The 42,658-nt window shown below is 55.4% G+C and carries 40 protein-coding genes; 27 read left to right on the top strand and 13 right to left on the bottom strand.

All coding sequences use genetic code 11. The features are described from left to right. Positions 1 to 127 precede the first annotated feature (127 nt). The gene (gene rplM / locus AB1A64_RS21425; RefSeq protein ID WP_170348665.1) at positions 128 to 586 is read left to right on the top strand and encodes a 50S ribosomal protein L13; all 459 of its coding nucleotides are present in this window, start codon (positions 128 to 130) and stop codon (positions 584 to 586) included. 6 nt (positions 587 to 592) lie between these two features. Continuing rightward, on the top strand, positions 593 to 1,078 hold the full coding sequence (rpsI, locus tag AB1A64_RS21420; RefSeq protein WP_039535473.1) for a 30S ribosomal protein S9: 486 nt from the start codon (positions 593 to 595) through the stop codon (positions 1,076 to 1,078). 114 nt (positions 1,079 to 1,192) lie between these two features. Here the strand turns inward: rpsI and AB1A64_RS21415 are convergent, their stop codons facing one another. From AB1A64_RS21415 to AB1A64_RS21400, 4 genes are all read right to left on the bottom strand, one after another. Further along, on the bottom strand, positions 1,193 to 1,858 hold the full coding sequence (locus tag AB1A64_RS21415) for a YrbL family protein (protein ID WP_366554060.1): 666 nt from the start codon (positions 1,856 to 1,858) through the stop codon (positions 1,193 to 1,195). 688 nt (positions 1,859 to 2,546) lie between these two features. Then, a complete protein-coding gene (locus tag AB1A64_RS21410; RefSeq protein ID WP_366554058.1) occupies positions 2,547 to 3,038 on the bottom strand; it encodes a hypothetical protein in 492 nt (163 codons plus the stop codon). A 194-nt stretch (positions 3,039 to 3,232) separates the two neighbouring features. Continuing rightward, complete coding sequence (locus tag AB1A64_RS21405) at positions 3,233 to 4,600, bottom strand: sensor histidine kinase (protein WP_366554056.1); 1,368 nt, start codon at positions 4,598 to 4,600, stop codon at positions 3,233 to 3,235. Then, positions 4,597 to 5,265 (bottom strand): response regulator transcription factor, encoded by a 669-nt coding sequence (locus AB1A64_RS21400; RefSeq protein WP_366554054.1) that lies wholly within the window; start codon positions 5,263 to 5,265, stop codon positions 4,597 to 4,599. Before AB1A64_RS21400 ends, AB1A64_RS21405 begins: the two co-directional genes overlap by 4 nt. A gap of 139 nt (positions 5,266 to 5,404) precedes the next feature. Here AB1A64_RS21400 and AB1A64_RS21395 point away from each other — a divergent pair, with 139 nt between their 5' ends. The 5 genes from AB1A64_RS21395 to AB1A64_RS21375 all read left to right on the top strand — a co-directional run bounded on the left by AB1A64_RS21395 (position 5,405) and on the right by AB1A64_RS21375 (position 11,049). Continuing rightward, positions 5,405 to 6,493, top strand: coding sequence for a tricarboxylate transporter (locus tag AB1A64_RS21395; RefSeq protein ID WP_366554052.1), 1,089 nt, complete (start codon positions 5,405 to 5,407; stop codon positions 6,491 to 6,493). 80 nt (positions 6,494 to 6,573) lie between these two features. Continuing rightward, the gene (locus AB1A64_RS21390) at positions 6,574 to 8,604 is read left to right on the top strand and encodes a tripartite tricarboxylate transporter permease (RefSeq protein ID WP_366554050.1); all 2,031 of its coding nucleotides are present in this window, start codon (positions 6,574 to 6,576) and stop codon (positions 8,602 to 8,604) included. Positions 8,605 to 8,695: 91 nt separating this feature from the next. Then, positions 8,696 to 9,784 (top strand): 4-oxalomesaconate tautomerase, encoded by a 1,089-nt coding sequence (locus AB1A64_RS21385; RefSeq protein WP_366554048.1) that lies wholly within the window; start codon positions 8,696 to 8,698, stop codon positions 9,782 to 9,784. A 51-nt stretch (positions 9,785 to 9,835) separates the two neighbouring features. Next, positions 9,836 to 10,072 (top strand): hypothetical protein, encoded by a 237-nt coding sequence (locus AB1A64_RS21380; protein WP_170548831.1) that lies wholly within the window; start codon positions 9,836 to 9,838, stop codon positions 10,070 to 10,072. Further along, positions 10,069 to 11,049 (top strand): D-2-hydroxyacid dehydrogenase family protein, encoded by a 981-nt coding sequence (locus AB1A64_RS21375; RefSeq protein WP_366554046.1) that lies wholly within the window; start codon positions 10,069 to 10,071, stop codon positions 11,047 to 11,049. The genes AB1A64_RS21380 and AB1A64_RS21375 overlap by 4 nt, the downstream gene beginning before the upstream one ends. Here AB1A64_RS21375 and AB1A64_RS21370 read toward each other — a convergent pair. After that, entirely contained in the window at positions 11,018 to 12,121 is a 1,104-nt protein-coding gene (locus AB1A64_RS21370; protein WP_366554044.1) for an AbrB family transcriptional regulator, read from the bottom strand. The two genes, AB1A64_RS21375 and AB1A64_RS21370, sit on opposite strands and share 32 nt — an antisense overlap. Before the next feature lie 39 nt (positions 12,122 to 12,160). On the opposite strand from AB1A64_RS21370, the gene AB1A64_RS21365 reads away from it, so the two are divergent. The 4 genes from AB1A64_RS21365 to AB1A64_RS21350 are packed head-to-tail and all read left to right on the top strand — an operon-like array spanning position 12,161 to position 15,719. Beyond that, positions 12,161 to 12,841: a GntR family transcriptional regulator gene (locus tag AB1A64_RS21365; protein WP_366554064.1), complete on the top strand. Its 681-nt coding sequence runs from the start codon at positions 12,161 to 12,163 to the stop codon at positions 12,839 to 12,841. 11 nt (positions 12,842 to 12,852) lie between these two features. Continuing rightward, the gene (gene tcuA / locus AB1A64_RS21360) at positions 12,853 to 14,247 is read left to right on the top strand and encodes an FAD-dependent tricarballylate dehydrogenase TcuA (protein ID WP_366554042.1); all 1,395 of its coding nucleotides are present in this window, start codon (positions 12,853 to 12,855) and stop codon (positions 14,245 to 14,247) included. Then, entirely contained in the window at positions 14,237 to 15,316 is a 1,080-nt protein-coding gene (gene tcuB / locus AB1A64_RS21355) for a tricarballylate utilization 4Fe-4S protein TcuB (RefSeq protein WP_366554040.1), read from the top strand. Before tcuA ends, tcuB begins: the two co-directional genes overlap by 11 nt. Positions 15,317 to 15,335: 19 nt before the next feature. Next, on the top strand, positions 15,336 to 15,719 hold the full coding sequence (locus tag AB1A64_RS21350) for a hypothetical protein (protein WP_366554038.1): 384 nt from the start codon (positions 15,336 to 15,338) through the stop codon (positions 15,717 to 15,719). Between the two features lie 46 nt (positions 15,720 to 15,765). Here the strand turns inward: AB1A64_RS21350 and AB1A64_RS21345 are convergent, their stop codons facing one another. Both AB1A64_RS21345 and AB1A64_RS21340 read right to left on the bottom strand, forming a co-directional pair. Next, positions 15,766 to 17,835: an FAD-dependent oxidoreductase gene (locus tag AB1A64_RS21345; RefSeq protein ID WP_366554036.1), complete on the bottom strand. Its 2,070-nt coding sequence runs from the start codon at positions 17,833 to 17,835 to the stop codon at positions 15,766 to 15,768. Between the two features lie 59 nt (positions 17,836 to 17,894). After that, positions 17,895 to 19,247 (bottom strand): aminotransferase class III-fold pyridoxal phosphate-dependent enzyme, encoded by a 1,353-nt coding sequence (locus AB1A64_RS21340; protein ID WP_366554034.1) that lies wholly within the window; start codon positions 19,245 to 19,247, stop codon positions 17,895 to 17,897. Between the two features lie 153 nt (positions 19,248 to 19,400). Here AB1A64_RS21340 and AB1A64_RS21335 point away from each other — a divergent pair, with 153 nt between their 5' ends. From AB1A64_RS21335 to argE, 7 genes are all read left to right on the top strand, one after another. Further along, the gene (locus AB1A64_RS21335) at positions 19,401 to 20,228 is read left to right on the top strand and encodes a LuxR C-terminal-related transcriptional regulator (protein ID WP_366554032.1); all 828 of its coding nucleotides are present in this window, start codon (positions 19,401 to 19,403) and stop codon (positions 20,226 to 20,228) included. 287 nt (positions 20,229 to 20,515) lie between these two features. After that, the gene (locus AB1A64_RS21330; RefSeq protein ID WP_366554030.1) at positions 20,516 to 21,796 is read left to right on the top strand and encodes an NAD(P)/FAD-dependent oxidoreductase; all 1,281 of its coding nucleotides are present in this window, start codon (positions 20,516 to 20,518) and stop codon (positions 21,794 to 21,796) included. 17 nt (positions 21,797 to 21,813) lie between these two features. After that, on the top strand, positions 21,814 to 22,230 hold the full coding sequence (locus AB1A64_RS21325) for a RidA family protein (protein WP_170330089.1): 417 nt from the start codon (positions 21,814 to 21,816) through the stop codon (positions 22,228 to 22,230). Positions 22,231 to 22,319: 89 nt separating this feature from the next. Further along, positions 22,320 to 22,994 (top strand): DUF1028 domain-containing protein, encoded by a 675-nt coding sequence (locus AB1A64_RS21320; RefSeq protein ID WP_366554028.1) that lies wholly within the window; start codon positions 22,320 to 22,322, stop codon positions 22,992 to 22,994. Positions 22,995 to 23,009: 15 nt separating this feature from the next. Further along, positions 23,010 to 24,506 (top strand): aldehyde dehydrogenase, encoded by a 1,497-nt coding sequence (locus AB1A64_RS21315; protein ID WP_366554026.1) that lies wholly within the window; start codon positions 23,010 to 23,012, stop codon positions 24,504 to 24,506. Between the two features lie 25 nt (positions 24,507 to 24,531). Continuing rightward, the gene (locus AB1A64_RS21310) at positions 24,532 to 25,470 is read left to right on the top strand and encodes a LysR substrate-binding domain-containing protein (RefSeq protein WP_366554024.1); all 939 of its coding nucleotides are present in this window, start codon (positions 24,532 to 24,534) and stop codon (positions 25,468 to 25,470) included. 141 nt (positions 25,471 to 25,611) lie between these two features. Beyond that, on the top strand, positions 25,612 to 26,760 hold the full coding sequence (argE, locus tag AB1A64_RS21305) for an acetylornithine deacetylase (protein WP_366554022.1): 1,149 nt from the start codon (positions 25,612 to 25,614) through the stop codon (positions 26,758 to 26,760). Positions 26,761 to 26,834: 74 nt separating this feature from the next. On the opposite strand, the gene AB1A64_RS21300 is transcribed toward argE, so the two are convergent. From AB1A64_RS21300 to AB1A64_RS21280, 5 genes are all read right to left on the bottom strand, one after another. Further along, positions 26,835 to 27,872 carry an extracellular solute-binding protein gene (locus AB1A64_RS21300; protein WP_366554020.1) on the bottom strand — a complete coding sequence of 346 codons (1,038 nt, stop codon included), beginning with the start codon at positions 27,870 to 27,872 and terminating at the stop codon, positions 26,835 to 26,837. Positions 27,873 to 27,891: 19 nt separating this feature from the next. Further along, positions 27,892 to 28,701, bottom strand: a complete 810-nt coding sequence (locus tag AB1A64_RS21295) for an ABC transporter permease (protein ID WP_366554018.1) — start codon at positions 28,699 to 28,701, stop codon at positions 27,892 to 27,894. A gap of 3 nt (positions 28,702 to 28,704) precedes the next feature. After that, on the bottom strand, positions 28,705 to 29,634 hold the full coding sequence (locus tag AB1A64_RS21290; RefSeq protein WP_170348689.1) for an ABC transporter permease: 930 nt from the start codon (positions 29,632 to 29,634) through the stop codon (positions 28,705 to 28,707). Next, complete coding sequence (locus AB1A64_RS21285) at positions 29,634 to 30,725, bottom strand: ABC transporter ATP-binding protein (protein ID WP_366554016.1); 1,092 nt, start codon at positions 30,723 to 30,725, stop codon at positions 29,634 to 29,636. The genes AB1A64_RS21290 and AB1A64_RS21285 overlap by 1 nt, the downstream gene beginning before the upstream one ends. A 600-nt stretch (positions 30,726 to 31,325) precedes the next feature. Beyond that, positions 31,326 to 32,357, bottom strand: a complete 1,032-nt coding sequence (locus tag AB1A64_RS21280; protein ID WP_366554014.1) for a LacI family DNA-binding transcriptional regulator — start codon at positions 32,355 to 32,357, stop codon at positions 31,326 to 31,328. Between the two features lie 113 nt (positions 32,358 to 32,470). Between AB1A64_RS21280 and AB1A64_RS21275 the strand changes: the two genes are divergently transcribed. The 9 genes from AB1A64_RS21275 (at position 32,471) to AB1A64_RS21235 (ending at position 41,217) form a co-directional block, all read left to right on the top strand. After that, positions 32,471 to 33,982, top strand: coding sequence for a tripartite tricarboxylate transporter permease (locus AB1A64_RS21275; RefSeq protein WP_366554012.1), 1,512 nt, complete (start codon positions 32,471 to 32,473; stop codon positions 33,980 to 33,982). Then, positions 33,979 to 34,434, top strand: a complete 456-nt coding sequence (locus AB1A64_RS21270) for a tripartite tricarboxylate transporter TctB family protein (RefSeq protein ID WP_366554010.1) — start codon at positions 33,979 to 33,981, stop codon at positions 34,432 to 34,434. The genes AB1A64_RS21275 and AB1A64_RS21270 overlap by 4 nt, the downstream gene beginning before the upstream one ends. 42 nt (positions 34,435 to 34,476) lie before the next feature. Beyond that, positions 34,477 to 35,436: a tripartite tricarboxylate transporter substrate binding protein gene (locus AB1A64_RS21265; RefSeq protein WP_366554008.1), complete on the top strand. Its 960-nt coding sequence runs from the start codon at positions 34,477 to 34,479 to the stop codon at positions 35,434 to 35,436. Between the two features lie 59 nt (positions 35,437 to 35,495). Next, a complete protein-coding gene (locus AB1A64_RS21260; protein WP_366554006.1) occupies positions 35,496 to 36,917 on the top strand; it encodes an aldehyde dehydrogenase family protein in 1,422 nt (473 codons plus the stop codon). Further along, positions 36,914 to 38,425, top strand: coding sequence for an AMP-binding protein (locus tag AB1A64_RS21255; RefSeq protein WP_366554004.1), 1,512 nt, complete (start codon positions 36,914 to 36,916; stop codon positions 38,423 to 38,425). The genes AB1A64_RS21260 and AB1A64_RS21255 overlap by 4 nt, the downstream gene beginning before the upstream one ends. Positions 38,426 to 39,117: 692 nt before the next feature. Further along, a complete protein-coding gene (locus tag AB1A64_RS21250; RefSeq protein WP_366554002.1) occupies positions 39,118 to 39,549 on the top strand; it encodes a cytochrome c in 432 nt (143 codons plus the stop codon). An 11-nt stretch (positions 39,550 to 39,560) separates the two neighbouring features. Next, a complete protein-coding gene (locus tag AB1A64_RS21245) occupies positions 39,561 to 39,902 on the top strand; it encodes a copper resistance CopC family protein (protein WP_366554000.1) in 342 nt (113 codons plus the stop codon). 2 nt (positions 39,903 to 39,904) lie between these two features. Then, the gene (locus AB1A64_RS21240; protein WP_366553998.1) at positions 39,905 to 40,771 is read left to right on the top strand and encodes a CopD family protein; all 867 of its coding nucleotides are present in this window, start codon (positions 39,905 to 39,907) and stop codon (positions 40,769 to 40,771) included. A gap of 77 nt (positions 40,772 to 40,848) precedes the next feature. After that, positions 40,849 to 41,217 carry a cytochrome c gene (locus AB1A64_RS21235; protein ID WP_366554062.1) on the top strand — a complete coding sequence of 123 codons (369 nt, stop codon included), beginning with the start codon at positions 40,849 to 40,851 and terminating at the stop codon, positions 41,215 to 41,217. A gap of 164 nt (positions 41,218 to 41,381) precedes the next feature. Here AB1A64_RS21235 and AB1A64_RS21230 read toward each other — a convergent pair whose 3' ends face one another. After that, complete coding sequence (locus AB1A64_RS21230; RefSeq protein WP_366553997.1) at positions 41,382 to 42,071, bottom strand: DUF4396 domain-containing protein; 690 nt, start codon at positions 42,069 to 42,071, stop codon at positions 41,382 to 41,384. Positions 42,072 to 42,658 lie beyond the last annotated feature (587 nt).

Here is a 42,658-nt window from a genome sequence, read left to right as displayed (position 1 = left end):
GAAAATCCTACTTTTAAAAGACTTTGGTGTTGTTGACCTGCGCTGCAGAGGCCTCTAAATACGCTCCATCGAATTCGGGCCGCTCTGACTTGGGGCGGTCTTTCACATCAAACAGGACTATCCTGCCATGAAAACCTTTTCTGCAACACCTGCAGACATCGACAAGAAATGGATCCTGATCGACGCCGAGGGCGTTGTACTGGGCCGTCTTGCCTCGATCGTCGCCATGCGCCTGCGTGGCAAGCACAAAGCGTCGTTCACCCCGAACATGGACATGGGCGACAATGTCATCGTGATCAACGCTGACAAAATCCAGATGACCGGCAAGAAGCGCGAAGAGAACTTCTACTGGCACACTGGCCACCCGGGCGGCATCAAATCTCGCACCAAGCAGCAGATCCTCGAGGGTGCACACCCCGAGCGCGTCGTGACCCAGGCGGTCAAGCGTATGCTGCCGGGCAACCGCCTGTCGCGTCAGGTTATGACCAACCTGCGCGTTTACGCCGGTGCCGAGCATCCCCATGAGGCGCAAGCGCCCGAAGTTCTGGACGTTAAGTCCATGAACAAGAAAAACACCCGGAGCTAATGACCGATGGCAGATCAGATCAATACTCTCGAAGAGCTGAGCGCCGTCGCAGGCGTTGAAACCGTGGCCGAAGAAGTCATCGTGCGTGAACCCGTACGTGACGAGCTGGGCCGCTCCTACGCCACTGGCAAGCGTAAAGACGCTGTTGCCCGCGTTTGGATCAAGCCGGGTTCCGGCAAGGTCACCGTAAACGGCAAGGATCAGGACAAGTACTTTGCTCGTCCCGTTCTGCAGCTGATCCTGCGCCAGCCGTTCCAAGTTGCTGGTGTAGAAGGTGAGTTCGACGTTGTCGCAACCGTCAAAGGCGGTGGCCTGACCGGTCAGGCCGGTGCGGTCAAGCACGGCATCTCGAAAGCGCTGCAGCTGTACGACCCGTCGCTGCGCGGCGCGCTGAAAGCCGCTGGCTTCCTGACCCGCGACAGCCGCGTTGTGGAACGTAAGAAATATGGTAAGCGCAAAGCGCGTCGTTCGTTCCAGTTCTCGAAGCGTTAATCGCTGCGAAATTCGAAATTCAAACGGTCGCAAGAAATTGCGGCCGTTTTCTTTTGCACTGTTGATTTTCGCCTAATACCAAATGTTTAGGCGCAAAGGTTCAAGGTTATTGCGTCAATTAGTGCTCTGAGGCATGGCGCTCTCGGCGACAGTAATGAACTTCTCTCTGATCTGATTGATCTTGCGCCGGTTCAAAAACCGGAACCAACGGCGAACGGGGATGATCTGCTTGCATCCAAAACTGTCGATCCAAACCCAGCGGCCAGACCCGTCGGAAAACGTTTGATAGACAATATTGCCGGTATTCTTGTTGCTGATAAGGACCTGTTCTTCGATCAATACGTCGAAGTGTTTGTGCAGAGAATTTAAATGTTCTCGCGTAATGCGTCCGCCTTTGGCCAAATCCTTTAGGCTGGGTGATAACTGCCCATCGGGTTCGGAAATCCGTTCATAGACAAGGGCAAGGCCGATATCTGTTTGCACAACACCCCGGACCTCGCAAACAGGAATAGCTTCATCCCTGTGCTGGTAACGAACCATAAGGTCAAAGGACTCGTGAAACTCGCGCAGGAAACCTTTGAAAACCGTAGATCGTCGAAACGTTCGATCGAACCATGTATCGCCCAAAAGACCGTCCTGGCCATCCGTCGTGTCCGGTTGCGGGACTTTTAGAAGCGCGTCAGACGCATCAGGGTGCTGGTAAACAAACTGCCGATTACCCTGAGCTATCACCTCACAGTTTTTCAGTCTTACCAAGTTTTCGATTCGAGCGGTTGCCATGCCGCCAAATTATAACAGTTTCGTGAAGGTGCAAGCTGAGGTGGTGCCCCAGAACATCCCCCTGAAAAACACAGGTGATCGGGTGAATTTCCTTGGTTAAGAAAAGTTACATAATACATTGGTAAATAAAAATTATCAGAGCTTCACTTGATTGCAACCGAAGTTGGAAAACGAGCTTCGGGCCACCGAACGGCGGCAACGTGTTGACCGGTCAAACCCTCTGGCACAGCGAGAACAATACTCTAAACGCGCCGAGCATAACCCCTCAACCAGAGCGTCTATTTGCTAGGGCGGGATGATTACCTTTCCATCGCTCTTTTTCAAAGCGCCGGCCAAGCTTGAGACCACATCTTTCAAAGCAAGCTGTTCTGAAATGTCGGTTTGCCAGTGTCCATCGGTTAAACGGGCTTGAACCTCGGCCAAAACCCCCGCCTGATTTACGTGCCGGTGGCCTCACCGGAATATCCGTCTTGTGTCAGAACGGTTGCGAACATGGTCGTGGGCAGGGCCGGTCATGGTCGCTCTTTCCGATTGAGCAGCACAGCGGAAATGGACTGGGTGTGCGTTCCGCTGGATCGCAACCAATCAAATGCGGTGTGGAAGGCTAATCGACACGCAAAATGACGTGAATGGAACAATGATCACGCCAAAAAGGGACGGGCCGCCTCGATTGGCAGCCCGCCGAGTTTCACTGTCCTGACAGCAGATTGCTGAGTTCTTGGATCTTTGTCGCGATCGTTTCAGGCGATGCTTTGATATCGTCCAGAATTTGAATGGCTTGGGTTTTCAGGTTCTGCGCAAGATCGCTCTCCTGAACCGAGGCGACCAATGTGTCATAGTCAAAATTATCAAGGGTCAGGGAGCCGTCTTCAATCCATGAATTCAGCAGATCCTGGCCCTGAGTTGCCAAGGCGGCAACCTGATCACCGGCTTGATCGGCCAGATCCGTGGCTGTTTGTCCCGCCTGTTCCGCCGCGTCCGAGGCCTGTTCCGAGATGGAAGACGCGGCTTCGTTGGCTTGCTCGGTTACAGAGCTGGCGGCCTCGTTCACCGCCTCAGCAGCGTCCTGCGTCGCCGATTGCAATTGTTCGGCGGGTGTTGGGTCTGGTTGGGTTGTGTAAAAATAAATTCCTGCGCCAGCGGCAATGATGACCACGGCCAATATGATAGTACGCGACATGTGTCTCTCCTTTGGAAAATGTGTCGCCGAGATGGGTCAAAAATACCCGAGTTCAAAGGGGAAATCCCGGAAATTCTTTTCAAATCCGTGGATTGAGCCATGCTATGCCTATCCGCCAGGAGCGGGCGGCAATAACACGCCGCCGTACATTTGGATGCGCGGTTTCGCGTCCCATCATGTGGGTTTCGTCCGTTTCAAAGGGCGATCGGAAGCTCAAGCGTGATGCTTGCTCCTTTTTCGACTTGGTCGATTGACACCAATCCGCCATGACGTTGAGCCACGGCTGAAACGATTGACAACCCCAGCCCGCTGCCTTCGGAATAGTCCAACTGCGAAAACCGACTGAAGGCAGCTTCGCTTTGATCGGGCGACAGGCCCGCTCCGTCATCGGCTACGGTTACACTGACCGCGCCTTCGTCACGCTGCAGCACAACTGAAATTCGGCTCAACTTGGTGCCGCCGTGCTTTACTGCGTTATCCAAAAGGTTCTTTAGGGCCTCAGTTAAAAACACCCGATCACCGGACACCATGATCGCCGTCTCGGGCATCGTGACGTCAAACTCGATACCTTTTGCAAGGATGTGAACACCCATCTCGGCGCAAGCTTCTTCCACAACCAAGCGGAAATCAATCTCATCCATTTGATCCTGGTGCGTCGGTTGCCTGAGTCTTTCAAGTGACAACAATTGTTCGGCCACCGTTGCCGAGTTCTTTGCGGCCGCCACAAGCTCGTGGATGCGTTTTTCTCTGTCATCATCCGATTTCGCATCCCGAAGCGCCTCGGCCATCGACTGGACCGCGGCCGCCGGGTTCCGCAACTGATGAGCGGCTTCGGATATGAAAACCTGATGAGCGTTGATGCTGTGTTCGACCTGCCCAAAGAGCCGGTTCAAGGTCTTTACAACGCCTTGCACTTCGTCCGGGACAGGGCGCTTAATCTCACTTAGGTCATCTGGCGAACGAAGGTCGATTGCATCCTGCAAATCCAGCAAAGGTCTCAGGCCACGTGCTACGCCGAACCATACCACAACAGCCAATGTGGCCAGCAGAATGCCCATGACAATTCCGGCGCGAATGGACAGTTCATTGGCAAATGCGTTGCGATCCGCCATCCGCTGCCAAACTGTGACCGTCGCATCACCAACAAGATTCTCCAAGGTCACACGTTCTGTCATCTTTAGAACGCGCACCGGTTCATCGCGGTAGATCGCTTCGAAGAACTGTGGCTTGTACGCCTCTTGCACCGACGAGTTCGCGGATGCCGGAGGGTAGGCATAACCCGTCACGTAAATGCCGCCAGGGCCAGTCACATGATAGAAGATCTCACCGCCCGAAGCGTCGCGGATCAGACTGCGTGTGGTGGGCGACAACGCATCGCCCCCTGAAATCGCCACATCCCGCGATATAGCCAGGCCAGCTGAGAGAAGACTGTCGTCAAAAAGCTCCTGAGCCGTCTTCTGGGCAACCATAAAACGCCAATACCCAAGCAGCACTGCAAGCAGCACCAAAGGAGTCAGGATAAGAATGAACAGCCTTAGCCTGAGCGAGCCGTGGTTTATCACTTCTGCACCTCAAGCAGATACCCCAGACCGCGAGCTGTCTTGATCTTTATACCCAGGTTTTGAAGGCGTTTTCGCAGTCGCGATACATGAGGCTCGACTGCCGAATCCTCAACATCGGCCCCTACACCATAGACGTAATCAGTTAGTTGGCTTTTGGGAACGATCCTGCCCCGACGCTCCAACAGACACTCCAACACTGCGATTTCCCGCCGTGGAATATCCATCACCTCACCCTTAACGCTAACCTGACGTGCAGTGCGGTCGAACTCCAAGCTGCCGATGCTTTCCCGCGCTCCGTAGTCAAGCTGTTTGCGGCGTGAAAGCGCCCGGATGCGTGCCTCCAACTCGTCCATTTCGAAGGGTTTGATCAGATAATCATCGGCCCCCATGTCCAAACCAGACACCCGGTCGCTTGTCTCGGTGCGTGCTGTCAAAAGAATTACGGGCGCACTGTCACCGCGATTTCGCAGTGATTTCAGGATTTCCAACCCTGACCGGCCCGGCAGGTTGATGTCCAGAACGATCAGATCTGCACTTTCCTGTTCAAGGTACAGGTCGGCTGCGTCGCCGTCGGTCAGTATATCTGCAGCATGACCTCGGTCGCGCAGACGATAAGCAATAGCGTTGGCAAGAGGTTCATTATCCTCGACGATGACAATCCGCATCGGGTCTCCTGCAAGTTTCGCGCAAGGTTGGCACTCCATGATTGCCAGATGGGAGGGGGAATCAACCCCACAGTTCTATTTACGATCACGGTGGCGCAACAGGCGTCGGCGTGGTTGTCTGGTCAACAGGGAGGAACCAATGGCCATTTCCAAATTCACCCGTCGCGCCGTCGTGGGGCTGATTGCCGCCGCCGGTCTCACCGCACCTGCCTCAGCCGAGGTCGATTTCTCAGGCAAGACCATCGAATGGGTCATCCCGTTCTCGGAAACGGGCGGGTCGGCCAAATGGGCCAATTTCTTTGCACCGCTTCTGTCCGAGGCCCTGCCAGGTCAACCAACCGTGGTTGTGAAATTCATGCCCGGCGCAGGTTCGACCAAGGGTGCTAACTGGTTTCAGGAACAGGCGCACGATGATGGAACTTTGTTGTTCGGCACTTCGGGTTCGACACAGTTCCCGTATCTGCTGAGCGATCCGCGCGTCCGCTATGAATACAATGACTGGATTCCGGTGATGGCGTCCGGCACCGGCGGTGTGGCTTATCTGAACACTGAAGATGGCGCCAAGTTTGATGGCTCTGCAAATGCGTTGAAAGACACCAACTTCATTTACGGTTCGCAGGGTGCGACCCGGCTGGACCTCGTGCCGCTTTTGGCATGGCAAATGTTGGGTATGAATGTTGAGCCAGTATTCGGCATCAAGGGGCGCGGCGACGGCCGACTGATGTTTGAGCGCGGCGAAGCCAACATCGACTACCAAACGTCGTCCGGGTATCTGGGCGGTTCGGCACCGCTGGTTGAGGCCGGTCAGGCCGTGCCAATGATGACATGGGGCGCACTGGATGCTGACGGTAACATCGTCCGGGACCCGACTTTCCCGGACATTCCGACCTTTAAAGAGGTTTGCGAGGCCACTGATGGTTGTGAAACCAGCGGCGAGGCCTGGGACGCATGGAAAGCCTTCTTCGTTGCTGGCTTCCCGGTACAGAAACTGGCCTTTCTGCCGGGCGACACACCGCAGGAAGTGGTCGATGCTTATACCGCCGCATTTCAGGCTGTGACTGAGCGCGGGGATTTTGCCGATATCTCGTCCAAGCGCGTTGGGAAATATCCGGTTTTCGTCGGTGACGGTTCTAAGTCGGCGCTGCAGACGGCAACCAATGTCGACGACAATGCCAAGGAATATGTCCTGAATTGGCTGAAAGAGGCCTATGGCGTCGAGCTGAACTAAGCCGATATGCCGCAGCGCGCGCCTGTAACGAAGGGCGCGCGCTTTTCCATACACAATACAATTTATGAAAGGCGGCCGTTATGGAGGTTTTCGCCACCGCTCTTCCTGCGCTTGGTGAGGCGTGGGGTCTGATCCTGCAACCCATCGTTCTGGGTTACCTTGTTCTGGGTGTTGTCATGGGGCTGGCCGTCGGAGTTTTTCCTGGCCTCGGTGGCATTGCTGGTCTTTCCCTGTTGCTGCCGTTCATGTTCGGTATGGACCCGATCCTGGGTCTAGCGCTGATGATCGGGATGGTCGCAGTTGTGCCCACTTCGGACACGTTCGCATCTGTCTTGATGGGTATTCCCGGCAGCTCTGCTTCGCAGGCCACGGTGCTGGACGGGTTCCCCATGGCGAAAAAGGGCGAGGCCGCTCGGGCTTTGTCAGCGGCCTTTTCGTCTTCGCTGTTTGGCGGGCTCGTTGGCGCGACCTTCCTGACCATGTTCATTCTGATCGCGCGACCAATCGTGCTGGCCTTTGGCCTGCCCGAGATGCTGATGATCACCATTCTCGGTTTGTCGATGGTTGCTATTCTGGCGGGGCGCATTCCGCTGAAAGGCGTCGCCGCTGCGGGTTTGGGCCTGATGGTCGGAACTATTGGTGAGGCTGACGCAGGCGGTTCACTGCGTATGGCAACCTATGACATTCCTTATCTGACGGACGGTCTGAAACTGGTCATCGTGGGCCTGGGCATTTTTGCCGTCCCGGAAATTGTTTCTTTGCTGCGGCAGGATCGATCCATCGCCAAAGGGGCCTCGTTGGGGGCCGGATGGTTGGATGGTGTAAAGGACTGGGCCGCCAATATCTGGCTGTCGGTCCGATGTTCCATCATCGGCGTGGTTGTCGGTGTCATCCCCGGTCTTGGAGGATCGGTCGTCGACTGGATCGCTTATGGCCACTCGGTCCAAACCACCAAGGACAAGAGCAACTTTGGCAAGGGCGAAGTGCGCGGGGTCATTGGTCCGGAAAGCTCGAACAACGCGAAAGAGGGTGGTGGGCTTGTTCCAACCCTTCTGTTCGGTATTCCCGGTTCGGGATCGATGGCGATTTTCATCGGTGCCGTTGCTTTGTTGGGGTCTGGCGACATTGAGGTTGGCCCGAGCATGCTCAAGGACAATCTCAACATTACCTATTCCATCGTCTGGCTGTTGGCATTGGCCAACGTCGTTGGCACCATTCTGTGTATAGCTGCTTCGGGTGGCATAGCCAAACTGACAACCATCCGTTTCACTTATCTGGCGCCGTTCCTGTTCATGCTGATCAGCTTTGCGGCCTTTCAGTCTGGTCAGAATTTCGAAGATCTTCTTGCATTGTTCGTCATTGGCCTGATCGGCATCTTCTTGCGCCGTTTCGACTGGTCGCGCCCGGCCTTCCTGATTGGCTTTGTCCTGTCAAACCCGGTCGAGAAATTCACCAACCAAGCCTTCCAGATCGCCTCTTTCCGGTTCCGCAAGAGCTTTGGCGAGGGAATGGAATACGTGTTCAGCCCAATCGTTATCGTGCTGATCGTGGTTACGGTTGTTTCGATCATTCTAGGTATTCGACAAGCCAAGATGATCATGGCCGAGGGTGACGTGCAGGCAGGCACCAAACGAGCGCCACTGATCTTCCTGCTGGTGATCATGGCCTATCTGATCGTCGCTTTGGTGAACGCCAATATGATCCCCGACTACAACATGACCGACAAGATCATCCCGCTGGTGATCGGCAGCGTGTCTCTGTTCTGTTGCGTCATTCTTTTGATCCAGATGATGCGTCGGCCAGAGGGTGATCCAATCTTTGCAGACAAAGAGATCGCCGGCGAGGACGCGAGCGCGCCTCATGGCCTCTGGTCTACGTTGGCATGGTTCGCCAGTCTGATCGCGGCCACGTGGGTTGTGGGTTTCATTCTTGCCTTGCTTGGGTTCCTGATCGCCTTCTTTCGCATTCGTTCCGGGGCGGACTGGCGGTTAACACTGATCCTGACCGCCTGCGGCATTGGCTTCATGTGTTTCATGGCAGGTGCTCTGAACCGGGATTTCCCGCCGGGTCTGCTGCAAGACATGGTCAGCCTGCCATGGCCACTCAAGTAAGCGGTCCACTGATGCCCGGCCTGATGAGCAGCAGGTCGGGCAAGGCTGAATTCACAAAAAGTCTCACACGATTTGTAAAGGACGGTTCGCCATGACCCAGACAGCAATCCCGTATATTTTCATGCGTGGCGGCACTTCGCGGGGGCCATACTTCCGACGCTCTGATCTGCCCGAAGATCGGGACACGTTAGCTGACGTGCTGGTCGCAGCCCTTGGGGCAGGGCAATCAATCAACATCGACGGGATCGGTGGTGGCACAGCGGTGACCACCAAGGTTGCGATGCTGTCTGTCAGTGACGATGACTGGGCCGATATCGACTATTTCTTCGCACAGGTTTCGGTTGAGGAAAAGCTGGTCGATTTCAAACCCACCTGCGGAAACATCCTGTCCGGTGTCGCTCCGGCTGCGATCGAAATGGGTTTGTTTCAACCAAAGGGTGACGAGACCGAGGTTCGCATTCGCGCGGTCAACACAGGTGCCCGTGTTGTGGCCAAAGTGCAGACGCCGGGGGGTGAGCTGGTCTATGAAGGCGATGCAGAAATCGCCGGGGTACCCGGCCAATCTGCGCCGGTACAACTTAGTTTCATGGGTGTTGTTGGATCTGTCACCGGTGCGTTCCTGCCAACCCGACACCGGCGCGATACAGTGCAGGGGATCGAGCTGACCTGTATGGATGTCGCCATGCCGATGGCCATTGCGCGGGCCTCAGATTTCGGCCTGACAGGGTATGAAAGCGCCGAAGAATTGGATGCCAACCGCGAATTCTTTGACCGGATGGAGGCAGTTCGGATCGAAGCCGGAAAATTGATGGGCATGGGGGACGTGTCAAAATCAGTGACACCCAAATTTGGCCTCGTCGCTCCCGCCAAAGAAGGAGGAACCCTAGCAATTCGGTATTTCATGCCGTGGAAGACTCATCCGACCATGGCCGTTACCGGCGCGCAATGTATGGCGTCTTGCGCTTTGACACCCGGAACAGTCGCCGACGGTCTGTTGGATCGACCCAAGGCAAGCCCGGCTGATGTTGTGCTGGAACATGCCTCGGGCAAAATCGACGTGTTGGTGGACTTTTCAAATGGCCAGGAGTTCAAAGTCAACTCAGCAGGTCTGGTGCGGACCGCGCGGAAGTTGGCGGATGGACATGTCTATGTGCCGGAATCTGTATGGAACGGGAGTTGAAATATGGATCTTAAGTTGGTATACTTCGGTATACAAAACTAGGATGCCGCGATGGATGACTATTCTGAATGCCTTGATATTGCGCGTCAGGAACTCAGGTTGGCGCAGGCGGCCCTAAGACGGGACATGGCGGAATACCCAACACCGATCGCCGGATGCGATGAGCAGTTCAACCATTTGCTTGATCAAAGCGAACGCGTTCGAAATGCGCTTGCCGCACTCGACGCGCAGCATTTTGTGCCGACACCAAGAAAGCTGACAACAGGGCAGGGTATAGAAAGCCGATGAAGGTTCACATTCTGGATGATTGGTTTGACACACTGCAGGGTTTGCCCTGTTTTAGGAAGCTTTCCAACCATGACGTGAAGGTCTGGACTGATCATGTCGAAGATACCGACGAACTGGCCACGCGCTTGCACGAGGCTCAGGCGCTGGTTCTGTTTCGCGAACGCACCAAAATCACCCGCGCTTTGATTGAAAAACTCCCAAACCTGAAACTCATCAGCCAGCGCAGCGTGTATCCCCATGTCGATGTGCAGGCATGCTCGGACCACGGTGTACTGCTGTGTTCGAACATGCATGGTGGAACGCCGTCATATGCCGCTGCTGAACTCACCTGGGCGCTGATCATGGCCGGGATGCGCGATTTGCCTGGACAGATGGCCTCGGTCAAGGCGGGGCATTGGCAGGCCGGAGTGGGCAAAACACTGAGGGGGCGGCAGTTGGGTCTCTATGGCTATGGCCGTATCGCCCGTGCCGTCGCCGGCTATGCCGAGGCGTTCGGGATGAATGTGGTCTGGTGGTCTTCGGACGAAGGCCGGGCACGGGCGCAGGCAGATGGGGTGCAGGTCGCGGCCAACCGCGAAGCGTTCTTTGCCAACAGTGACGTCGTCTCGATCCATGTGCGCCTGAAACCAGACACGCATGGGATAGTCACGGCGTCAGATTTCGCGCAGATGCAATCAGGCGCGCTGTTTGTGAATACATCCCGTGCAGGGCTGATTGTTCCCGGTGCGTTGCTTGACGCGTTAAACGCGGGTCGTCCTGGCAAGGCCGCAATTGATGTCTTTGATACTGAGCCCCTTACCGATCCGAACGATCCGTTGCTGTCGCATCCCAACCTGATCGCGACCCCGCATATCGGTTTCGTCACCGAAGATGAGTTCGACTTGCAGTTTGCCGACATCTTCGATCAGGTGAACGCCTATGCCGAGGGCGCTCCGATCCACATGATCAATCCCGAGATTTGGACCAGCGCAGGATAAGATTGGCCGCGATGGGCGCGCCGATGATGACCAGAACGATCCGCGTCAGGTGGTGAGTGATCACAAAGCCAAGATCCGCCCCCGAAACGATGGCCAGAACCGTCATTTCGGCCTGCCCGCCGGGGGCGAAGGCAAGGAATGCCTCAACCGGCTGACCGAAGCCCAGTGTGGTGACGACAGCAGTGAAGGCGGCCGCAAGTATGGCCAGAACGACGACATAGGCAAAGCCCGCTGCAACAACCCTGCGCAATTCAACCCATGTGACGCCAACAAATTTCACACCGATTCCGCAGCCGATAAAGAACTGCGCCGCAAGGATGGCCTCGCGCGGCGGGCGGGTATGAATGAAGTCCCCCAGGGACAACGCCGCAGTCAGAATCATAGGCCCCAGGATGGACGCGCCGAACAGGCCGATCCGTTCGCCGCCTTTCCAGCCGACAAAGGCCGCCAGAACCATCAGCGCCAGTTCATGCAAGGGCAGGTCGCGGGCGGGCTCTCCGATTGGATTGGTGAGTTGGGCGTCGTAAAACACGGTCAAAAACAAAGGGGCCAGCGTCACGATGATCAGTACGCGCGTGCCATGGATAAGGGATAGGGTGCGCGGGTTTGCCCCGGCCTCGGAACCGAAGATGATCATGTCCTGCAATCCACCAGGCATAGCCGCGTAGAATGCGGTTGTGGTGTCAAAGCCCCAGACCTTTCGAAAAAATGGCACTCCGACCAGCGCGATCAGCAGGATAAAAAACGGGATCAGCGCAATCGAAGCTGCCATCTTTGGTAATTCAACGAATAGGGCGGGTGTAATAGACGCCCCAACCGCAACGCCCAATATTGTGCGGGCCGCGACCGAGACCTGACCAAAACCCTCCATAGGGGCATGAGCTAAGGCAGCAATCAGACAAGCGCTCATTGGGCCGAATAGAAAGGGCAGCGGCAAGCTCAATGCCCAGAATACTCCCGTTCCCACTACTGCAAGGCCGAGTGTTACGGCCCGTCTCAACAACAGAGAAGATGTCTTGAACTGAATGGGCAAGGGGCGGGTTCCGGCGTTGTTGACTCGCTGTGTATCCATTTGTATACACCAGGACACATAATGACAAGAGAGCCCGTGATGACAATTCAGGACGACACTTTACAGCCCGGTCCGCAAGGAAATTCCGCGTATAAGCGTTTGCTTGAAGAGATTCGCGAAGGCACGCTTTTGCCCGGTGAACGCCTGCGTGAGGTCGAGTTGTCCGAACGACTAGGTGTCAGCCGCACCCCCGTACGTGAGGCGATCCGGCAACTTGAGGCCGACGGCCTTGTCACACATGTTCCCCGGCAGGGCGCTACCGTTCGAAGTCTGGATTACGCCGAGGTCATGGAGCTTTATGAAATGCGCGCGGTGTTGGAAGGTACCGCAGCCCGACTGGCAGCGCGCGCGGCGTCAGAAGTCGAACTGGATGAGTTGGACGTGCTGACAGACCGGCTGGCCGAAGCGGGCACCGGTGCAGATACGGCACGGATTAACAGGGTTTTTCATGCCACTTTGCTTGACGCGGCCAAGAACCGGTTTTTGACGAAATCCATGCTGTCGCTTCAAAAGGCGCTGTTGATCCTTGGGCCATCGCAACTGCTGGATGGTGACCGGGCCGAGGCGGCAGTGGCCGAACATCGACGCATCATGATCGCGTTGAAAGCCCGTGATGGTGCTGCGGCCGAGACGGAAATGCGCGCGCATATTCAGGCGGCGCAACGGATGCGGATACGTGCGTTACAGGAACGCGATCGCACAATCGACGAAACCCAGTAGGTAGTCAGGACATGCCCCCCCAAATTGAAGCTTACGATATCGCTGTGATTGGCGGCGGCAATGCTGCTCTCTGCGCGGCGATGACCGCTGCCGAGGCAGGCGCCCGCGTTCTGATCCTTGAAACGGCGCCAAAACCGTATCGCGGAGGAAACTCTCGCCACACGCGTAATTTCCGCTGCATGCACAGATCTCCTCTTGGTCCACTGATCGAAGAATACAGCGAAGACGAATATCTCTCGGATTTGATGAAAGTCACCGGCGGCAAGACCGATGAGCATCTGGCCCGGCTGGCAATCCGTTCTTCAGAAGAGTGCCTACCATGGATGCAGGAACACGGGGTTCGCTTTCAGCCTTCGTTGTCAGGAACGCTGTCTTTGGCTCGAACAAACGCATTCTTCATGGGGGGCGGCAAGTCGTTGGTGAATGCCTATTACCGTACGGCGGCTAGTCTGGGCGTTGATGTGCTTTATGAGGCTGCGGTTACGCATCTGGAACTGAACGGTGACCAAATCGAGTGGGTCGATTACACCTTTGAAGGCCAGTCTCATCGCATCACACCCAAAGCGGTGATTGTCGCCTCGGGCGGGTTTCAAGCCGATACCGATTGGCTTACGCGCGCGTGGGGCGAGCCGGCAAAGAACTTTCTGATCCGGGGAACGCCCTACAACCGGGGTGTGGTGTTGGCAGACCTTTTGGATCAAGGCGTCGAGAGCGTTGGCGACCCGACCCAATGTCACGCCGTTGCCATTGACGGGCGCGCGCCGAAATTTGATGGCGGGATTGTCACTCGTCTTGATTGCGTACCGTTTTCCATCGTTGTGAACAAAGACGCCGAACGGTTTTATGACGAGGGTGAGGACGTCTGGCCCAAGCGCTATGCGATCTGGGGACGCCTTGTAGCAGCCCAACCGGATCAGGTGGGCTATGTGATAATCGATGCCAAGTCGCTGAATTTGTTCATGCCGTCGGTATTCCCACCGTATAAGGCGGATACGTTGGAAGAATTGGCCGGGATGATGGGCCTGCCAGCCGACAAGCTGACCGGGACCGTGGGCAAATTCAATGCAGCTTGTGGTGACACAACGGGCTTTCATCCAACTGAATTGGACGGGGTTGCAACCTCTGGTCTGACACCGGCCAAGACCAACTGGGCCCGCCCGATCACCGAGCCACCGTTCTATGGCTATTCGCTGCGCACCGGCGTGACCTTCACCTATCTGGGTTTCAAGGTCGACGATACCGCACAGTGTTCGACTGGTGACAGTAAGATCAAAAACCTTTGGGCCGCCGGAGAAACCATGGCCGGGTCGATCCTTGGACAAGGTTACTTGGCGGGCTTTGGCATGACCATCGGAACCGTTTTTGGACGCATCGCAGGACGTGAGGCCGCCGCTTATGCAAACTGAACTGATACAAGAGGCCCGTCGTCAGGCCGAAATTTGCAACGCCTGCCGGTATTGCGAAGGCTATTGCTCGGTTTTTCCATCCTTACATGCAGAACGCGCGTTTTCCGATGGGGACATCACGCAACTGGCTAACCTGTGCCACAACTGCCGGGGTTGCTATTACGCTTGCCAATATACAGCTCCGCATGAGTTCGACCTGAACCTGCCCAAAGCTTTGGCCGAGGTGCGGCGGGACAGCTGGGAAAGCGTCGCTTGGCCGCAACCTCTGGCGCGTCGGTTCCACGCCCATGGTGGTGCCATAGCCCTGGCGCTCGTGATAGGATTTGCCTTGCTGTTCTGGGCCATTCGCGCCATTGGATCGAGCGGAGGCGAGGGCTTCTATGCCGTCCTGTCGCATAATGCGATGGTCGCGATCTTTGCGCCTGCCTTCCTGCTGCCGCTCTTTAGTATGGCTTTAAGCCTAAGGCGCTATTGGGTCGAAGTCGGCGGCAAGCCTGTTCAAATTGCGGACGTGACAGCTGCTTTCAAACGCGCTGGTAAGATGCAGGATCTTGCTGCTGGGCACGCAGAGGGCTGCAATTTTGAGGACGAAGATCGCTTCAGCCAAGCGCGGCGACACATTCACCAGGCGATAATGTATGGCTTCCTGTTGTGCTTTGCTTCGACCTCGGTTGCGACGGTGATGCACTATGGCTTTGGCATGCATGCGCCCTATGGGTTCTGGTCCTTACCTAAACTGTTTGGAATTTCTGGCGGCGTTTTGCTGACAGTGGGGTGCAGCGCCATGGTGTACCTGAAACAAAAATCCGACCGCAATCTCGGTGATCCTTCCGCGTGGGGAGGGGAGATCGCTTTTACCCTGTTGCTTGGGTTTGTGGGGTTGAGTGGGCTCGGTCTTTATGCCCTCGGAGCAACAACCATGATGCCAGCGCTGCTTGCCATCCATCTTGGATCTGTCCTGACCTTCTTCGTTTTGATGCCGTATACCAAGATGGCGCACGGTTTCTATCGGCTTGCAGCTCTTATCAGGGATGCGCAAAGGAAAAGAGATTTGATGTCAAACGGTTAAAAACCAATCGCCGCCGGGCGTGGGACAAACCGTATCGCATCATTGGTCTGAAAGTACCGTGGCCAAGGGGTGTCATGGCGAAGAGACAGGGATTCGAACCCTGGGTGGGCTTACACTCACAACGGTTTGCGAGACCTATTTCGACATCAAACGGAAATCCTTGGATCGATACAACAAGGGCTTTGTGACGGCAAAAAAAGTCAAGCACGGCGCGGAGGGCAGTCATTCGCGGCCATTGCATACGGCAATCAGTTTTAAAGATAAAGCAGGCAAACAGGCTATTACGAGTTTGAGAAAAACAGCGAGTAATTTGCCACCGACCGGAGAAGGCGAACATTGGGGCACACCGAATACGGTTGTAACCGTTGAAGCATCGCAGATGGCAGTTGGTGTTCAAATGTGACGGGCGGCGGAGTGAGCACTCTACCGCCCGTTACGCGGTCAAGACCTCAGTCCGCCGCAAGCTCTGTGATTTCGCGGCGGAATGGCAGGTTGTCACCAATATCTTTACCGTCAAGCTCACGCGCATAGCGGTGACCAGCATAAGTTGCCCAGGCGATTGGGCCCGGTGCGTTGGCATCCCCAATCAATTTGACCGACTTGATACCTGCGTCCGCCCATTCGACCTCTCGGGCTTTCAGGTCATTGAAAACGGCGTTGTTTTCAAGGCGTGACGCCACCACCACAACCGCATCCGCCTCAATCTTCCAGGTTCGGTCAGTGTAGACGCAGTTCGAGACCACGTGATCCGGGTGGATTTCGGTGACACCCTGGTTGAGCACGATCTCGACACCTGCATCTACCAGCCGCGGGTGGATTGCGATTTGCTCGAGCGTGTTGTTCGTCCAGTCACTGACATAAGCCGACGGAGTAACCAGTGTCACCTGCGCACCGTGTTTGGCCAGAAGTTCGGCAAGAACGCCGCCCATGTAATAGTGGTCATCGTCATACACCACCACGCGGCCCGATGGGATTGTGCCATCCATCAGATCGTCCGGTGTATAGACCTTGGCGCCTTCAGCAATCGGCATTGGCACGACGTGCTGACGCGAGACCCCGTCGTTGCGCCATGTAGATCCCGTGGCGATGCAGACATTTTCAAAGCCGAACTCCAAAATGCTCTCGGCATCCAACTCGCTTTCGCGATAGATTTCCACGTTCGGACGTTGGCTAAGTTGATAGTCGCGATAGTCCACGACACGGCCCCAGGCCGACAGCCCCGGCAGCAGACGTTCGCGGGCCACGCGACCCCCGATCACGTCACGCGCCTCGGCCACGGCGACGTCATATCCCCGGCGACAAAGAGCCCAGGCAGCCTCAAGTCCTGCGGGGCCAGAACCTACGACCAGCACGTTCGAGCTATCGCCCTTGTCGTTCATCTTCTCTGGGTGCCAGCCTTTGCGCCATTCTTCCATGAAGGTCGGGTTTTGGGTGCAGCGGCTGATTGACATGGTCATATCGCCAGTGATGCAGATGTTACACCCGATACACTCTCGGATGTCCTCGATCCGGCCCTCTTCGATCTTTTTCGGCAGAAACGGGTCAGCGATCGACGGTCGGGCGCAGCCGATGAAATCCAGTGCGCCAGACTTGATCATCTTGGCCATAACATCGGGCGAGGTGAACCGTCCGACCCCAACGATGGGTTTTTCGGTCAATTCATGAATGCCTCGCACCAGTTGTTCCTGGGCAGCCTCTTCTTTGAACCGCGAAGGGCCGGAGCAATCCTCCCAAGTGCCCTGCGCAAGATCCCAGAGGTCGGGCAGGTCTTTGTTCATTTCGATGTAGTCACGCACCTCGGCATTCGAGAAACCCAGATCGCCAATGGTTTCGTCCAACGACACCCGAAGCGTGATCGCCATCGTATCGCCCACGGCATCGCGCATATCGGCGATAACCTCCTGGCTGAATCGGGCGCGGTTTTCCAATGAGCCACCATATTCGTCGCTGCGCTGGTTGGTTGCCCGGCTGAGGAAATGTTGGAAGATACCAAACCCATGCGCGCCATACAGGCAGATCAGGTCGAATCCTGCTTCTTTCGAGCGTTTTGCAGCATTCACGAACCAACGGCGCAGATCCTTGATGTCCTGCTTGTCCAAGGCACGCGCCTGAACTGGATCGTTGGTAAAGGTCCGGATCGGCATGGCAGAAGGGGCCAGTGGCACCTCTTTGGTATAAAGGTTGGGTCCGTTGATGCCTGAATAGGCAAGCTGAATGCCAGCCAGGGCACCATGGGTTTTCATGCGCTCGGACATCTTGCGCAATTGGGGGATGTCTTTGTCTTCCCAAAGGCGCAGCTCGATAAAGGGGGTGATTTCAGACGTATGGTGCATTTCGCACTGTTCGGTGAAGATCACGCCCCAGCCGCCTTCGGCCTTGATGCCTCGCATTGCGGCCGCCGCCGATGGGTCGCGATATCCACCACCGTTGCAGTGAGGCACCTGATAGAACCGGTTCTTGGCTGTCAGGGGCCCGATCTGCATCGGTTCAAACAGGATGTCATAGCGTGGATCGCGCATGGCTGCCTCCTTATGGCTGGCTAAGATGATGAAAGGGCCGTGCCGCCCCAAATGCGGGATTACAGGCCAGCGGCGACTTCGGTGATGGCGTCGCGCAGGATGGCTTCGATACGGTCAATCATCGGCTCGTCCATGATCAGCGTCGGAGACAAGATGAGAACGTTGCCGAGCTGTCGAGCAATCAGACCGCGTTTCTGACAAGCGCGTGCGACTTTCAGGCCAACTTGCGCCTCTGCCGGATGGCCTTCCTTTGTGTCGCGATCCTTAACGAATTCGACCCCCATCATGAAATGGCTGCCACGCACTTCGCCGACCATTTCGATATCGGTCAAGCCTCGCAGGTTGTTTTCAAACTGCTTCCCGGTTGTCTGCACACGCTTAGGAATTCCTTCACGCTCCATAATTGCGATATTGGTCAGACCCGCTGCCGCAGCTGCTGGATGGCCCGAATAGGTCATGCCGTGCAGGAACATACCGTCGGGGCCTGAGATGACCTCGTGAATATCGTCGGAAACGATCGTAGCAGACAGCGGCTGATAGCCCGAGGTCAAACCTTTGGCTGTGGTGATGACGTCGGGCACCATGTCAAACACGTCTTCTGATGCAAAGAAATGGCCAAGGCGACCAAAGGCGGTAACGACCTCATCGGCAACGTATTTGATTTCGTTGACTTGACAGACCTCCCACGCGCGCTTGTGGTAACCTGCTGGCGCGGTCACGACACCACCCGCGCCCTGGATCGGTTCGGCGATGAAAGCACAGATGTTCTCGGCGCCAATACGCTCAATGCTTTGTTTCAGATCGTCGATCAGGGCGTCGAGGAACTCGGCCTCGGTCATATCACCGCCTTCGCGCCAATAATGGGGTGAGCGCAGATGATGCACCAATTCACTGGCCGCATGCCAGCCTTCGGAATAACCGGGCGTGGTCATCGCCATCGCCAGATGGGTCGAACCGTGATAGGCCCCGTGCCTTGACAGAACCAGTTTCTTTTTCGGCTTCCCTTTCCGGATATTGTAGTGATGCAGCATCCGAATGGCACTGTCATTGGCGACGGAACCGGAATTGCCAAAATACACGGCGTTCAAATGACCTGGCGCAAGCTGCGCAATCTTATCAGCCAGTGCTGCCGCTGCCGGGTGTGTAAAATTGTAAAAGGTCGAATAATAGTCCAGCGTTTTCAACTGATTGGAAATCGCCTCAATCATTTCATCATTGCCGTGGCCGATATTGACACACCACAACCCGCCGATGCCGTCGATCAGTTCATTGCCATCGCTGTCGTAAACATATGCGCCCTTTGCTCGCGAGATCACGGTGCGCGCACCTTGCTGCTTAAGTGCGTTTAGATCAGCGAAGGACTGAATCAGGTGTTCGTCCTGTGCAAGAATGTCGAGTGTATCTTTGGCCATGATCAACCCCTTTGTTGTCGCGATGCAATTTCGCTGATCCGGTGAGGCTTGTTAGAAACCACGAACGTGTTGGCGATTGCATACCACCTATATTCATATCAAAGGTTACTTAGGCACATTTGAGGGGTATATACCCCCAGGGGGGTATTCGAAATGTCGACTGTTGAAGCACCAGACGCTCTATCAGCCGCAATAATGGCAATCGGATCAGAAGGGTTCGGCGATGCGCTCTACAAGTGGCTGGATGCAACCTGTTCCTTCGACAACTTCGCAATCATCGCATTTTTTCGGCGCAGCAGCCCAATGGTACTTATGACCCATGCCCGCGACAGCCGCGTTTTTGAGCGGATCGACAGCCACTATGTCAAAGGCGCTTATCTGTTGGATCCGTTTTATGGCCTGCATCAAAGCCGCGCGGCGGACGGTCTTTACAGATTGACCGATGTTGCCCCGGATCAGTTTCAACGGAACGAGTACTTTAAATCCTATTACACAAACACGACGCTGACGGACGAGCTGGCCTTTTACGCCGGTCTCAGCCCCATGAGTTCGATCACTGTTTGTCTCGGCAGGGACGCAACCACCGCATCGCGTTTTTCTAGCAAGGATTTTGGAACCGCAAAATATGTCGCGCCGATCGTCAATGCGCTGGTGAGAAGGAATTGGCCCGATCTGAAGCCCTCGAATGAAAAAAAGCCGGAAGATATCGTCGCGCAACTGCGTCAGCGATTGTCTGTTGAACAAGATATCGGTTTAAGTCCGAGGCAGGCGCAGGTGGCGTTGTTAATCCTGCAGGGTCATTCATCGATTTCTATTGGCCTGACACTGGGTATCAGCCCTCAGACCGTCAAAGTTTTGCGTAAGCAACTCTACAGGAAATGTCATATCTCTTCGCAGGGTGAACTATACTATCTGATCGCGCCGTATCTGTCGGAAAGCGGACAACCGGCTGGGAAACAAGGGCAATTCCCGGCGGGTTAGTCAAAGCCTAATTAAGAGTAAGTTAGACAGTAATTTCGTCTGTTCCCAACTTGTGAAACCTTTACCCGGAAACGTGCAAAACGTGCTGGAGTGGCACAGTAAACGGAACGCCAAAGCGGCCTTTGTTCGGTGTTGGTCGATGCGATGGCTCCGCTCTGATGCCTTCTGTTTTGAATGTGCAAGGTCTTCGGCCCGTTGTGGTCGTTCGCCCGTTCAGGCAGCGCAAGATGCACGCGCACAACGACCTTTTCAGGTCAATTCGAGACGCAGTAATAGGGAACCGACACATGTCCATTGAGAAAACGGATACGCTGGTTGTTGGCGGCGGGCAGGCGGGTATCGCGCTAAGCGAGCACCTTGGAAACAACGATGTGCCCCATATCATTCTGGAGAAGAACCGAACTGCCGAGGCGTGGCGCACCGGCCGTTGGGATGCATTGGTTGCGAATGGACCATGCTGGCATGACCGTTTTCCCAGCCTCCAGTTTAAAGGGGATGACCCGGATGCGTTTGTGCCCAAGGACCGTGTCGCCGAATACCTGGTTGAATACGCAGAAATGGTGAACGCCCCAATCCGCGAGGGTGTTGAGGCGCTGAACGCTGAGCGGTTGCCCGGTGAAGGTGGGTTCCGTGTTGAGACGACAACCGGTGAAATTCATGCCAAGCGCATTGTCGCCGCAACAGGCGCTTTCCAGCACCCGGTTATTCCGCCCATTGTGCCGGAAACGGCTGGCGTCAAACAACTGCATTCCTTTTACTACAAAAACCCCGAGCAACTGCCCGAAGGAGCGGTTATGGTCGTGGGCGCCGGTTCGTCCGGTGCTCAGATTGCGGATGAGTTAAATCGCGCCGGTCGCAAGGTGTTCCTGTCTGTTGGTCCGCATGACCGGCCCCCGCGTCGCTATCGTAGCCGCGATAACGTTTGGTGGCTGGGCGTTCTGGGGCTCTGGGATATGGCCGCACAGAAACCAGGTACTGAACACGTCACGATCTCGGTCAGCGGTGCGCATGGCGGCCACACGATGGATTTCCGCCGCTTGGGAAATGAAGGGGTGACCCTTACCGGGATGACCAAAAGCTTCGAGAACGGTATTCTCAGCTTTGCCGATGATCTCCAACGCAACGTCGCTGCGGGCGATGCCAACTACCTTGAAATGCTGGACATGGCGGACGCCTATATCGCTCGTACTGGTATTGATCTGCCCGAAGAGCCAGAAGCACGAGAGCGGTTTGCTGATCCTGATAGCCTAACCAATCCCTTGACTTCAGTCGATTTTGCCAAGGAAGGCATCACGACAATTATCTGGGCGACAGGCTTCCGTCAGGATTTCAGCTGGATCAAAGCAGATGCCTTTGACGCCAAAGGCGCACCGATCCATCAGCGAGGCGTGTCTGTCGAGCCCGACATCTATTTTCTGGGCCTGCCTTGGCAATCGCGACGCGGTTCAACCTTCATTTGGGGCGTCTGGCACGACGCGAAATACATCGCCGATCAGATCACCATTCAACGCGCTTATGCCGAATACGACGGCAAAGCGGCCATCATCGCCCCCGCCGCAGCGGAATAAGTAGTCAGGACTTCGAAATGGCCCATACACGCATTCGCAAATTCAACACCAAAGAAACCTACCCCGAGCAAAACCTGGACAACGACCTGTGTCAGGCCGTTGTGACACAGGGCGGCAAAACGGTTTACTTGCGCGGTCAGTGCCCACAAAACCTGGATGATGCGGTAAATATCGACAGTCATGATCCGGTCGAACAGACCCACAAAGTGATGCAGAACATCAAACAGTTGATCGAAGAGGCCGGCGGCTCGATGGAGCATCTGGTCAAGGTGGTCGTCTACATCACCGATGTCCGCCACCGTGAGGCTGTTTACCGGACAATGGGCGAGTACATCAAAGGTGTTCATCCTGTTTCGACAGGGCTGGTCGTTCAGGCACTGGCGCGTCCCGACTGGTTGGTTGAAATCGACGGAACCGCTGTTATTCCCGATTGATTCACCAGATCAATCACATTAGCCGGACCGCGCCACTAGTTCTCCTCCAAACAGGCGCGGTCTGGACTTTCTGTTTTCAGGAGAGCCGAATGACTTTTTCACTGGTCGCCCGCTGCGCTGAAACCGGCATGTTCGGTCTGGCGATTTCATCATCGTCACCCGCTGTGGCCGCGCGCTGTTCTTTTGCGCGGGCAGGTGTCGGTGCGGTTGCATCGCAGAACGTTACAGACCCCAGCCTCGGTCCGTTGACGCTGGACCTGATGGAGCAGGGCAAGACGGCACCTCAGGCAATCGAGGCCATGACCGCGAAGGCAAAATTCATCGAATACCGGCAGGTTTTGGCGGTGGATACCGCCGGGCGCACGGCGATCCATTCCGGTCCCAACAGCCTTGGTATCTGGACGCAGGCTCAGGCTGAAAACGTCGCCTCGGGCGGCAACCTTTTGGCCAATGACGGGGTCCCGCAGGCCATCGTCGATGGCTTTCTGTCGGCCTCGGGCCATATCGGCGACCGTCTGATCGCCGCCATGCGCGCCGGATTGGCCGCAGGGGGCGAGGCTGGCCCGGTGCATTCCGCAGGCATGAAGATCGTCGACAAAGTCAGCTGGCCCGTCGCCGATCTTCGCTGTGACTGGACCGAGGATTGCCCCATTGAGGCCATCGCGACTGCCTGGGACATCTATAAGCCGCAACTTGACGCCTACATCCAGCGTGCGCTCGACCCGCGCGAGGCACCGTCTTATGGCGTCCCCGGCGACGAATAATCAGGGAGAAACAGAATGTTGGACAATACCCACGCGGATTGGAAAAGCCTCGCCGCCGGTCTGTCGTTCCGAGGTCAAGCCTTTATCAACGGTAAATTTACCGATGCCGCGTCAGGCAAGACTTTTGACAGTATAAACCCGGCCACAGGTGCGGTTCTGACACGGGTCGCCGAATGTGACGAAGAAGACGTTAATGGTGCCGTTGCAGCAGGCCGTGCTGCCTTTGAGGATGGCCGTTGGTCGCGAATGGCTCCGGGTGACCGTAAGGCAGTGATGCTGAAGCTGGCCGACTTGATCCGGGAAAATCTGGAAGAGATGGCGCTGCTGGACAGCCTTGATATGGGCAAACTGGTAACTGATGCGGCGACTATCGACGCGCCGGGTTCGGCACATTTCTTTCAGTGGTACGCCGAGGCCATCGACAAGGTCTATGATGAGGTGGCCCCAACCGGCCCTGGCGATCTAGCGCTGGTCAGTCGTGTGCCGCTGGGCGTTGTTGGTGCCGTGACCCCTTGGAACTTTCCACTGGACATGGCGACTTGGAAAGCCGCCGCAGCGCTGGCTGCGGGAAACTCGGTTGTGCTTAAACCCGCAGAACAATCTCCCCTGTCAGCGCTTCGCCTGGCAGAACTTGCGGCTGAAGCCGGCGTTCCAGATGGCGTCTTCAACGTTGTTCCCGGTTTTGGGGTGACTGCGGGCAGGGCACTTGGCCTGCATATGGATGTCGACTGCCTGGCTTTTACTGGTTCAACTGCGATCGGCAAAATGTTCATGCAGTATTCCGGCCAGTCGAACCTGAAACAGGTCTGGCCGGAAACAGGCGGCAAAAGCCCCAATCTGGTGTTTGCCGACTGCGAGGATCTGGACGCCGCCGCGGACATGGCGGCCTTTGGCGTTTTTTTCAATCAGGGCGAAGTGTGTTCGGCGAATTCGCGGCTTTATGTGGGGCGCTCGATCAAAGATGCGTTTGTTGAAAAGCTGATAGCCCGCGCGCAAGCAATGCAGCCTGGCGACCCGTTAGACCCTGCATCGAAGATGGGAGCGATCGTCGATGAGAAGCAAACACAAGGCATCATGCGCTTTGTGGACGAAGGTAAGAACACGGCCAATCTGGTGACAGGTGGTGAACGTGTCACCGTGGACGGTAAAGGTTGTTTTGTTCAACCGACCATCTTTGACGACGTGACCCATGACAACCCATTGGCTCGGGATGAGATTTTCGGCCCCGTCTTGTCGGTGATCCCGTTTGACACCGAAGAGCAGGCAGTCACGATGGCAAATGACTCGATCTATGGTTTGGCCGCGTCAGTCTGGACTGACAACCTGTCACGCGCTTGCCGGGTGTCTGACAAGCTGATGGCGGGAACCGTCTCGGTCAACACGGTGGACGCATTGTCAGCCATGACACCATTCGGCGGCATGAAACAGTCAGGCTTTGGACGCGATTTGTCATTGCACTCACTTGAAAAGTATACTGCTTTGAAGACCACGTGGATCAAGTACAAGGCTTAATCCACGGCCAAGCGGAGATGTGCCATTGCCTTTCAGATACACGCTGCGACAGCTTGAGTATTTTGTTGCAGTCGGAAAGGCGGGCAGTATCGCTGCGGCCAGCGACAAGTTGAACGTGTCGTCGCCGTCGATTTCGGCGGCGATAACTCAGCTTGAGGTCGAATTCGGCGTTACCTTGTTTGTGCGCGAACATGCGCGCGGTCTGTCGCTGACGAAGGCTGGACACAAGATCATGGAACGAACCGAGTTCGTTTTGCGTGAAGCCGAACTGCTGGCCACGCTTGCTGGGGAAATCACTGGTAAGGTTCAGGGCATTCTGTCCGTAGGGTGTCTTGTGACATTCGCTCAGATCGTCTTGCCGGGATTGCGGCGCGATTTCGAGGACAGCTACCCTGATGTAAGTATTGAACAGCGTGAATTGAATCAGGCTGACATCTTCAGCCAGTTGCGCCGGGCCGAGCTGGACATTGCACTGACATACGATCTGGACATTCCCACCGATCTTGAATTCCAACCCCTGCACGCGCTTCCGCCCTATGTGGTTTTGGGAGAAGACCATCCCTTGGCAAAGCGGGGCGAATTAACGATTCCAGACCTGCAGGACAACCCGATGGTTCTGTTGGACCTTCCATTCAGCGGTGAGTACTTCTTGTCGTTTTTCCGCGAGGCCAACATAAAGCCCAACATCGCGGAACGCACCGCAGATATGTCGGTGATGCGTTCACTGGTTGCCAACGGATTCGGCTTTTCCATTGCGAATATTCGCCCCTTGAACAGCTTGTCACCGGACGGAAAGAAACTGATCTTTGTGCCTTTGGTTGGAGAGGTGCGCCCCATGCGCCTTGGTCTGCTGCGCGCTCGGGCCGAGAATGAAACAAACACTCTGAAAACCTTTGTCGATCATTGTGCGCACGCCGTGAAATCGGGAACCCTCCCGGGTTTGTGCATCCCAGAGAAAGAGTGATCGCAGGTCCTTAGAAATCTCCTAACCTCTGCTTCGTCATTCCCAGATTTAAGTATTCTGCCTGTCGTATAGGCTAATCTACAATCCCCAACGCAGAGGGGATCAAACCGGTCGGCAATCCGAAAAGCAGGTTCAAGTCGCATGACGTCTACACTGGGTATTCTCGATAAACTGGTTGGCTTTGATACAGTTAGCAAGAACTCGAACCTCGAACTTGCCGCTTATGTCGAAGAGTTTCTAGAGGCACGCGGCTTTGCGGTTCATCGCATCACCGATCCCGGCGGCGACAAAACTGGGCTTTACGCGGAAAAAGGCCCTGACGGTGACGGAGTTCTGCTGTCCGCGCATACGGATGTCGTCCCAGTCGAAGGCCAAAGCTGGACCAAAGACCCATTTCGCCTGACGCAAGAAGGTAACCGTGTCTACGGTCGTGGCACCACCGATATGAAAGGTTATGTGGCGTCGGTTATGGCTTTGGCAGACCGGATTGCCGGGGTTGACCTGCGAGAACCCCTTAAGATCGCGTTGTCCTATGACGAAGAGGTGGGATGCGTCGGCATTCAACACATGCTGGATCGGCTCGCCCCAATGCTGGGCCAGCCCCGCGCATGTTTCGTCGGCGAACCGACTGAAATGCAGGTCGCTATTGGGCACAAAGGCAAAGCTGCGCTGCGCGCTGTTTGCCACGGTCAAAGCGGGCATTCCGCGCTGGCCCCTAAATTTGTCAATGCACTGCATCTTGCAACCGATTTTGTGACCGAGTTGCGTGCGCTACAAGACGTTTACGCCAAGAGTGGTAACAGCGACCCGGCTTATTCTGTGCCCTATACGACCTTCCACGTGGGTATACTGTCGGGCGGCAGAGCCCTGAATATTGTGCCTGACCGCGCTGAGTTGACCTTTGAATACCGTCATCTTGCCTCGGATCATGGCAAGGATATCCTGTCACAGATCCAAGACGCAGCGGTCAGGGTAGGGGCCCGGTATCAGGCCCTATGCTCGGAGGCGCGCATTGAGGTTGAACAGTATAACGCCTATCCCGGGCTGGATGTTGTCGAGACCGAGGGTGTCATCGCTTACGCCCAGAAACTTGCGCAAAGTAACGCCACCACCAAAGTCGCCTTTGGCACCGAGGCCGGGTTTTTCAGCGAGTTGGGGATTCCAACTGTTGTCTGCGGGCCGGGTTCCATGGAACGTCAGGGACACAAGCCGGATGAATATCTTGAAATCGAACAGCTGAACGCGTGCGACGCGATGATGGATCGCATCCTCGAAGACATCAGCCGCTAAACAACACCCCCTTACTGAAACCGAAAAAGCCCCCGTAAAAAACGGGGGCTTTCGCGGCAGGAATAGGGCCTGAATTACTTCTTCAAGTTGGTCCAGATCTGGTCATAGACCGCCTGGGTTTCCTCATCACATACTTCGATGAACACGCCCGAGCCTGCATTGGCATGGGGGTTCTTTTCGGGTTGTTCAGCCAGCGCCGGGTCGAGGAATTCACCCACACCGTTCACACCAGCGTTGTACTGCGCAAAGTTGGACACGGCTGCGATATTCTCGGGCTCCAACAGGAAGTCCATGAATATCAGCGCGTTCTCGCGGTTGGGGGCGTCTTTTAGCAGAACGACATTGTCCATCCAGGCGATGTAACCTTGTGTCGGAAAGGCGTATTCCACATTGGCGCCTTCCTCGCGCGCCTTGGCAGAGAACCCGTCATAGATCTGGCCTACGGCTGCGTCACCGGAAACCAGAACCTCTTTCGCGGTATCCGAATTGAACGACGCCCAGTGCTGCTTAGCTTCTTGCAGCATGGCATTCAGCGCCTTCAACTGCTCGCGGTCAGTGGAACATTGCGGGATACCCATATGCAGCGCGGCCATGGCCATCACTTCGCCCTGGCTGTCCAGCATGTTGATACGGCCTTGCAGTTCAGCTGGCGGATTGAACAGAATATCGGTGGTTTGAATATCGCCGTCATACGCATCGCGGCTGACTGAAAAACTGGTCGAGCCCCACTGATACGGGATCGAAGACTGCCGACCGGGATCAAAACCGGGATCGGCCCATTCCTCGGCGATGTTGCCCTTGTTCTTCAATTCACCGTCGGCGATTGTGTCCAACATGCCTTCGCCGGCCATGATCGACACCATGTAATCGCCAGGCACCGATACATCATAGGTCCCGATACCACCGGCCTTGAGCGAGGCCAGCATCGCCTCGTTCGAGTCGTAGGTGTCCATGGTGACATTGATGCCGGTTTCTTCGGTGAACTTGTCCAGCAGCTCTTGCGGGATGTACTCAAACCAATGGTACAGAACCAGTTCACCGTCGGCGGCGGCAGCGTTCGCGCCAATGGTCAAAGCAATGGCAGCAACGCCGCTTCTCATCATATGTTTCATGTGTCTCTCCATCTGTTGGTTATTTTGTGTTGTCAGACTTGCTGACGAAATAGCTGATCGTGACCATGAGGATGGACACACTCAGCAACATGGTCGAAATCGCCATGATATTCGGTTTGATCCCTTGTTTGACCGAGCCAAAGATCGCCGTTGGCAAGGTCTCGACCCCGGCACCTTTCACGAAGTTGGTGATGATGAAGTCATCCAGGCTGACGATGAAGGCCAGCAGAAAACCTGATATGATGCCGGGCATCATCAGCGGGAGGAGGATCTTTGTGAATGCCTGCCGCTTGGTAGCATAGAGATCCAGTGCGGCCTGCTCAAAACTGTCCTCGATCCCCTGCATCCGGGCCGAGATCGGCAGGTAAGCAAACGGAATACAGAAGGCGATATGGGCAAGAAGGATGGTAAGTAGCCCGCGTTCGAATCCGATCGAGTTGAAGAAGATCAGGGTCGCGACGGCCAGAACGATCTCGGGCACCATCAGCGGCAGGCTGATCAATCCAAAGGACAATGTGCGAAAGCGGAACTTGCCACCTCGAACCATGCCAGTTGCGGCCAACGTTGCGATTGCAGTCGCCGTGGTTGCAGCAATGATCGCAATGATAAAGCTGTTCCTGGCAGCCGTCTTGAACTTGCCGCTTTCAGGCCCGGTGAAAACATCCGCATACCAACGGAGCGAAACGCCTTCCCAGTTGGTCAATGATTGGGACGCGTTGAAGCTGTAGATCGTGACAACCAACAAAGGCGCATAAAGGATGACCAGACACAACAGGGTGATCCCCTTGAAGCCTGTGTATGACTTGATGTCGAATTGCTTGCTTGCCATGGATCAGCCCCCCGCCTTGTCGGCTTTGGCCTGCTGGCGGGCTGAGAACATCAGAATGATCAAGACCATTGTCAGCAGGATCATCGACGCGGCTGCGCCAAACGGCCAGTTGCCGGCGTTGCCTTTGAACTGTTCCTCAATCAGCGAGCCGATCATAAAGTTTTTGGCGCCACCCAGAAGATCGGGTGCAAGAAACGACCCCATCGACGGAACAAACACCAGAATACAGCCCGCAAACACACCCGGTTTGACCGCAGGAAGCAGCACGCGGCGCAGCGTGGTCCATTTCGATGCATAGAGGTCGGCCGCGGCTTCGGACAGGGCAAAGTTGTACCGCTCAACCGCTGCATAGATCGGCAACACCATGAAGGGCAGGTATGAATAGAACAGGCCGAGCTGCACTGCAAAGTTGGTGTTAACAATATGCAGGGGGCTGTCGATCAGGCCGATATTCATCAGAAAGTCGTTCAACGGTCCCTGATCGCGCAGAAGGAATTTCATCGACACGGTCCTGATCAACAGGTTCACCCAATAGGGGATGGTGATCAGGAACACCCAAACCGGACGCATGCTTTCGGATCGGGTGGCGATGAAATAGGCCGTTGGAAAGCCGATCACGAGGCTGAGCAATGTAGCAGCACCTGCCTGCCAGATCGAGCGCCAGAAAATCGTGATATAGGTCCATTCTATCTTAGGGGGATCGTCACCGAACAGTCCTCGATCAAAGAAGAACTGATCATAAGCCGCCAGCGAGAATTCCCAAATGACGCCGCCGCGGAACTCTTTCGTCAGGAAAGAGTAGATCAGCATCATGATGACCGGCGCCAGAACCAGAATGGCCAGTGTCACCCATGCGGGCAGCAGAAGCCAGGTTCGCGCCTCTTTATATGTATCTGTCGTTGCGCTGCCGCCGCTTGCCGCACCCGCCGCCATTAGTCGATCAGGAGGCGACCAGCCCCCAGCTCCATGTTGACATACATTTCGGTGCCCGGCTCAAAAATCCGCTTGTTGCCGCGGTCTGAGTTTGAGGTGCGTACGACAAAATCTGGGCCATCCTGCAGATCCACGATGGTTGTGATATCTGTGCCGACAAAGATGTTTTCCTTGATCCGCCCTTTCAGGCTTTCGGTTTCTGCAGGGCTGTCCGACATAAACAACCGCTCTGGCCGGATCGACATGTGAACCTTGGAGCCGACGCCAACCCCCTCAACCGAGTTGCAGGTCAACTCATGCCCACCGCCAAGGTGACAAGTCGCACGGCCATTCGCGATATCGTCAACGGAAACCTCCAATAGGTTAGTCTCGCCAATAAAATCAGCCACAAACATGTTGTGCGGACGCTCGTAGATATCCGTCGGAGACCCCAGTTGCTGCAGCTCGCCAGCAGACATAACCGCGATGCGATCGGACATGGTCAACGCTTCTTCTTGGTCGTGGGTCACGAAGATAAAGGTGATCCCGGTTTCACGTTGCAGATGCTTCAGTTCAAGCTGCATTGCTTTGCGGAGCTTCAAATCCAACGCGGACAGGGGTTCGTCCAACAACAAAACCTTGGGCTGAGGCGCCAGGGCGCGTGCCAGCGCAACACGCTGTTGCTGGCCACCTGACAACTGGCTAGGCTTGCGGGCCGAGAACTGAGAGAGCTGTACCAATTCCAGCATCTCACCCGCTTTCTTACGCGCTTCGGATTTCGAGGCCCCGCGCATTTCCAACCCGAATGCAACATTGTCCAAAATGGTCATATGCGGAAACAAAGCATAGTTTTGGAAAACGGTGTTCACCGGGCGTTTGTTGGGAGGCAGGTTCTCGATTTCATCTCCGTATAGGTAGATCGCACCTTGGGTTACGGCCTCGAACCCGGCGATCATTCTAAGGAGAGTTGTCTTGCCGCAGCCAGACGGACCCAGAAGAGTAAAGAACTCATTGTCCATGATCGACAGCGAGATCTTCTTGAGCGCCGTAAAATCGCCGTAACGTTTTACCGCGTCCCGCACGTCAATCGCGATATTTTCTTTGTCAGACAATTGCGCCTCCCCTGAGCATCGCGAAATTCCATTCAGGTATATACGGGCTGCGTTGCCGTCCTAAGAATTGACTTCCTCACCAAACATTAGGATTTGCCTAATCATTTTTATTATTGCAATTAATTCAATGCATTATCGTGGTTCGGCAAAATTTTCCGGCAAAAAGAAAAGCCCAGTTAACATGTTTGAAGTGTCGCATTTTTCCCTGCAGTGATCCCGTCAGCGATGGGAGCAACCGTTATTTAACGCGAGAGATTTTCAGTGACCTAAATACCAGAACTATTGTTCTCCACCTTCAAATTTGCGTCTGATGGCTGAAAGAAGTTTGTCAGGTTGGTGCGTAGGGGTGTTATAGGAAAGCGTCATAGCGATTTCGGTTGAGCGAACTTCTTAAGCGGTTACCGAAAGCGCATTAAGGTTTCGTAGGGCGTAAAGCGGCCGTTCTCTGCAAGAGCAACACAACTGCGCTCCATTACATAAAGCAGACGCTCAATACGGTTTGACACCAATCAATCTTAATTTCTTAAGCGATTGATCTTTGCGTTTCGCCAAACGTCCAATGATTTGATATTCGCAGGGGAATTAGCTTGGCTTAGCCGACTAAGAAACTATCGCCGGACTTGTTGTGCCTCTAACAACTCGCTCCACCTCACAGCATATTCTAAAGAGCTTAGGATCGTCTGACGTAATGAAGTCGGTGAACCTCTCGCCGGCGAGTTTGCCGATGGTTTCTGCTGGAATGCGAATGGTTGTGAGCCCCGGCTCAACATCCGCTGATCCTTTGAAATCTCCGATGCCGATGATCGAAAGATCGTCTGGAACCTTCAACCCAAGGCTCTGGGCCGCAAACAATGCGCCCTGCGCAATGACGTCATTTCCGCAAAGCAGCGCCGTAGGACGAGAGTGCTTCGTCAAGAGGGTCAGGGCTGCTTGCTTGGCTTGCGACACACTATATGGGGCTTCGGACTCGTGCTCACTCGGAACGGAAATACCCATTTCGTTAAGCGCAGCATGCACAGCAGAAATCCGATGTTGCGCGCGGTCATTACCATTGGTTTGGGGAAAGATCAGCCCAATGTCACGGTGCCCCAGGGCCAGTAGATGTTCTGTCGCAAGACGTCCGGCCAGCCCGTTATCGGCCCCGACACACGGAAGGATGGAATCTTCCGAGTAATTCCAAATAGCGAGCGCGGGTATTTTCTGCTGTTCGATCAGTCGGGCGGTGGCTTCGGAATGCTCCAATCCAACTAGTGCCACACCGTCGACACGGTGCTCAAGAAACTTGCGGACCATTGCGTATTCCCGATCGAGGTCATAACCATGTGACGCCAGCAACAGGCTGAACCCGGCTTTGTCGATAGAATCCGAAAAGGCCTGAATGACCTCGGCAAAAATTGCGTGATTGATCGTGGGCACCACCAGACCGATGGTGCCGGAGCGTTTGCCATGCATCGTTTGTGCCGCCCGGTTTCGGATATACCCCAATCTCTGCACCGCTCGATTGATCTTTTTCCGAGTCGCAGGGCTGACCAAATCCGGGTGATTGAAGGTGCGGGAAACTGTGGACGGTGACACTTTTGCGGCCTTTGCAACCGCCACAATATCCACCTTACCCTTTTGAAAAATAGACATAATATCCCCACATTTAGTCGAATTTATGAAAACATTTGCAATACTATTTTCATCGCCTAACCTGATTTGTCAACAAAAGTAAAAACATGAACCGACGGGTTGGGAGGCCCTGAATGGAATTCATTTATTACTTCGGAGACGTATTCACGCCGCTGTCGTTTATGCTGCTGTTGGGTGGCACGATCGGGGGCCTGATCTTGGGTGCGACGCCGGGTTTGTCACCCACGATGGCGGTCGCACTGCTCATCCCGTTCACCTTTCAACTTGAAGCGGCGCAAGGGCTGATCCTGCTGGGTGCGGCCTATACGTCGACCGTCGCAGGTGGTGCCGTCAGTGCAATTTTGCTCAAGATCCCGGGTGCGCCGGCAAACATCGCAACAACATTGGACGGGCATACCATGGCCAAGCAAGGCCAGGGCGCACGGGCGCTGCAGCTGTCTTTCCTAGCCTCGGCCGTGGGAGGCATCTTTGGCGTGCTCCTGTTGATCTTCCTGACCCCCGTGCTGGCCCAATGGGCGCTGGCATTCGGTCCTTCGCACTTGTTCTGGCTGGCCATTCTGGGTGTGACGGTGATCGGGACGTTGGATTCCGCCTCGGTGGTGAAAGGTCTGCTTTCGGGCTGCATCGGGTTGTGGCTGGCCACCATCGGCTTTGATGACATCATGGGGGCGCAACGTTTCATCTTTCACCCGGCTTTGGGTGGCGGCATCAATATCATCGCCGCATTGATTGGCCTGTTCGCTATCCCGCAGGTGCTGACGATGCTCGCCAAAGGTCGTCACAAAACCGGTGCTGAAGTCATCGAAGTACAACGGCACTCAATCCTAGAAGCATTCCGAGAGCTTTTCAGCCGTACTCGAGCTTTGAGTATAGGTACGCTGACAGGTTCGATTATCGGCCTGATCCCTGGTGTCGGTGGGCAGATTGCGGGGCTCGTCGCTTATGACCAGACCAAGAAGTTCTCGTCCGAAAAAGACAAGTTCGGCACTGGTCATTCCGAAGGTGTGATCGCTGCGGAATCCGCCAATAACGCGATGGTTGGCCCGTCACTAGTGCCGCTGCTGACACTATCGATTCCAGGTAGCCCAACCGCCGCCGTCCTACTGGGCGGATTGCTGATCCACGGGATTTTCCCTGGCTCAGATCTGTTCGACAACCATCCTGATGTGGCCTGGACTTTCATTAACTCGATGCTGATCGGGCAAGTTTTGATGTGCATCTTCGGCCTCTATGTGGCCGGTCTTGCCGCCCGTGTCGCACAGGTCCCGCAATCGGTTATGGCGGCCATTGTTCTGTCGCTGTCGGTCTTCGGTGCTTACTCGGTGCAGGGCTCAATGGGTGATGTGTACGTCATGGCCTGCCTCGGCATCGGTATGTTCTTCTTGGAGCGATTTGGCTTCTCTGCCGCACCGCTGGTTCTGGGACTGATCCTTGGACCCATCGCCGAGGCCAACTTTATTCAAGGCGGCATGATCGCGGACGCGACCGTAGGTAAGGCGTCGTATTTCCTGACCGGTGGATTGAACCTGTTCCTGATCGCAGTGGTGCTGGCCTCAATCGCCTACTCAGTCTGGATGGAACTGCGCAGCCGCCGCTACACCACCAAAGAGGAGGCGCAGGCATGAACCGCTCGCAACACATATTCGGGTCGGGTCTGGTTTTCGCAGTGGGTCTTTGGGTGACCTGGGTCAGCTATACCCAGCAACCAGCCGAGGCCTTCCTGTTCCCGCGTCTAATTGCATCAGTTTTCGTGGTTCTGGCCGGGTGGACGTTTGGCAAAGCGGTGATGGGTTTGTCCAAGGTCGGGAACGGTGTGACTCGCACGATGTTCCTGAACATGCTGCCGGGTTTGATCATTGCACTGATCTACGTTTTCTGGGCGGCCAAGTCGCTTGGCTTCTACACCGCGACGGCCATCGCGTTTTTCGTTCTGCTGTCGATCTACGATCCAGCGCCACATTCCGAAGCCAAAACCTGGGTTAAGCGCGGCATTATCACCGCGATCTTTGTGGCGGTGATGTACGGGCTCTTTGCCATGCTTCTGAACGTCTACACACCAAAGGAAATTCTGTTCTGACCGCAAAGTTTGCGGATGAACCAAATTAGGGAGGAAACGCAAATGAAACGAATGATTGCAGGGGCCGCATTGGTCCTCATGGGCCTGACAGGCGCAGCGGTGGCCGAGGAATATCCCGAACGGCCGATCATGATGATGGTCAGTTACGGCGCGGGAGGCGCGACCGACTTTCAAGCGCGCATTGTCACCATGACGTCCGGAAACGAAGATGCGCTGGGTATGCCCATTGCCATTATCAACAAACCCGGGGCGGGGGGGCGCGTGGGCTGGAATTGGTTTGCCACTCAGGCTGACCCGGATGGCTACACGCTCGCGGCCTACAACGTTCCACATTTTATCGCTCAGTCGATCAAGGGTGGTGTGGAGTATTCGACCGACAGCTTTGAACCCATCGCGAACTGGGGTGCCGACCCGGCTGTATTCGTCGTTGGCGCGGACAGTGAGTTTAACTCGATGGAAGATGTTGTCACCTTTGCCAAGGAAAACCCTGGCAAGCTGACCGTTTCCGGTGCGGGTCTATTTGTAGGCCACCATATTGCCGCCTTGCAGATCGACAAGGCCGCTGGAACCAAGATGGCTTACATCCCGACCAAAGGCGGTGGGGCCGCGGCGATGAAAGCGGTGATCGCCAGTGAGGTCATGGGCGGTATCAACAACCTGTCGGATGCATTCCGCGCGCAAGAGGCGGGCAACGTCAAAATACTGGGCGTTGCTGATCTAGAGCGTAACGCCTTCCTGCCCGACGTGCCGACGATGATGGAACAGGGTTTGGACGTCGACAATTCGTCGGTCAATTTCCGAGGCGTGATGGTACCCAAAGGCACGCCGCCCGAGGTTATCGACAAACTCTCAGCAACAGTGCCCGAGATGTTCGCCAATTCCCGTGTCGCGAAGAAAATGGAAGCTGGCGGTTCACCCATGCACATCATGTCACGTGATGAAGTGATCGAGATGTGGGCTCAGCGTCAGCAGACACTGAACGAATTGCTGGCCGGTCTCTAAGACTGACGCACACAGCGGGGCGGAGTAGGTCCGCCCCGAACAACATATCGAGGACAAATATGAACGCTCAGGACGGGATTTCACCCGAAATAGCCGAAGTAGATCGTATTGTGGCTCAAGCGCGCAAGGCACAGGAAGATTTCGAAGCTAATGGCAGTCAGGCACTTTACGACAAAGCGGCGCTGGCAGCGGGATGGGCCATCATGGAACCAACGCGCAATCGGATGCTGGCCGAGACTGCCGTTGAAACCACTGGTCTGGGCAATGTGCCGGATAAGATCACCAAGAACCACCGAAAAACACTTGGCTTGTTACGCGATATCGCCGACGTGAAAACCCACGGCGTCATTAGTGACGATCCGAAGGCAGGTATTACCGAAATTGCGCGTCCTATCGGCGTGATTGGCGCGGTTGTGCCGTCGACCAACCCTGCCGCAACGCCCGCGAACAACATCATCAACGCGCTGAAAGGCGGTAACTCCATCGTGGTGGCACCCTCACCCAAAGGCGTGGCGTCCTGTGAAATGTTAATTGACTACATCCACTCAGAATTCGACAAGCTGGGGTTGGACCGCAACTTGGTTCAGATGATCCCCGCGCCCGGGTCCAAGGCCAAAACGCAACAGTTGATGGAAACTGTTGATCGGGTGATCTGTACCGGCAGCCAGAACAATGTTCACCGCGCGCAATCCTGTGGTACGCCGGCCGTGGCTGTTGGCGCTGGCAATGTGACAGTGATTGTGGACGAGACTGCTGATTTGCAGGCAGCCGCAGCCAAAATCACGGCTTCAAAATGTTTCGACAACGCGACGTCTTGCTCTTCTGAGAACGCGCTGGTCGTTGTGGATGCGGTCTATGACGCGTTTGTGGCTGCGATGGCTGCCGAGGGGGGTGCCTTGGTGCCGTCCTCTGAGGCAAACGACATCGTGGCGCGACTTTGGCCTGATGGTCATCTCAACCGCTCGGCCATTGCGCAGGACGCTGACAAAATGCTCGAAGCCTTGGGGGTGGTAGGTAAAGTACCCGAGAGCACTAAGTTTCTGGCAGTCGAAACTGACGGGATTGGCCCGGATCATCCTTTGTCTGGGGAAAAACTTAGCCGGGTATTGGCACTTTACCGAGCCGCAGATTTTGAGGAAGCCAAGGCAGTTGCCGCTCGCATTTTGGCATATCAGGGCGCCGGACATTCGATTGGTATCCATACCGATGACGACACGCGCGCGGTTGGGCTGGGGCGTGACCTTCCCACCTGTCGGGTCATCGTGAACCAAGCGCATACCTTTGCCACTGGCGGGAGCTTCACGAATGGAATGCCCTTTTCGCTTTCGATGGGCTGCGGCAGCTGGGGTGGGAATTCCATCGACACCAACCTGCATTGGCGGCATTTCGTCCAGACCACCAAAATTGTGCGTGAAACACCGCCGAGAGAACCAGAGCTTGAGGAGATTTTTGGCGCTTACTGGTCGGAGGTTGGGCAATGATGGAACCGCCCAAAGGAACCGTTCGCGACTGGTTAGATTACAGGGCAAGCCAGGGAGAAACCGGTTTTGTTTTCCCGGACGGCGCACAGGACCTGAGCTGGGGAGAGCTGCGCGAGGCGGCCCGCCGCATCGCGGTCCTTTTAACCGAATTGGGTGTGGCAAAAGGCGAAAGTGTTGCGATCCTCTATCCCAATTGCCGTGAAGCGCTGGAGGTCCTTTTCGGTGTTCTGTACGGCGGCTTTCGGGCAACGATGATTAACCTAGTTGCTGGCGATAGCGCCGTAGCTTATGCACTGGAACATAGCGGTGCAGGCTTTGCCTTTGTGCATCCCAAACAACTGGAATTGTTCGAGCGAACAGCCGATCCCGCCAGGATCACTCGGCTACAAGTTGCAGATGCCATAGATACTGGCAACAACCTGCACAGTATCTCGTGCGATAGTCATGCGCTGTTGATGTACACCTCTGGAACGACCGGGCGTCCAAAGGGTGTGGTTCACACGCATTCCAGCCTGTTGGCGGGCGGTTGGACTACCACAGTTGCTCATGAGTTGACCGAGGCCGATCGCGGGTTCTGCGTATTGCCGATCTACCATATCAACGGGCTTTGCGTGACAGTCATGGGAACGCTTGTCTCAGGCGGATCTTTGGCCATGTGCGAACGATTTTCGGCCAGTCGGTTCTGGGACAATCTTGGTAAGGTCGAGGCGACCTGGTTTTCGGTCGTACCAACCATCATTTCCCACTTGTTGCATTCGGACACCAAGCCCGACGTTCAAACTCGTCAGCGGGTACGTTTTGGTCGTTCTGCATCCTCTGCGCTGGCGCCAGACGTACAGCGGGCTTTTGAAGGCCGTTTCGAAATCCCCATCGTGGAAACTATGGGTCTCACGGAAACAGCCGCGCAAATTCTGTCCAACCCTTTGCCGCCAGCCGTTCGCAAAATCGGCTCTCCCGGCATCCCATACGGGAACGAGGCGGCAATCGTTGATGCTGATCTGCGACCTGTTCCACACGGAATGGAAGGTGAATTGGTCATTCGCGGACCAAATGTGATGCTGGAATACCTCAACGACCCCAACGCAACCAAAGGCACCTTTAGCTCTGATGGATGGTTACGAACTGGTGATCTCGCCCGCATGGACAAGGATGGTTACGTTTTTGTCACCGGCCGGCTCAAGGAACTGATCATCAAGGGTGGCGAAAACATTGCGCCGCGCGAGATTGACGAAGCGCTGTACTCTCACCCCGATGTCGTTGAAGCTGCAGCTTTTGCACGTCCTTGCAAAAGCTACGGCGAAACCGTCGAGGCAGCGGTCAAAATTCGTGAAGGTTCTAAGGTGACGGCGCTGGTCCTATCGAAACTTTGCGAAACTCAATTGGGTCGCTTCAAATCACCCGATGAAGTTCATATCTTGCCTGATCTTCCAAAAGGGCCATCGGGGAAAATTCAAAGAAACAGAATACTCGAGATCGTAAACGCGAATGCCGGTGAATCGAAGATGTAAGTGTTTGTTTAGCTGCTTGTATGACAGCCCAATGTCCGCGCACTGCGAGATCGGCTGGGAAGTCGACCGTCCGCTTTGGGCCGTCTTCGATGATCTGTCAGGTCGTGCGCCCGTAAATGCTGTATCCGCTCCAACAGCGGCAATGAGCCCGAAGCATCGGATGCTGCACGATACATCAGTGTCGGCTTTCGTTGTATTGTATTGGGGCCTAGGCTAAGTTCCGGGCGTGAAGCTTACTCGAACCATAACTACAGTGCTGCTTGTTGTTCTGTTGGTCCTGATGACAGGGCTCGGTGACCGTGCGCATGCCATGCTGGAGAACTGCAATTGTTGGCATTGCGATCACAACCAGCAGACGTCTGTAGAAGAACACCACGCTGACCATGCTTCAATCGCGCCAAGCGAAGGCTCCCAGCATGATCCAGGAAGTGCAGCGAGCGGAGGATGCAATCCGTTCCTTTGTAATGCGGTTACGCTCACGGCGCAGGATTCTCAAACGACACCAAACCGATCCGTGCTTGTGAAGGTATGGCAGGCAACAAGCCTCTCGACGCTCAAGGAACCGGACAACCCGGACAGGCCACCTAACACCTGAAACAGATTTCCGACGTTGTTCACCGAGAGTGAGCACGTTCCGGTGTGCTGCAAACTATTTGCAGCCCCACTCTGTTAGATAAGGTTAGGACCAGTACATGAAACGAAAATATCTCCTGATCGGCGCATGCGCCGTGGTAGCCGTCGCTGCCTATATCACTCAGCGTCCAGCCCCAGTTGGGGAGGCTGAGCAGTCGGCACCTATCGAGGGCAATGCTATGGTGGCAATTCAGATGCCGCCTATCGAAGGGAATGCGGCCCTTGGGCAACGTATATTCGAAACCGCGTGCGCCGCCTGCCACGGAAGCAACGCGGTCGGAGTTGAAGGTGCAGGGCCGCCTCTGATCCATGTTATCTACGAACCCAGCCATCATGCAGACGAGTCCTTTCAACGCGCGGTCGCGATGGGCGTCAGAAGCCACCACTGGCAGTTTGGCGACATGCCTCCGGTTGAAGGCTTGACCCGTGGCGACGTGGCTATGGTCATCGACTACATCCGCGAAGTCCAGCGCGCCAATGGAATAAACTGAGGAACCTCGCAATGAATAAACTCATCACAATTGCATTGATTTCCATGCTTGCCACAAACGCTTTTGCCCATTCGAGCTTGGACGCCACCACACCCGAAAACGGCGCGACAGTTGCCGAAGTACCCTCTGAGATCAGCTTTAGTTTCACGGATGATATTCGACTGACCAAAGTCAACATGATCCATCAGGAGGCGCATACCGTCACGCTCGACCTAGGAGATCAGACAAGTTTTGGCCGCGGGTTCGCGCTCCCGCTCCAAGGGATGGGTGAAGGCACTTATCGCATTGAATGGCGGGGTTTGGGGGCAGACGGGCACGCCATGCAGGGTGAATTCACATTCACAGTGGACTGACCATGCCCGATATCTGGGGAATAGGCGCGATTTTGTCCAAGCTGATGCTCTATGTCGGTATTGGCGGTGCGACTGGTCTTTTGATCATTCGGGCCGTTTTTGCCGACCTTGTGTCACCTCTCAGCGATACGATGCGCGTGCAAGTTGTGCTGTTAGCGGGGCTCGCGCTTGCGGGCTCTGTCCTTGGGTTCATGCTGCGCGGTGCCAGCCTGACAGGCGGAGCCGATGGTATGACCGATCCGGAAATGCTCGGTCTGTTGTGGCAGACCCCGGTTGGCGACGTTCTGGTCTATCGGCTTGCCGGGACGGTTTTAATAATTGTCGGGGTATTCATGCCCCTAATCGGCCAATGGATCGCGCTTGTCGGTGGAATGATCGCCCTGTGGTCATTCGCCCAGATCGGGCACGTCCCCGAGTTGGAGATAACCGGCGTCCGTGTGCTATTGCTCCTGCACCTTCTGGGAGTCGCGTTTTGGATTGGCATACTTGGACCGTTGCGCGCCCTGTCGCAACGGCCAGAATATCTGAACAACGCGGCCATGTTGGGGCATCAGTTTGGTCAGGCGGCTTCGGTTATTGTCCCTGCGTTGATATTGGCGGGACTGCTGCTGGCTTGGATGTTGCTTGGCGATATGTGGGCGTTAATGACAACGGGCTATGGCCAAAACCTGTTAATCAAACTCGCGCTCGTGGGCGCGGTCATGACGTTGGCAGCCGCAAACAAACTGCGCTTCGTTCCAGCCATGTTGTCCGGGGATGACAATGCCGCCCGCCACTTAGCGCGCTCCATTGGGATCGAAGCTGTAATCATTCTGGGGATCCTTGCAGCAACCGCGACGCTCACCAGTGTTATGACTCTACCGAATTGAGGTATCCCATGATCAAGCGGAACTATTTGATCGTCGCGTTTGTCAGCCTTGCAACGAGTGTAAGTGCTGGTCACGAAATGGACGACCGGGATTTACCCAACGGGCAGGCCCTCTACGCCGAACAATGCGCGTCTTGTCATGGTGCCAATCTCGAAGGACAGCCAGATTGGCAGACGCCTGACGACAACGGCATCCTTCCTGCGCCGCCTCATGACGAGACCGGACATACCTGGCACCACGATAACCAGCTTCTATTCGAATACACCCTGCTGGGCGGCGAAGCGGCGTTGGCCGTGCGCGGCGTCGACGGGTTTGCGAGTGGCATGCCCGGCTTTGGTGATACCCTCACCGATGACGATATTTGGGACATTCTGGCCTATATCCGCTCCACTTGGCCTGACGAAATTCAGCGATTACAGGCTGGCCGTAACCTTCCGCACGAGTAGAAGCTGGGCATTTAGCAAAGCTTATGGTTTTGCGAGGTCAGTTCAGCGAGCATTTGCCTTAGCCTGCTACGCCATCGTTACTTAGGTGCCCAACAGGTTTTGAAGCGCTAAAAACGGTTGGGTGCAATTAGCGAAGTCGCCCAGAGCGCAATCAGTAGGATCGCCTAGGTGACTAAGACCCAGAGCAACATGGCATGCAAGGACAGTGTCTTCATGCTCATTCTATGACTTGGCATGTTCTTCATTTTGTCATGGGACATACCGTTCACTTCTGAAGACACATGACCAATGCCTGGCGCCGGGCCAACTGCCCCGGGTAGGGTCATACATCCGTGTTTCAGGTGTTTGGCAACCAGCCAGAAATTGATCGGGAATGCAACAAAACCTCCCGCTATTCCCGCCAGACTCATACAAAACCAAAAGGTTGGAGAGAGCGGATTTTCCGATCCAGGCCAGGCCGCTGCCAACAGGACCATAGCCGGAATCATTCCCGTCATGACCATGTTCATCGACACGATCTCTGCGAAAAATGTCTTTCGAACCGCTTGCGAATAGCTGCCATACATCGAAAGCATCATCAGGGCTTGAAAGATGAAAAGCCCCGAGACGAAACCGAAGACGTATTCGACTGTGATGTCCCAACCATTCGGAAGTGCGAGGAAATAAACGAGTATTGCAGCGAGAAGGATCCCTGTGGCGTCGCCTGCCAAGCAGTGCATTTCGCTGTTTACGCCTTGTTTCCAAGTCGCGCGCGTAAAGCGCTCATGTCCGCCCGGAAACGGTCGACGGCAGGTGATCAGATAGAAAAATAGGCCGACGGGTCCCGTGTAGATCGTCACTAAAATCCAAGCCATGCGTTGAACCCAACTGGTCACGCCATTGCTTATTGAATCCCAAACGACGAATGCCACACTGGCACCAGTCAAAAAAACCACACAAGCATCGCACCATTGAGCACTCTGAACTCCCTGAATTGCAAACCCTTCTAATAGTACGAAGTATCGGCGCACATGTGATACCAGGCAAGTCAACACACATATCACGAGCTATGGGTATTAGGTCTTGTGCAGGTAGGCTGTTAGGCGGATTTGGTCGCTTGATTTGGATGGTTGAATGGTAGCCGATAACTGCTTGGATAATACTGCCGTATCACTGCTATTTTAGGAATTAGCAGCGGGATTGCGGCGCATATCAGAAATTTCAAAGCACAGTTACGAATAACCGTTTTGGGCTGCGACCAGCCAACTATGCTGACAGTAGTGAACGGCAACATTGAGCCCTAAGTTCAAATTTCTGCACCGTGCATCAATGCCGGAAGTGCAGAAGAAAGCTGTCGTTGAGTGTTCTATTCAAACCGCACCTTCTTCACTTTTTATGTTGTGCTTTTGCTCCCAAGGGGTGTCTCATACAAATTGTAATGTGATCATTGGATCTTAGCCGT

It is taken from the genome of Ruegeria sp. ANG10 (assembly GCF_040705255.1).
Classification (GTDB): Bacteria; Pseudomonadota; Alphaproteobacteria; order Rhodobacterales; family Rhodobacteraceae; genus Ruegeria.
Note: the sequence above shows the minus strand (reverse complement) of the source record. Positions and strands in the feature narration are given on the sequence as shown.

Bases quoted from the DNA above. Each gene is read 5' to 3' on its own strand.
- rplM (WP_170348665.1), top strand. From the start codon at position 128: ATGAAAACCTTTTCTGCAACACCTGCAGACATCGACAAGAAATGGATC.
- rpsI (WP_039535473.1), top strand. From the start codon at position 593: ATGGCAGATCAGATCAATACTCTCGAAGAGCTGAGCGCCGTCGCAGGC.
- AB1A64_RS21415 (WP_366554060.1), bottom strand. From the start codon at position 1,858: ATGGCAACCGCTCGAATCGAAAACTTGGTAAGACTGAAAAACTGTGAG.
- AB1A64_RS21410 (WP_366554058.1), bottom strand. From the start codon at position 3,038: ATGTCGCGTACTATCATATTGGCCGTGGTCATCATTGCCGCTGGCGCA.
- AB1A64_RS21400 (WP_366554054.1), bottom strand. From the start codon at position 5,265: ATGCGGATTGTCATCGTCGAGGATAATGAACCTCTTGCCAACGCTATT.
- AB1A64_RS21395 (WP_366554052.1), top strand. From the start codon at position 5,405: ATGGCCATTTCCAAATTCACCCGTCGCGCCGTCGTGGGGCTGATTGCC.
- AB1A64_RS21390 (WP_366554050.1), top strand. From the start codon at position 6,574: ATGGAGGTTTTCGCCACCGCTCTTCCTGCGCTTGGTGAGGCGTGGGGT.
- AB1A64_RS21385 (WP_366554048.1), top strand. From the start codon at position 8,696: ATGACCCAGACAGCAATCCCGTATATTTTCATGCGTGGCGGCACTTCG.
- AB1A64_RS21380 (WP_170548831.1), top strand. From the start codon at position 9,836: ATGGATGACTATTCTGAATGCCTTGATATTGCGCGTCAGGAACTCAGG.
- AB1A64_RS21375 (WP_366554046.1), top strand. From the start codon at position 10,069: ATGAAGGTTCACATTCTGGATGATTGGTTTGACACACTGCAGGGTTTG.
- AB1A64_RS21370 (WP_366554044.1), bottom strand. From the start codon at position 12,121: ATGGATACACAGCGAGTCAACAACGCCGGAACCCGCCCCTTGCCCATT.
- AB1A64_RS21365 (WP_366554064.1), top strand. From the start codon at position 12,161: ATGACAATTCAGGACGACACTTTACAGCCCGGTCCGCAAGGAAATTCC.
- tcuA (WP_366554042.1), top strand. From the start codon at position 12,853: ATGCCCCCCCAAATTGAAGCTTACGATATCGCTGTGATTGGCGGCGGC.
- tcuB (WP_366554040.1), top strand. From the start codon at position 14,237: ATGCAAACTGAACTGATACAAGAGGCCCGTCGTCAGGCCGAAATTTGC.
- AB1A64_RS21345 (WP_366554036.1), bottom strand. From the start codon at position 17,835: ATGCGCGATCCACGCTATGACATCCTGTTTGAACCGATGCAGATCGGG.
- AB1A64_RS21340 (WP_366554034.1), bottom strand. From the start codon at position 19,247: ATGGCCAAAGATACACTCGACATTCTTGCACAGGACGAACACCTGATT.
- AB1A64_RS21335 (WP_366554032.1), top strand. From the start codon at position 19,401: ATGTCGACTGTTGAAGCACCAGACGCTCTATCAGCCGCAATAATGGCA.
- AB1A64_RS21330 (WP_366554030.1), top strand. From the start codon at position 20,516: ATGTCCATTGAGAAAACGGATACGCTGGTTGTTGGCGGCGGGCAGGCG.
- AB1A64_RS21325 (WP_170330089.1), top strand. From the start codon at position 21,814: ATGGCCCATACACGCATTCGCAAATTCAACACCAAAGAAACCTACCCC.
- AB1A64_RS21320 (WP_366554028.1), top strand. From the start codon at position 22,320: ATGACTTTTTCACTGGTCGCCCGCTGCGCTGAAACCGGCATGTTCGGT.
- AB1A64_RS21315 (WP_366554026.1), top strand. From the start codon at position 23,010: ATGTTGGACAATACCCACGCGGATTGGAAAAGCCTCGCCGCCGGTCTG.
- argE (WP_366554022.1), top strand. From the start codon at position 25,612: ATGACGTCTACACTGGGTATTCTCGATAAACTGGTTGGCTTTGATACA.
- AB1A64_RS21300 (WP_366554020.1), bottom strand. From the start codon at position 27,872: ATGAAACATATGATGAGAAGCGGCGTTGCTGCCATTGCTTTGACCATT.
- AB1A64_RS21295 (WP_366554018.1), bottom strand. From the start codon at position 28,701: ATGGCAAGCAAGCAATTCGACATCAAGTCATACACAGGCTTCAAGGGG.
- AB1A64_RS21290 (WP_170348689.1), bottom strand. From the start codon at position 29,634: ATGGCGGCGGGTGCGGCAAGCGGCGGCAGCGCAACGACAGATACATAT.
- AB1A64_RS21280 (WP_366554014.1), bottom strand. From the start codon at position 32,357: ATGTCTATTTTTCAAAAGGGTAAGGTGGATATTGTGGCGGTTGCAAAG.
- AB1A64_RS21275 (WP_366554012.1), top strand. From the start codon at position 32,471: ATGGAATTCATTTATTACTTCGGAGACGTATTCACGCCGCTGTCGTTT.
- AB1A64_RS21270 (WP_366554010.1), top strand. From the start codon at position 33,979: ATGAACCGCTCGCAACACATATTCGGGTCGGGTCTGGTTTTCGCAGTG.
- AB1A64_RS21265 (WP_366554008.1), top strand. From the start codon at position 34,477: ATGAAACGAATGATTGCAGGGGCCGCATTGGTCCTCATGGGCCTGACA.
- AB1A64_RS21260 (WP_366554006.1), top strand. From the start codon at position 35,496: ATGAACGCTCAGGACGGGATTTCACCCGAAATAGCCGAAGTAGATCGT.
- AB1A64_RS21255 (WP_366554004.1), top strand. From the start codon at position 36,914: ATGATGGAACCGCCCAAAGGAACCGTTCGCGACTGGTTAGATTACAGG.
- AB1A64_RS21250 (WP_366554002.1), top strand. From the start codon at position 39,118: ATGAAACGAAAATATCTCCTGATCGGCGCATGCGCCGTGGTAGCCGTC.
- AB1A64_RS21245 (WP_366554000.1), top strand. From the start codon at position 39,561: ATGAATAAACTCATCACAATTGCATTGATTTCCATGCTTGCCACAAAC.
- AB1A64_RS21240 (WP_366553998.1), top strand. From the start codon at position 39,905: ATGCCCGATATCTGGGGAATAGGCGCGATTTTGTCCAAGCTGATGCTC.
- AB1A64_RS21235 (WP_366554062.1), top strand. From the start codon at position 40,849: ATGGACGACCGGGATTTACCCAACGGGCAGGCCCTCTACGCCGAACAA.
- AB1A64_RS21230 (WP_366553997.1), bottom strand. From the start codon at position 42,071: ATGGCTTGGATTTTAGTGACGATCTACACGGGACCCGTCGGCCTATTT.